Here is a 40,831-nt window from a genome sequence, read left to right as displayed (position 1 = left end):
TTTGGTACAGTGTCATAAAAAGTCTTAAAAAAGAATAAAATTTTCTTAAAATTTTAGAAGTCTAAACCAAAAAAGGCCATTCATTTATTGAGAACAGCCTTTTTGTTAATTATTAATTAAGAATTAAATCTTTGCGATGTGCTGAACTAAATCAACTACTTTGTTAGAGTAACCAATTTCGTTGTCATACCAAGCAACTAACTTAACGAAAGTAGGGTTTAGCATGATACCAGCTTCTGCATCGAAAATAGATGTTCTTGTATCACCTACGAAATCTTGAGAAACAACAGCATCTTCTGTGTATCCTACAATTCCTTTCAAATCTCCTTCAGCAGCTTCGCACATTACTTTTTTGATTTCGTCGTAGTTTGTTTCTTTTGCTAATTTAACTGTTAAATCAACTACAGAGACATCAACAGTTGGTACACGGAAAGACATTCCTGTTAATTTTCCGTTCAATTCTGGAATTACTTTTCCAACTGCTTTCGCAGCTCCAGTAGATGAAGGAATGATGTTTACCATTGCACTACGTCCACCTCTCCAATCTTTCATTGATGGTCCGTCAACTGTTTTCTGAGTTGCAGTAGTTGCGTGAACTGTTGTCATTAAAGCTTCCACAATTCCGAAATTTTCGTGAATTACTTTTGCTAATGGTGCTAAACAGTTTGTTGTACAAGAAGCATTAGAAACGATTGTGTCTTCTGCTGTTACAGATTCGTGGTTAACACCCATTACAAACATAGGGGTATCATCTTTAGAAGGACCTGTTAAAACAACTTTTTTTGCTCCAGCTTCAATGTGTTTTCCTGCAGTTTCTTTTGTTAAGAATAAACCTGTTGCTTCGATTACGATATCAGCTCCAACTTCGTCCCATTTCAAGTTCGCTGGGTCTCTTTCAGCTGTAACGCGAATTGTTTGTCCATTAACAATTAAGTTTCCGTTTTCTACTTTAACTTCTCCGTTAAATTTTCCGTGAACTGAATCATACTTTAGCATATAAGCTAAATAATCAACGTCTACTAAATCGTTAATACCTACGATTTCAATATCGTTTCTCTCAATAGCAACCCCGAAAACAAGGCTACCAATTCTTCCGAATCCGTTGATTCCAATTTTAATTTTTGACATAGTATATATAATTTCCCTTTATATTAAATGTTTAAATCGCTAAAATATTAGCTACTTTGATTAACTCTTCGTCAATCTCATTGTGTTTTTTGATGGCTTCATCTATCGCTGTAAATACAACTTTATTAGAGCGAATACCAGCCATAAGATTTGTTTTACCTTCTAGTAAACCTTCGACAGCAGCAATTCCTAAACGACTTGCTAAAACACGATCGTGACAAGATGGAGAACCACCACGCTGTATGTGTCCTAAAACTGTTACACGAATATCATATTCTGGATGACGATTTTGTACTTGTTTTGCTAATTCAAAAACTCCACCTAATTTTTCACCCTCTGCAACTACAACGATGCTTGATTTTTTTCCAGATTTTTCTGAACGTTCTAAAGAAGAACATAATTCTTCGACACTATCACGTTGTTCTGGAATCAAAATATCTTGTGCACCTGAAGCAATTCCACTATTTAAAGCAATAAAACCTGCATCGCGTCCCATTACTTCCACAAAAAATACACGATCATGTGATGTAGCAGTATCTCTTAATTTATCAATTGCATCAATTACAGTATTCAAAGCTGTATCGTACCCAATTGTAAAATCTGTTCCGAAAATATCATTGTCAATTGTTCCTGGAATTCCAATAAATGGAACACCAAACTCTTGATGAAAGATATTTGCTCCAGTAAAAGAACCATCTCCACCAATTACAACTAAAGCATCAATGTTATTTTGTTTTAGATGATTGTATGCTTTTTGACGACCTTCTGTAGTTTTGAATTCTAAAGAACGAGCAGTTTTAAGAATTGTACCACCTTGATTGATAATATTTTTCACTGAACGAGGTCCAAGTTCAATCATATCATTGTTAATCAAACCTTCGTAACCTTGACGAATCCCTACTGATTTGATATCGTAGTACTTACATGCTCTTACAACGGCACGTAAGGCCGCATTCATTCCAGGCGCATCACCTCCAGAGGTTAATACACCAATTCTTTTTATATTGTTTCCCACGTTTTTCCCTTTATTAAATCAAATATAATAAAAAATCAGAATATTATTATAATTGGTAGTATGAAAGATAAATTAATCTTCGTCGACAGGTTTTAACGTTCCGTCTGCAAAATCTCGTTGAAGAATAACCGCAATATACAAATCTTCTCGTGTTCGCTTTGGATCATAAGTTTGTTTTAGATCAATATTAAACGCGCCACTTGCTGCTTGATAAAGAAAAGCATTCAATCCGCCACGTAATTCTTTTATAATATCGTATGTTGTTTTATTTGTTTCTTTATAGATTAATTTAGTAAGAATTTGTCCACGAGAACTTGACATATTTTTTAATTGATTCTCAAATTGATCAGCCAAATCCTTTTGGCGAGATTTAATAAAACGTTTTTTGTCTCGTCTTTTATCCATTGTTTGAATGGTGTCTGATACATAATTATATTCTCTAACAGCAAATCTTACATACGGCCAAACATCGCGAACACGCTTTCTTAGCCATAAATAATATTTTTTTTCTAAATCAGTTTTTAAATGAACCGAATAACTATTCATTTCATTAAGATGTATTGTGTCTAAAGGATTAAACGCAAATTCATCTAAATTAATTGAATCATTTTTAATTTCTTGTGCAGGATTTTTTCCACCTAAATCTAACCCAAAAATTTGAGCATTAACATTAGATAATCCAACAAAAGTAAGTAGTAAAGTTATATGATAGATATAAAATTTCATATCAGAATTAGTTCAAAAATTGTTCCTAAAATTAGTACATTTGTTAGATAAATAAACTAAAATGAGTACAAATAATTTGTTTGATCAACAATCTTTGGATTTTTTGACAAAATATTTAAATACAGCTTCACCTACAGGTTTTGAAAGTGAAGGACAAAAAGTTTGGATGGATTATATCAAACCATATGTAGATGAAGTAAAAACAGATAATTACGGTTCTGCTTATGGTATAATAAATCCTGAAGCGAAGTATAAAGTTGTGATTGAAGCCCATGCTGATGAGATTTCTTGGTTTGTGAATTATATTTCTGATGATGGATTGATTTATGTGATTCGTAATGGAGGATCAGATCATATGATAGCACCTTCTAAAGTGGTTAATATTCATACCAAAAAAGGAATTGTAAAAGGAGTTTTTGGTTGGCCAGCAATTCATTTGCGTCAAGCAGGAAAAGATGAAGCGCCAACTCCAGATAAAATTTGGATTGATACAGGTTGTACATCGAAAGAAGAAGTTCTTGAACTTGGAATTCACGTTGGTTGTGTGATTACTTATCCTGATGAATTTTTTACATTGAACGATCGTTATTTTGTTTGTCGTGCAATAGACAATAGAATGGGAGGGTTTATGATTGCTGAGGTTGCGCGTAAATTGGCAGAAAATAAAGATCAATTAGATTTTGGTTTATACGTTGTAAATGCGGTTCAGGAAGAAGTAGGGTTGCGTGGCGCGGAAATGATTACGCAAACAATCAAACCAAATGTTGCGATTATTACTGATGTTACACATGATACAACGACACCAATGATTACAAAATCGAAAGAAGGTGAGCAAAAATGTGGTGATGGCCCAGTTGTTTATTATGCGCCTGCTGTGCAAAATAATGTACGCGAATTAATTATTGATGCAGCTGAGAAAAACAATATTCCTTTTCAGCGTGCTGCAAGTTCTCGTGTAACAGGAACGGATACAGACGCTTTTGCATATAGTAATGGTGGTGTACCTTCAGCTTTAATTTCGTTGCCTTTGCGTTATATGCACACAACTGTAGAAATGGTTCATCAAGCTGATGTAAAAAATGTCATCGAGTTGATTTACGAATCAGTGAAAACAATTAAAAACGAACAAAGTTTTAAATATCATACTGTTTAAATTATAAAGTGATTAAAAAATATAAAGGCTGTCGTGAGACAGCCTTTGTTGCTATTTTGTGCTTCGATCTACTTCAAAAATTTCTATAATTGAATTTAAATTTAGCTAAATTTATTCAGAAAATCATTATTCAATCAAATATTAGAATAAATCTTTAGAGAATGATTATTTTTATACTTTAAAAGAAATAAGATGAAAATTGAATTAAATAGAGTAAATCAGGCTTCTCACTATGAAGCGACTGCGTCAAGTTCTTCGGTAAAAGTAAATATTGATGGACCTGAATCGATTGGAGGAGAAGGAAAAGGAGTTCGCCCAATGGAGTTGGTTTTGATTGCTTTGGGAAGTTGTAGTGTTTTTGATTTGAATGAAATTTTGAAGAAACAACGCCAAGAAATTGAAGATATTAAAGTTGAGGTTGAAGGTCAGCGTCGAGATGAAATTCCAAATATTTTTACAAATATTCATATCAAATTTTTCTTAAAAGGAAATATTGATTTAGATAAAGCAAATAAGGCTGCTGAATTAGCGGTTAAGAAGTATTGTAGTGTACATGATATGCTTGCAAATGGAGGAATTGATATCACTTACGAGATAAATGTAAATTAAATTGATAACAAAAAAAAGGTCTTTCGAACGAAAGACCTTTTTTTAATACATACATTTTCAATTAAGCTTCAACAATAGTTAAAGCTTCTTGAAAGATACTAACTTGCGCTAATACTTTATTTTTTAATTCTTCATTTACAATTTCGTTATTTTGGAAATTATCGTTGAAAGATGGGAAAGTTGTGCTTGCTACAATTTCTCCGCTTGCAAACATTCCAAAATATTTTGTTGCAACTTCCATTACATTTCCTCCACCATAAGCACCTGGAGATGTACTTAATAACAACAATTTTTTATCTTTCAAATATGGCATTTCGATACGAGAAACCCAATCCAAAATATTTTTTAATGCAACAGAAAAGTTTCCATTATGTTCTGCCAAAGAAATTACAACACCTTCTGCATCTTTGATTTTATTGTAAAAATCCTGCGCTTCTTGTGGAAATCCATTTTCTAATTGACGGTCAATAGAATAGATAGGCATCTCGAAATCATTGATGTCAACTAAATCGATTTCTGCATTTTCGATTTGATTTAAAGTATAATTTAATAATTCTTTATTGATTGATTTTTTGCTGTTACTACCAGCGAAAGCTAAAATTTTCATATTCTTATTGAGTATTTTCATTTTTGATGAAGCAAAGTTATTGCAAGCAACCATAAATTTTATTGACCTATGTTAGGAAAAGATAAAAACTTATATTTTTTTTCTAAATTCATCAATTTTAAGAATCAATTCTCTGTTTAATTCTTCATTAGTGATTTTATCTTCTGCAAAATTTTCGTTGAATTTAGGCAAAGAGAAATCGACTAAAATGTCACCTCCCAATTTTGTAATTAATTTAGAACCTATTTCTAAAGAGTTTTTAGCTCCATAACCACCAGGAGATGTACTCATAACGAAGACCTTTTTTCCTTCAAGAAATTTATAATTAATTCTTGAGCACCAATCCATATAGCTTTTAAAAACTGCTGTAATGCAAGCATTATGTTCTGCTAATGAAATAAGTAAAATATCAGAATCAACAAGTTTTTGATAAAATCGTTTTACTTCATCAGAAAAACCTTGTTCTTTTTCTATATCAATATCAAAAGTAGGAATATCAAAGTCATCTAAATCTAAAATCTCAATTTGATCTTTGTTTAATAAAGAAGAAGCATAAGTTACGAGTTGTTTATTGATAGAAGTAGAGCTGTTACTTCCGGCAAAAGCTTTAATAATCATAGTTTTTATCTTAAGTTATTGTTTTTTTGTGTGTAATAATTGCGCATATTCTGTTGGTCGAATTCCTGAAACTTTCTGAAAAATATTACTGAAAGATGACAACGAATTATAACCAACTAACATTGCGATTTCGTACATATTGTATTTATTTTCAGCAATCAATTCCAATGATTTTGTGATACGTAATGCGCGTAAAAATCGAACATAATTAATTCCCATATTATCTTTGAATTTTCGAGATAATGTTCGCGTGCTCAAACCAAATTGTTGCGCAACTTCATCTATTGTATAGTTTTTCTCGATATTTTTCATCAGAAATCGAGCAATATCAATCAGTTTCTGATCTTTTGGAAATGGATGCTGAATAAAAGCAGGTAATTTGTTCGATTCCATTTCGGGTAGAATAGATCGTATGGCTTTTACAAAATCATATTTTGCAGGATCTTTTTCCGAAATTGATCCACTCCAATTTTTGGTGTACAAAATCATTTCCCTTAACAACTCATTCGTGTAATAAATATTTGTAATCGAATAAAAATCGTTTTCTTCTTTTTCGGTCTTGAAATAAAAGTTATACAAATCGCCTGTTTTACTATTCGTTAAGATAGAATGTGGCGTATTTGCAGGAATCCACATAAAACAACGCGCAGGCAAATACCAATGTTTGTCGTTTACAAAAACATGTACAATTCCGCCTTCTGCATATAATAATTGTGCTTTTTTGTGTTCATGTACGCGCGTTCCTATCGTATCTAAATGTGCATGTTGTATGTAAAAATGGACTTTAGATTTGTCAACTTCGTTAAAAAAAAACTGATCAAACAACATTGTTTTATACTTTTATAAAGTGAAATATTTTTGCTTTTGCAAATTACTTTATTTTGGCGTAAATGAGCAAATTATTTTCTTTTTTTATCAAGAGGGTAAAGGTGTTTTGAATGTAACTTTGCATCACTAAAAATCAATAACAGACTTATAAATAATACAAAATGATATTTAAATTCGTTAAATATCAGTTGCTTACATTGTTGTTAATGCTGAGTGGGTTGAGTTATGCTCAAAATGAAATAGACTATAACCAACTGAAATTAAGCAAAGCAATTGAAATTGGACTTCAAAATAATAAAAAATTACAAATTAGCGCTTTAAAAACTAATATTGCTGAATTAAAAGAGAAAGATCTTAAAAATGAGAAATTGCCAGATGTAGACTTTCATACTGGTTTTCATGTTTTGAGTAATTTACGCCAATATGAAGACGGTTTTCTAAAACCTTCTACAAAATATGCTGTTCCTCGAGTGAAATACGATTTTACACTTTCGGCAGAAATTCCAATTTATTTAGGTGGTAAATTAAAAAATGATGAGAAAAAATCTGAAATAGAAACTAATATTTCGAAACTGCAAGTTCGAAAAGATGAACGAGAATTGAGAATGCAAATCATCACAGCTTATTTACAAGCGTTGCATTTGCAAGAACAACAAAAGTTAATTTCAGATAAAATGAGAGAAGATTCGGTTGTGATTAAACAAACAGAATCCTTGAAAAAAAATGGTTTGGTAACCTACAACGAAGTCTTGAGAACAGAATTGCAATTGTCAAATCATAAAATGTCTTTTACAGAATTGGCGAATGAAATTTCGATTATTGAACATCAAATCAAAACAATTTTAGCCTTACCAGAAAATCAAGAAATGCATATTGACACCAATGATTTGTTTACAAATGAAGAGCATTTGGGTTTGGTTGATGAAATGATTTTGGAAGCAATAGATCAAAGTGAAAGCTTGAAAATTGCGAAAGATGATTTGAATTTGAAAGAAATTGATAAGAAAATTACCAAAGCTAATACATTACCAAAAATAACTGCTGGAGCGGAATATGGATATAATTATCCAAACTTTATGTTTTTTCCACCAGAAGAATATTTGTACAGATTTGGTTCTGTTGGTGTAAATGTTTCGATTCCGTTGAGTAATTTTTTCAAGAATAAACAAAAAATGCAAATCGCAGATCGTAACATTTCAATTGCAAAATTAGAAATAGAAGAGAAAGAAGAACAAATTCGACATGATGTTTTTGCAGCGAATAAACGATTAGAAGAATCGATCGATAAAATAAAAATTGCGGAAGATGCAATTGGTCAAGCCAAAGAAAATTATCGAATTGTTAGAACAAAATATGTCAACAAATTGAGTTTGATTACAGAACTTATCGATGCGGATAACGCTTATTTAGAAGCTCAATCGAATTTGATTTCATTGCAAATTAACAAACAATTAAAATACTATCAATTACAATACATTTTAGGAAACTTATAAAAATGGGAAAACAACAGACAAAAGGAGAAAAACGAATGAATAGAACGCTTTCTGCGATTGCTTGGATTTTTATTATCATAGGAATCACTGCAGTAGCTTGGTTTTATTTCTTTTCGAGTTCACATGTCAATACAAATGACGCGCAAGTGCGACAATATATTACGCCAGTTTCGAGTAAAGTTTCTGGTTTTATCAAAAAAGTAAATTTCGAAGAAAATCAATTTGTACACAAAGGTGATACGCTTGTTGTGATTGACAATAGAGAATTTCAGAACCAGATTGATATTGCAGAAGCAAATTTAGAATCGACTTCGCAATCTGTTTTAACATATGAAAAAGCGGTAGATACAAAATCAAGTGATGTTAATATTGTTAATGCAAATATAGAAGCTGCTAAAATAGAGGTTTGGAGAACTGAAAAAGATTATAATCGTTTCAAAAATTTAGTGCAAGAAGATGCTGCAACCGTACAACAGTTTGAAGAAGTTGAAGCGAAATATAAACAAGCAAAAGCAAGTTTGAGTGCTTTGGAACAACAACGTAATGCCGTGAATGTTAGTGCGTCTGCAGAACAAACAAAAGTTGCGCCTGCAAAAACTCAAATTTTACAACGAAAAGCCCAATTGAACGATGCTAAACTTATTCTCTCATATACCTATGTTGTAGCACCTTACGATGGTTGGGTTGGAACAAAAAATATACAAGAAGGTCAGTTAATAAAAGAAGGGCAGGCCTTGGTGCAAGTAGTTTCGAAAGAGAAATGGATTGTTGCAAATTTTAAAGAAACGCAAATTGGAGAAATCGATTTGGATCAACCAGTTATTATAAAAGCTGATGCCTACAAATACATTGAGTTTGAAGGAAAAATTGAATCACTTTCGCCAGCTTCTGGGTCTGAGTTTGCTTTGATTAAACCTGATAATGCTACAGGAAACTTCGTGAAAATTGAACAACGTTTTCCTGTAAAAATAATTCTGAAAGAGTCTAAAAACAACGAAAAATTACGTACCGGAATGAATGTAAATGTTTCCGCAGAAAAAGTAAATTAAATAAATGTCACAACAAAATTCAATATTTAATAAATGGGTTCCGCAAAAATTGGTTGTGCCAATTTTTATCCTTGCGCTATTTCCACACTTGATGATTTTGACTATATTCAACATGAATAGTACGTTTACAGCATCATTTTTGGATTTGGAGGTCGACGATTTGCAGTTCCTTTTTTCGATGGCGTATGCCACTATTGTTTGTGGCTTATTTATTCACGTTCGATTTTTTCACTTTTTCAATATCAGAAGTTATTTGCTAACAATGACCATGCTTAACATTTTGGTATTGTTTGGAATGACATTAACGACAAATACAGAATTGATTTTGATTCTGCGTTTTATTCAAGGACCTTTATCGCTTTTCGAAGGTTGTATTTTGTTGCCAATCATTATGTCGAATATTAAAAGTGAACATTCAAAATTGATTGCTTATTCGTTTTTGTATGGCGTAATGTTAACAGGTGATAAATTTACGACTTCTATCGTGAAGTTTGCGATTGAGAATTATAACCACAATATGATGGTGTATACGATTATGAGTTTTCATGTTGTAGCATTAATTATTTATGTATTTTTCTTTAATCACAACAGAATGTTTCCTAAAAAACCATTGTATCAATTAAATTTAGGAGGAATTTTCTTGATGATTATTTCCCTAATTTCTGGCGCGTTTTTCTTGATTTATGGGAAAAAATATTATTGGTTCGAATCGCCAATTATTATCACAGCATTTGCATCAACACTCGTTTTTAGTGGCTTATTTTTATTGCATCAAAAAACAGCCAAACGACCTTTGTTTCATTTTGAGATTTTCAGATCAGAACGTGTCATTTTAGGAATATTAATGTTTTTTGTTTTCTATACTTTGCGTGCTGGGATGAGCAATATTTACCAAGTCATGTCAACAGTTTGGAAATGGCAATGGGAATATGTGTTGCAGATTCAATATTTTAATGTAGCAGGTTCCATCATTGGTATTGTATTTTCATTTTTCATGGTTAAAAATAAAGTTGATTTTAGAAAAATATTTTTTCTTGGATTTGTACTTTTAGCCATGAGCATGTTGTGGTTTAGTTACTTGTTTTATCCAGATACAAAAGTCGAGGCAGTAGCGCCAACGCTGATATTAGAAGGAATTGCGCAAGGTGTTATTTTTACGCCATTAGTGTTGTATATTACAGGTTCTGTACATCCTTCTATTACTGGTAGTGCGGCGCAAGCAGGTACGGCGATTCGTTTTTGGACGACAACAATTGGTTTTTCGCTGATGCAAAATGCAATTTTATACTTGACGACTAAACATCAATTTTTGATGACCAAAAATTTAGACAAAACGAGTCCGATTTTCCAACAACAATGGAATAGTTTGTTCAATAAAAATATTGCGAGTCATCTTCCAAACGAAGCAGAAAGTATTACTGCCGCAGCTTTAAAAGCAAAATTGTATAACCAAGCTTTGTTGGTTAGTAATATAGAGATTTTCCGAACATTGTTTGTTGTGGGAATTATCGCTGCGATTTTTGTAATTCTTTATCAACCGATAAAAAATAGACTTTTACATCGTTAAAATAATTTTTATATATTACTTTTTTATTTAATTGGCGTATTTGATTTAATAGAATCAAGTACGTTTTTTTTTATGACAAATTTTTTAAAATGAATATTTTATCAAAATTATCCTGTAGAAAGGTCATATTTTAAAGTTTTTTAAATTTATAAATGGCTTAAATGAACAAATTTTATTCTCAAATAATCAACTTGTTTTTATGCGCTAGCACTTACTTTTGCCATCAAAATAAATCAAACGAAAAATGATTAATTGTTTTAATAAATGTTAGTTGTATTTTATTGATTTTAAATTTGTTATATTTTTATAAAATGAATCATCGTATTTTAACGATTTATTATTCAGAATCACATTTTAGCCTTTTGACTTTTCTCAGGCAGCTTCCTTTTTTTACTTTTTAGGTAAGATAATCACGAAATCAATAAAATATTTTTAATTAGACAAACTTTCGAATGAATGTTTTGAACTTGATTGTAAAATTGAATAAATAACTCAATGCACAATCAACATCCCATTTTCAAGAAATGGATACCAGAAAAATTGGTGCTTCCAATTCTCATTGCCGCGTTGATTCCGCATGTGATGATTCTCTCACTTTTCAATATGAATAGTACATTTACAGCTTCATTTCTAGATGTTGATGTAGACGATTTACAATTCATTTTTTCTTTGGCTTACGCCACAATTGTTTGTGGACTTTTTATTAACGAACGGCTTTTTCAGTTCTTTAATATTCGCTCTTATTTATTGTTTATGACTATTATCAATATTATATTAATGTTAATAATTTCGTTGACAACAAATACGCAATTGATTTATTTACTTCGTGTGATACAAGGAACAACATCTTATCTCGAAGGATGTATTATTGTTCCGCTAATTATGTCGCGTATAAAAGGCGAATATGGACGATTATTAGGAAATACGTTTTTGTATGGATTTATGATGACGGCTGATAAATATACAACCTCTATTGTAAAATTTGCCATCGAAAATTATAATTTCAATATGGTGATTTATACTGTCATCTTTTTTCATGTTTTATCGTTATTGATTTATGTTTTTCTCTTTAGTCATGGTAGATTGTATCCCAAAAAACCATTGTATCAGTTAAATTTGGCGGGTTATTTTTTGATGATGATGTCATTAATAGCAGGAGCTTTTTTATTGATTTATGGTAAAAGATATTATTGGTTCGAATCGCTTTATATCGTTATTGCGTTTGCTGCAATGTTTATTTTCTCAGGCTTATTTATTTTGCAACAATTAACGTCTAAAAAACCAATTTTCCATTTCGAGATTCTTCGTTCCGAAAGAGTTATTGTAGGTATGTTGTTGTTTTTTACATTTTATATTTTCAAATCGAGTATGAGTAACATTTATCAAGTGATGAATGTTGTTTGGAAATGGAATTGGGAGTTTGTTTTGCAAATACAATATTATAATTGTGCCGGAATTTATATTGGAGCATTGTTTGCTTATTACATCATAACACAATTTCAAACGCAATATAAGTATGTGTTTTTTGGAGGTTTTTTTTGTTTAACGTTTGCTATGTTGTGGTTTAGTTACATTTTGGTTCCAGATACTCGTCCGAATGCAGTTATTCCGCCATTGTTGATGGAAGGAATGGGACAAGGAATGTTGTTTGCGCCAATTTTGCAATATATGGTATGTTCTGTACATGCTAATTTTTCTATGAATACCATGCAAGCAGCAGTTGCAATGCGTTATTGGTCGTCAACAATTAGTTTTTCGATTATGCAAAATGCAATTCTTTTCTTGACGACTAAACATCAATTTTTGATGACGAAAAATTTAGATATTACCAATACAATTTTTCAAGAACAATGGAATAATCTATTCAATAAACACGATACAACTCATTTAGTAAATGAGTCTATCAGTTTGACAGCAAGCAATCTAAAATCTCAATTGTATAATCAAGCTTTGTTGATCGCAGATATTCAAATTTTTAGAACCTTATTTTATTTCGGAATTGTAATGATGGTTTTTATTATGATTTATAATCCAATCAAAGGAATTTTACATCTTAGGAAAAAGAGAAAAGAAACTCATTGATTCGCTTTTTTTCTGGTATTGATTTCTGCATTTATTTTCGCTAAACCTGTTATAAGAGGAATAAAAGTTACAGAACATGATAATAAAATAACGAATGTTACATTGATATCATATTTGTTTGTCATCTTCAGAATTAATAAAACGATTGCAATGAGTAATAAAGGAATTTGAATGCTAAGATTAAGTTTATTAACTTTTTTTCTTTTTTCATTTAATTCTTCTAATGTTAATTCGCTCAAAGGTTTTTCTTTGTTCATCTTAATTATTTTATTAAAGATAGTAAAATCAAATTAAAAAATAGATTCAACAAAAAAGCTAACCAATTCGGTTAGCTTTTTAATTTTTTTCTAAAAAATTTTTAATCCCTTTTATATTTTTCTTTGTAAGTGTCAAATGCTTGCATCAAATTTTCTTCAATAGCTTTTGGCATTCTGCGCGTCGCTTCAAATTCATTTGATGAAAGTGATTTGAATTCTGAAAGTGTTGGTATTAATTCAATCGAATTAACTAACATTTCAATTTCTGTTTCATATTGACGATTAGCCAAAGAATGAAACGTATCATTCCCGTAAACAGGAACATATTGTTGTTCAATCAAAAAGCCAGCATCGGCTTCTGTGTCTACAAAATGAGTTGTAACACCAATTTCGACTCCTTTTGTGATTGCCCATTTTAATGAATCTAAACCTCTTGTCAAAGGTAAAAAACCTGGGTGTGTATTGATAATTTTATGATTGTCAACCAACTCATCTGGTAATAATCCCGCACCTGCAATAATTACATATTCAGCTTTATAATCGTTTAATTGATTATTCAACGTTTCAGCAGTTGTCAAATCGAAATTATAACCAAAATTATTACAGTAATCATCTAAATTTACTTGAATCGCTTTACTTGGACGATGTTGATAAATTGGTTTGAACGGATTTTCTCTTTGTACAAAAGGCAAAGCAAATATTTTTACATTTTGATAACCTTTAGCTTTTAATCCGTGCAAAACATCTTGTGTTTTGCGATGAGGAGTATTGTAAGAAATTACCGCTATTTTTGGTTGAGCTGCCATGCTTATTTAATCAAATATTTTTTGTGATAATCAACAACATTATCAATTGGTTTTCTAATAATATGACCAACTGTTAAGTGATATTCTGCCGCAACTGAACGAATAACATCTTCGTAAATATGAGCAATTGAACCAATAAAATTTAATTCAGAATGACGAGCTTCTTCGTAAGGCATAATTTGATATTCGATAAAAGAAGACATCGCATCATAAATAATTTTCTGAATAAATGGATCATTTTTATGTTCAACAACAAATTTATTGAAAGAAGCTAAATATGTATTTGCAAATTTATTTTGGTACACATTTTTATTTAACTCATCTACAGATAATTTATAATAATCATCAAAAGCTTTTGCTAAATGTGGAGGCATTTTTTTTGTATAAAAAGCGCGTAATACACGTTTTCCTAAGTCATTTCCAGAACCTTCGTCTCCTAAGATATAAGCTAAAGATTTTGTTTCTTCACGCATTGTTGTTCCATCGAAATAACAAGAGTTAGAACCTGTTCCTAAGATACAGACCATTGCAGGTTTTCCCATGTAAGTGGCATAACAAGCGGCTAATAAATCATGGTCTATTACAAATTCAGCATTTGTAAAGAAGTTTTGTAAACCTTCTTTAACAACAGCATGCATTGTTTCGCTGGAAGTTCCAGCACCATAAAAAAAGATTTTTGCGAAATCATTTGCAACAGGTGCAAAATCTTCATTTTTTTGTAATTCAGTCGTAATATCTTCTGCTGTTACAAAATACGGATTAAATCCAATTGTACTTGTTCTAAAAACTTCATTAAGGTCGCTATCTAAAATTACCCAATCCGTTTTAGTAGAACCACTATCTGCTATTGCAATCATTTTTTTGTTTTGATATAATTGAAGAGTGCTAAAATAGTATTCTTTTAACAATGCACATAAAAAAACGCCCGAAATTTCGGACGTTTTCAAATTTTTTTTTAGTGATCATGGTCGTAATCTTCACCTACAACGATTTCGATAAAAGATTGCGTTTGATTTCCAGCGCGATCAATTAAGAATAATCCTAAGTGATAATGTCCTTCCGTAATTCCTTCTGTAGGAATATTTACTTTATGACTTAATGTGTGCTCAGTTTTTCCTGCTGGAATAGCTTCTTCTGCATCATACGTCCAATTAACATTTGCTGTTCTGTGTTGATGACCATCTTCTGCGGAATGAATTTCAATTTTTACCGTTCCCAATTCTACATTGTCTTTCAAAATAGCATCAATTGAGATGGTTTCGCCTAAATGAAATTCATCGTGGTCTTTAGGTGCAATCAAATTAATTTCAGGTTTTGTTGTATCTAATGAAAAATCATCTGATGAACAAGATGTAATGAATAATGCTGATAATGTTATAAATGAATAGTTTAAAATTGAATTTTTCATTGTTTTATTTTTTTTGAATTGAATATTATTTTTTTAAGATTTTGGTTGATTTATTAATAAACAAAATCCTGAGGCGGACCTCGTGTAAAATGATATTCAATTGTAGAATGTTTAATTTTTTCTACTTGTTCAAAACTTTCTTTACTGTAAAATTCTTCGTTCGGTTTTGATTCTATTTTTGGTTCATCATGCGTGTCAATAAAGACAGAGTAATAGGTGAAATGATTACATTGATGATGAATAATTTCTTTCTTTTGATTCGAAAAATCTTGTGAATGATCGATTAAAGAAAAATGTAATTGATTAAAAGTTGGAATCGAAAAAAGAATAATACTAAAGAAAAGTCCAAAAATAGGATGTTTCTTTTTCATGTATCAACTATTTTCCGAACGGAATTCCTAACATAATTTGTATGTTTCGAGCTTGTTCTGGTAATTGCAATGCACGATAAAAACTGGTGTGATTGTAATAGTTTTTATTGAATAAATTAGAAACCTGAACACTTAAATTTGCACTAAAATTATTGAATTTAAGTTTCGTTTTTCCTCCAATTCCAACCAAGAAATAACTTGGAGTGATATCTTCATTTTGTGCAATTTTATCTTGCTCAAATGTATATTTTCCATTTGCAAAAAAGCTCAAACCTTCTAAAAATGCAATATTTTGATTGATTTTATAATTAATTTGTCCAAATAAATTATTTGCAGGAGTGAAAGGAAGATAATTTCCGAATTTTTTATTTTCCGTAATTTGTCGATTGTATAAATATTCGTACACAAGATTTGCATCAAAATTTTCGTTGATTTTCTTACGAACTTCAAATTCAAAACCAGTCAACAAAGCTTTGCTTTGTGTATATTGATAAATTTGTCCACCATGAGGAAGAATCGAAAATTGTCCCGAAGGTTTTAAGAAAATATAATTGCTGAAATAATATAAATACGGACTTAGCGAAATATTCCAATCATTTTTGTGAAAAACAGATTTGAAATCTACAGCAATTCCTTTTTCTATATCAAGATTTTCGTCACCTCGTTCATGTCTAAAACTACCGTGATGAATTCCGTTAGAACCCAATTCTATAGCGGTTGGTAAACGGAAATTTGTTCCAACATTCAAGTTGAAATCCCATAAATCATTTGGTTGAAAAGTTGCACCAATCATTCCGTTTAAATTACTGAAACTACGATCGATTGATTTGCTACGATTTGCATAATAATCTGCAATGCCTTCAGAATTACCTTTTTCAATCAAATAATTGTAAAGAAATTCATCAAAATAACCTTCCGATTTGAACGTCGAATAATCGTAACGTAAACCAGCAGTTACTTTCCAACGATTTCCTTTTTTGAATTCTTCAATCAAAAATCCGCTAAAAATATTTCGGTCATATTTTGGTAATAAATAATTGTAACCGGCAATATTATTGGCTTGTAATTGCGCTTGTGCGCCAATTATTGTTTTGAAATTTTTGCTATGATTATGTTCAAATTTTAATTGAGAATCATACGTTGATAAATTAAAATCTAATTCTAAATCAGGATTTTTTGTTGGAACTGGTTGATTTGCATAATGTGTGTGAAATGAACTAACTTCTTGTCGACGATTGTTTTGATAACTTGCTAAAAATTTTAAAACGTCTTTTGAATTTAAACGAAATTCATTTTCGGAAATTACTTTAAAATGATTCACTTTTTGATAAGGAAATTCGATATTTCTATAATTTCCATCATCTTGAAGTCTATCTACAGAAGGAATTCCGTGTGAACCAGGAAAGAAACCGATTTTCTGATTAACGTTAGAAACCGTTAAAATTGAACGAAATTTCTCACCAATATAACCTGTTTGTATTTCAGCATTCAAATCTTGTCCAGCCGTATTTTTTACACGTTTATTGTAAATTGGTAAATAGCGATTCAGGTAATAAATGCGATCGGTAGTCGTTCTGTAGTCTGCATAATCAGAATAAGAACCTTTTATTTTATAGAAAAAATGATCGTTACGAGATTTCAAATTAAATCCAATTCCGTAATTATCATTTATTGATTGATATAAAGTTTTTGCTTCTCCAGAAAGTGAATGTTTCGCTGGTAAATTGTTATTGTTAATCTTGATAACTCCAGCAATAGCTTCATTTCCGTACTCCAAAGCCGCAGGCCCTTTTATCACTTCGACATCTTCAACATTTAGCGCATCAATCTCCAAACCATGATCGGCTCCCCATTGTTGTCCTTCTTGTTTTACACCATTTTCAGCAACAATTAATCGATTGAAACCAAGTCCACGAATAATTGGTTTTGAAGCTGATGATCCAATTCCAGAAGCATTAACACCTGCAATATTTTCAAGTGATTTGGCTAATGATCCTGCATAGTTTTCTTGAATATAAGATTGATCGACACGCTCTACATTAGCTGTTGAAAAATCGTGATGATGCCCTAAAACAGTAACTTCATCTAAATTATATGCTTTGTGAAAAGTAAGTGTAAAAACAAATTTTTGTTGAGAATCAAACGTAATATTTTGAGAAAAAGGTTCGTAACCTTGCTCATCAATTTGAACTTGATAATTTCCTTTGTTTAAATTCTCAATTCTAAATTTTCCTTCGGCATTTGTGTGATATTCTTCGTTGTTGAAGTATACAGTTGCGAAAGGAATTGGTTTTTGATTTTTATCTATAATTTGACCTTCGAAAATGTTTTGTGCAAACACAGTTCCGCACAATAATGTAGCCGCAATACTACATTTTATGTTGATTGACATAAATACAATAATTTAATAACGTTAAAAAAATAAGGTGGTTTTTTCTGAAATTAAATTGCGTAGGGCGGTGCTCGAAGACTTTTTTGAGTAAGTAATACAGCTTGTTTTACACGAGTTGTGTAAAGTGTTTTATCTTTTTGGATAAATGATTGTGACCATTCAAATAACTCAATTTCTGAATCATTTTCTATAAAATGTTGATTGAAATGGCAAATTGTACAGCTATGATCGTGTACGTTAGAGAATTTGTCTTTCAGCTCTTTGTGCTCTTTATTTAGAGCATGATCCAATATATGCGCAGACTGATACACTGTCATAAACAGTGAAATCGTTAGCATAAGATATTGGATAAATTTTTTCATTCAGTTTACAAAAATAAGATTTTATTTCATTTCTTTCAACTCTTTCATGTTTTGTTGAAGTTTTCTTAAAAATAAAAAATAAATAATCCCATAATAAACCGTTCCTATAATCACAATAAAAGCAACAGCAGTTATTATTGCAATCCAACCATAAACAGCAGCATTATTCACAATTGGCTGTATATCATGAGCGTGTTTTGCCAAATAAATAGATTGGCCTAATTCGTAATAGAATGGGGCAGAAGAAACAATTAAACTTAAAACGGTGAAAAGAATAAACAAGTTCACCAATCGACGAAATGAAATAATGTTTTTCATCAAATCGACCACAGATTGATTAAGATCTATTTTTTTGAAATAACGATAAGCCATCACCAAAAATCCAAACGTAATCACAATACTAAAAACCGAAGCGATCTCGTAATTGTTAATTGTTTTTTCTTCGACTAATGTTTTGACTTCGTTATTAAAAAAATTTTTTCCTGAAATTAAAACATATAAATTGTAGACAAGAAAAAGGATAAATTCGAAAAAAGTGAATATAAATAACCATTTTATTGTTGTTGATGATTTTTTCTTCAACATTTGAAAAATTTGATTTTGATCAAACTTTTCTTCTTCCTTTATGGAACCCCAAATTGATTTTAAGTCATCTAACTCCATTATTGTTCCATTTTAGACATTATTTCTTTTAATTTTATCTTCACTCTGTTCATCTTTACTCGTGCATTTACTTCCGAAATTCCTAAAGTTTCGGCAATGTCTTTGTAAGGTAAGTCTTCCAAAAATAGCAGTACCAATGCACGTTCTACGTCGTTTAATAATCTAATTGCCGCGTATAAAAGTGTGATACGCTCTTCTAAAAATTCGTCTTTGTCGTCTGATTTTAAGTTTAAAAATTGAGCTTCATTAAAATCAGTTTCACTGGATTTTGTTTTTTTTCTGATTAATGTAATTGCTGTGTTTAAGCTAACACGATACATCCACGTACTAAATTTTGAATCTCCCTTGAAGGAATCGTAAGAACGCCATAATTGCAATACAATTTCCTGAAATAAATCGTCATGAGAATCCTTGTCGTCTGTGTAAATACGACAAACCTTATGGATAATTCCCTGATTTTTCTCGACTAATTCGGTAAATATTTTTGCTTTATTATTCAAACTATTATTCTGTTGCTCTTTATTTGTAGTAAAAAAAAGAATAATGTTACAACTAAAAAAATAAAAAATCCTCTTATAGAAATATAAGAGGATTAACCTAACTAACTTAAACCTATGAAAAGTTGTTCTACTTTTCTACTGCAAGTATAGAAATTAATTATTTATTAAGCAATAAAAATTTAGAAAAATTGTTAAAAATGTCTTAATTAACTAAGAATGATTCTAAACTATTGAAATCTGTTAACGAAATGATATAATTCATTGTGATTAGAGCAATGGGATGATTAAATTTGTGGAAATATCTAAAAAATTAAACGAATTGCTTTATGGCAAATGAATCATTACTAAAATCGTCGATTGGTAAGAAGTTCGCGATGGCGCTTTCAGCGTTATTTTTGATCGTGTTCTTGTTACAACATTTCGTGATTAATGCATTATCTGTTATTAATCCGAATGGGTTCAATGAAGTTTCGGCTTTCATGAGTGATAACCCTTTTATCCAATATTTAATGCAGCCTATTTTATTAATTGGTGTTGTATACCACTTTGTAATGGGGTTTGTATTAGAAGCGCAAAACAAGAAAGCGCGTGGACCAGTTGCTTACCAAAAGTATAATGGTGCTGCAAATGCTTCTTGGATGTCAAGAAACATGTTAGTTTCTGGATCTGTAATTTTAATTTTCTTATTATTACACTTGTATGACTTTTGGGTTCCTACAATTACTGATCACTACATTGTTCCAAATCCTGAGTTTGCTCAAGGAAATTACTTTATGGATCACTTAAACCACGTTTTCACATTAGAAGGTGCTTTAAGTTTTGTAAGATTAGTAATTTACATTGTTGCATTTGTATTTTTATCATTACACTTACAACATGGATTTGCATCAGCATTCCAATCTATTGGTGCAAGACACAACAAATACACTCCAGTAATTGTTGCTTTCGGGAAATGGTATTCAATTTTAATTCCAGCAGGTTTCATTATCATCGCTGTTTACCATTTTTTTGTTAAATAATTAAATAATATCAAGAAATGAGTATATTAGATTCAAAATCTCCAGAAGGAGATATCGCACAACAATGGAGCGAACACAAAGCACACCTAAACTTAGTGGCTCCAAATAACCGTGATAAAATTGATGTTATTGTTGTAGGTACTGGTTTAGCTGGTGGTTCTGCAGCTGCTACTTTAGCAGAGTTAGGATATAAAGTAAAAGCTTTCTGTTACCAAGATTCACCTCGTCGTGCTCACTCTATTGCTGCACAAGGGGGTATTAATGCTGCTAAAAATTATAAAGGAGATAACGACTCTATCTATCGTTTATTTTACGATACAATCAAAGGTGGTGATTACCGCGCTCGTGAGTCTAACGTTTATCGTTTAGCGGAGGTTTCTGGTAATATTATCGACCAATGTGTAATGCAAGGGGTTCCTTTTGCACGTGATTACGGTGGGTTATTAGATAATCGTTCTTTTGGTGGGGTACAAGTATCTCGTACTTTCTATGCGAAAGGTCAAACAGGGCAACAATTATTATTAGGAGCTTATTCAGCAATGAATCAGCAAATCCACTTAGGGCACATCCAAATGTACAACCGTCACGAAATGTTAGATATTGTACTTGTAGATGGTAAAGCTCGTGGTATTATCGCTCGTAATTTAATTACAGGTGAAATCGAAAGACATTCTGCTCACGCAGTAGTTATTGCTACTGGTGGTTACGGAAACGTATATTTCTTATCTTCTAATGCAATGGGTTCTAACGTAACTTCAGCATGGAAAATTCACAAAAAAGGTGCTTATTTTGCTAACCCTTGTTATGTACAAATTCACCCAACTTGTATTCCAATCCACGGAACAAATCAATCTAAATTGACTTTAATGTCTGAATCTTTACGTAACTCTGGTCGTATCTGGGTTCCTAAAAAGAAAGAAGATGCTGAAGCAATCCGTGCTGGTAAGAAAAAAGCAGTTGATATCAAAGAAGAAGACAGAGATTACTACTTAGAAAGACGTTATCCTGCATTTGGTAACTTAGTTCCTCGTGACGTTGCATCTCGTGCTGCAAAAGAGCGTTGTGATGCTGGTTATGGTATTGAAGCAAATGAAACTGGAGAAGGAGTTTATTTAGATTTTACAGATGAGATCAAGAAAAAAGGTCGTGAGGTTGCTTTCGCAAACGGAGATCAAAATCCATCAGATGCTGAAATCGAGAAATTAGGTAAAAAATGGATTGAAGAGAAATATGGAAACTTATTCCAAATGTATTGGAAAATTACAGATGAGAATCCATACGAAAATCCAATGCGTATCTATCCAGCAATTCACTACACAATGGGTGGTGTTTGGGTTGACTACAACTTACAATCAACAATTCCTGGATGTTTCGTAGTAGGAGAAGCTAACTTCTCTGATCACGGAGCTAACCGTTTAGGAGCTTCTGCATTAATGCAAGGTTTAGCAGATGGTTATTTCGTATTACCTTATACAATTGCAGATTATTTATCAGCAGATATTCGTACAGGTAAAATTCCTACAAATACGCCAGAATTTGATGAAGCTGAAAAGGCTGTTAAAGACCAAATTCAACATTTCTTAAGCAATAAAGGAACTAAAACTGTAGATAGTTTCCACAAACGTTTAGGAAATATTATGTGGAACAAAGTAGGTATGGCTCGTAATGCTCAAGGTTTAAAAGAAGCGATTGCTGAAATTGCTGCTTTACGTGAAGAATTCTACCGTGATGTAAAAGTTCCTGGTGATGCTAACGAAATGAACACTGAGTTAGAGAAAGCTGGACGTGTAGCTGACTTCTTAGAATTAGGACAGTTAATGGCAATTGACGCTCTTAACCGTAATGAGTCTTGTGGTGGTCACTTCCGTGAGGAGTACCAAACAGAAGAAGGTGAAGCAATGCGTGATGATGAAAATTATACTTATGTTGCCGCTTGGGAATATAAAGGTGATGATATCAACACTGAGGTTTTACACAAAGAGGAATTAAATTACAAATATATCGAGCTTAAAACTCGTAGTTATAAATAATAAAATCATTTTGCTTGATAACAAACCTTCAAGCAAAATGTCAAAATATCATATAGAATTATGGCATCATCAAAAACAATCAGCATCACGCTGAAAATTTGGCGTCAAAAAAACGCTAATGCTCAAGGAAAAATGGAAACATATTCCTTAAAAGATGTTTCTACTGATTCTTCTTTCTTAGAAATGCTTGATTTATTAAACGAGCAATTAATAGAGGAAGGAAAAGAGCCAGTTGCATTCGACCACGACTGTCGTGAAGGTATTTGTGGTATGTGTTCTTTATTCATCAATGGAGAAGCGCACGGACCAGATAGAGGTGTTACAACTTGTCAATTACATATGCGTATGTTCAAAGATGGTGAAACGATTTACATCGAACCATGGAGATCTGCTGCATTCCCAGTAATCAAAGATTTAATTGTAGACCGTTCATCTTTCGACCGTATCCAACAAGCTGGTGGTTACATCTCTGTAAATACATCAGGACGTACAGTAGATGCAAACAATATTCCAGTAAACAAAATGCATGCAGATGAAGCGTTCGACGCTGCAACATGTATTGGTTGTGGAGCTTGTGTTGCAACTTGTAAAAATGGATCTGCAATGTTATTCGTAGGAGCTAAAGTTTCTCAATTCGCATTGTTACCACAAGGACAAGTAGAAGCTGCTCGTCGTGCTCAAAAAATGGTTGCACAAATGGATTTAGAAGGTTTTGGTAACTGTACAAATACAGGAGCTTGTGAAATCGAATGTCCAAAAGGAATTTCTTTAGATAACATTGCACGTATGAACCGTGAGTATTTATCTGCAAAAATTGTATCACAAGAATAATAACATTCTGATATATATTAAAAGAGCGACATGTTTGTCGCTCTTTTTTTGTTATAATAATTGCAAAAAAAAAGGATTTCAATCTCTTGAAATCCTTCCCAATGTCAAATTCTTTCTTCTGAATAAGTCCATTGTAACTTGTTCTTTTTAAATGATTATAAAAAAGAATTTTTATAAATAGAACAAATATCTATTGTAAATAATAAATGAAATGTACTCATATATGAGAGACTATTAATCCTATGCAATAACTATGAGCAAAATCGATTTAAAAAGAACGTCTAGGGAAAAAAGGATTTCAATTTCTTGAAATCCTTCCCGAAATTTTTGATAATGATTTGAATTAATTTTCACCTTATTATGAAAATTCTCTGTCGGCTTAAAAATTTCGTTATTTTGTGGAAAAACAACTATTAATTTTAATGTTCTGTTTCAAAACAACTAAAGTATTTTGAAGTCCTGAACGAATAATTATTAATTCCTTGATGTAAAATTAATGACAAAAATCATGTTTTGCAAATTATTTCAGATTAATTTTAAAAGTTTAACACATCAATAAATCTATTTAGAAATAAAAAATCCAGCACATTATGTGCTGGATTTTAAGTTTAAGATTACTAAAATATAGTGTTCTGAGATTATTTAATGTTCTTAAAACTTCTATTGATAAAATTTGTTAATTCTTTACCTTTTAACAAACCTTGCGATAATTTTGCTAGATCTAATGCTTGATTAATCAACGCTTCTTTTTCTTCTTTCGAATCTTTAGCTAAAATTTCTGTTGCTAAATCCGAGTTTGCATTCACAACAACATTATACATTTCAGGGAAATTACCCATTCCAAACATCCCAGCTCCGCCAGAAGCTTGCATATCTTTCATACGACGCATAAATTCTGATTGCGTAATGATGAAAGGTGCATCTGTTCCAGATAAATCTTCTAATTGAATTGTATATGATTTATTGTTGATTGATTCTGTGATTTCAGTTTTCAATTTTTCTTTATCATCATCAGATAATTTGGAAATTTTAACTTCATCTTTTTCAATCAAATTATTGATATGATCCGCATCAACACGAACAAATGTTACATTTTCTTTTGTAGATTCTAACTTCTGAATCAAGTGAGAAGAAATAGGAGAATCTAATAAAATTACTTCGTAACCTTTTTCTTTCGCAATTTGTATGTATTGATCTTGTCCATCAACATCAGACGCATAAAGAATTACTAATTTTCCGTCTTTGTTGGTTTGATTGTCTTTAATCGCAGTATTTAATTCATCCCAAGTAAAATATTTACCATCAACTGTTGGATACAATGCAAATTTGTCAGATTTTTCGAAGAATTTATCTTCCGAAATCATTCCATATTCAATTACAACTTTAATATCGTTCCATTTTTGCTCGTAATCTTCACGATTTTGATTCATTAATGAAGACATTTTATCCGCCACTTTTTTCGTAATATGTGCCGAAATTTTCTTCACAGCTCCATCAGCTTGTAAGTACGAACGCGAAACATTCAATGGAATATCTGGAGAATCTATCACACCACGTAATAACATCAAGAAATCAGGAACAATTCCTTTCACTTCGTCTGTTACAAATACTTGATTTTGGTATAATTGAATACGATCTTTATCAATATTGATGTTGTTTACTAATTTTGGGAAGAATAAAATTCCAGTCAAATTAAATGGATAATCAACATTTAAGTGAATATGGAATAAAGGTTCTTCGAATTGCATTGGATACAATTCTCTGTAGAAATTTTGATAATCTTCGTCAGACAATTCTGATGGCGCTTTTGTCCAAGCCGGATTTGTATTATTGATAATATCATCAACTTCGATTTCCTCTGGTTTAGCATCTTCAGCAGCACCTTCTGGTAAAGGAAGTGTTTCTTTTTTCGTTCCAAATTTGATCGGAATTGGCATGAATTTATTGTATTTATTCAATAATTCACGGATTTTCCATTCGTCTAAAAACTCTTTCGAATCTTCAGCAATGTGTAAAACGATTTCAGTTCCACGCTCGGTTTTATCCGAATTTTCTAAGGTAAATTCAGGAGAACCATCACATGTCCAATGAACTGCTGGCTCGTCTTTGTATGATTTTGTAATGATTTCTACTTTATCCGCAACCATAAATGCAGAATAAAAACCTAAACCAAAATGTCCGATAATTCCGTCTGCATCTTGGTGTTGATTAATAAATTCTTCTGCACCAGAAAAAGCAACTTGATTGATGTATTTTTCAACTTCATCAGCTGTCATTCCCAAACCTTGGTCAATAATATGTAAAGTATTATCGTCTTTATTGATTTTTACTTCAATTTTTGGATTTCCGTATTCTACTTTTGCATCACCAATACTTGTTAAATGCTTTAATTTCAGGGTTGCGTCAGAAGCATTCGAAATCAACTCACGCAAAAAGATTTCGTGATCGCTGTATAAAAACTTCTTAATTAATGGAAAGATATTCTCTACCGAAACATTAATATTTCCTTTATTCATCGTTATTGTATTTTTTATTTTTAATAATTAGTTTTTCTTGTAAATAGTCTAAATCATGAGATTTGTAGACGGAATGTAAATTTCAAAAGATATTCCAAATGAAATTTTTCTGACATTTTGTCGTAAAATAGATCATGAGAACTGCTTATAATTGCTTAATTTTCGTTCAAATTTAGAAAGATGAAATTCGGAAAAGTAGAAAACCCAGAATTGGTTGATTTTACATTGCCAAAAACGCCAAAAGAAACGATTGATTTGTTGAATAAAGTTGATAAATCAGATAATTTCGAAGTATATGTAGGCTGTGCAAAATGGAATAAGCAAGATTTGAAGAATTTTTATCCGCCTAAAACAAAAGATGAATTGAGTTATTATTCAACGCAATTTAATAGTATCGAGTTAAATGCGACATATTATCGTTCGCCAAGTAAAGAAAATGTCGAAACTTGGGTAAATAAAACTCCAAAAGATTTTAAATTTTTCCCGAAAATTCCACAAAGTATTAGTCATTATGGACGATTGCAAAATGTGACAGATAAATTGAATCAATATTTGGATGCAGTTGCGTTATTTGAAGAAAAATTAGGAATGATTTTCTTACAAATGCACGAAAATTTTGCTCCAAAAGATTTTGAAAAATTAGAAAATTTCATTCAAAATTTTCCGAAAGGTTATCCGTTAGCTGTAGAACTTCGTCATGAAGATTGGTTTTCGAACGAAGAAAATTTTAATCGATTGGTTTCGTTATTAGAAAAGCATAACATTTCAAATATTATTGTTGATACAGCGGGTAGGAGAGATATGGTGCATATGCGATTGACTTCGAATGAAGCTTTTGTGCGTTTTGTTGGAGCAAATATTCCATCTGATTACGAGCGTTTGGATGAATGGATTGAAACAATTAAACTTTGGAAAGCAGAAGGTTTGCAGAAATTGTATTTCTTTATTCATCAAAATTTAGAGTTAGAATCGCCAATGTTAGCCAAATATTTTATTAAGAAATTAAACAATGATTTAGATTTAGATATTCGTGGTCCACAAGATGAATTGACGTTGTTTTAAGTGAAAATTAGCAAAAATAATTCTTTAAACCTCGATTGTTTCCACTAATTTTGCAGAACAAATAAAACAAAAGATTCTTCTCAATTATGAAACAATTTACTTCGGTTTATGATGTAGAAAACATCGACGAATTACTAAAAACAGCCTTAGAAATTAAAGCAAATCCTTTTGCTCAACAAGAAGTTGGTAAAAATAAAACAGTTGGTTTAATTTTTTTTAATCCAAGTTTACGTACACGTCTAAGTTCTATTAAAGCGGCTTATAATCTTGGAGCAAATGCTTGGGTTTTGAATGCTGGAGCAGATTCTTGGACATTGGAAATGGCTGATGGTGCTGTGATGAACGGAGATTCGCAAGAACATATCAAAGAAGCAATTCAGGTAATGAGTGCGTATTGTGATGTTTTAGGCGTTCGTACTTTTCCGAAATTAGTAGATCGTGATGAAGATTATAACGAAATCATGTTCAATAAAGTAAAAGAATTATCTTCTGTTCCTGTTGTGTCTTTGGAAAGTGCAACATTACATCCATTACAATCTTTTGCTGATTTAATTACAATTGCAGAAAAAACGGGTTATACGCCTGGGACAAAACCTGAAAAGAAAGTGAAAGTTGTGATGACTTGGGCGCCGCATCCACGTCGTTTGCCACAAGCTGTTCCGAATTCTTTTGCGCAATGGTTTTCTAAAGTAGATTGGGTAGATTTTACAGTTGTACAACCAAAAGGTTTGGAGCTAGATCCAAAATTTACTGATGGAGCAACGATTGCTTATGATCAAGATGAAGCGTTGAAAGATGCTGATTTTGTCTATGCAAAAAACTGGTCTTCTTATGAAAATTATGGTCAACCGAATGATGGTGATAAGGATTGGGAAGTGACAATGGATAAAATGAATTTGACAAATAACGGAAAATTTATGCATTGTTTACCAGTTCGTCGCAATGTAGTAGTATCTGATGAAGTTTTAGATTCTGATCGTTCTATCGTAATTGATGAAGCAACGAACCGAATTTTCTCAGCTCAAACCGTTTTTCACGAGATTTTGAAAAATAAGTAGTAAACTACAATTAAAAAAGGCTTAAAAATTAATTTTTAAGCCTTTTTTAATGATATTATTTCTCACTAAAGTCCAACATGAATATCTTTCGTAGTGGCTTCTTTTTGAGAAGTTTTATATTTTGAATCATAGTTCCAAATAATCTTATCTGAAATGGTTTTTCCATTAAGATTAGTTTCTGCAATGATTATGTTTTCACCTTTTTGCAATTGAACATTTTCAGCAACGAAATGAATCTTATTATAGCCATTTTTTACATTTTCAATCTTTTTACCATTTACAGTTAACGTTGGCGTTCCTTGATTAGAGAAGATTGTAACAGTTGTAAATTCATTTCCTCTATTTACCATTCTACGTTGCGTTAAATAAACAACAGGTTCTTTGCTCCAATTTGCTTTATACCAATAAAAAGGATCTTTTTTAATTTTTCGATCAAACGAAACCAAACCTTTGAAATTTCTTGGATTAACATTTAATCGTGTAATAGGCGTTGCAAAATCGAAAGTATTCCAAACATAAGATCCCAAAAATATTGGATGTTTTTCTATTGTTGCCCAATGAACAATATGAAATTTAGTTGCAAATTCTTCTGGAAAAAATGCAGGATCACTCCATTGATTTCCATAGTTCCCAGCAACTTCAACTTGATCTTCAGGTTTTGCTTCTGCGCCATATTCAGAGAAAATGATTTTGTAATCTTTGAATTTTTTCGAAATTTCATTCGCCCAAGTTTCAACATCTTCTTTGTCTGTCAAATTTTCTACTTCGCCATTGTACCATCCAAAATAATGATTAATTCCTTGTATATCCGCATTATTATTAACTGGATGATCGACCACATTATAACCACTTACTTGTACTGTATAACGATCAGAATCTTCTGTTTTAGCTAAGTCATTTAGCTTTGTTGTCAATTCGATGGTGTAATTATTTGGCGAATAAACTTCATTGTGTAATCCCCAAGTGTAAATAGATGGATGATTGTAATTTTGACGAATCAACTCTTTTAATTGTTGCATTGCATTATTTTCTTCCAAGGTTGTAACCTGATTCACAAACGGAATTTCTGCCCAAACAATCAATCCTAGACTATCACATTTCGAGTAAAAATAATCAGATTGTTGGTAATGAGCTAATCGAATAGAGGTTGCACCAATTTCTTTTATAATTGCTAAATCTTCATCGTGATCTTCATTTGATAAAGCCGAACCTTTTCCCCAGCGATCTTGATGTCTTGTCACGCCATAAAGCGGATATTTTTTGTCGTTTAAGAAGAAACCTTCGTTCGCTTTTAGTTCAAATTTACGAATACCCAAAGGTTGTGTTACTTCATCTAAAACTTGATTATTTTGTTTGATTTGTGTCACTACTTTATTTAAATATGGATCTTCTAATCCATTCCATAAATGTGGATTATTAACCTTAATATCTTGAATAATTTCTTGTCTTCCTTGTGGTGATAGAGTGTAAGGAGTGCTGATAGACTTTACAGTTTTATTGTTATGATCGATGATCGAAGTGAAAATTTCGATGTTATTTGTTTGAGCTGATTTATTATCAACTTTGACTTTAAGATGAATATCAGCCGATTTTTTACTAACATTTTTCTGAGAAATAAAAATTCCAGCCGAAGCAAAATCATTTACAGCAATATTGATAGGATCAGTAACAATTAACGAAACAGGACGATAAATTCCGCCATAAACAGGAATAAAACATGATTAACAGGAATAATTGCTGGATTTTCTTCGTTATTAGCTTTAACCAAAATTTCATTTTCTTGATCAAATTTTAACATTCCTGTCAATTCCAAAACAAAAGCAGAATATCCACCTTGATGACGACCTACAAAATTATAATTTCCGTTGTTTACATCACTTTGATAGCTTACTTTGTTCTTATTTTGAGTTGATTTTAAAGGAGAATTATTCATGTAAACTTCTGCATTTGCTCCAACACCTTCAAATTTGATAAAGATTCGTTTACCTTTCCAGTTTGTTTTTGGCGTAAAAGATTTTCTGTAATACGAATCACCCACATAAAAACGCTCGTTTGTACTATAAAAACCAGGTGTAACTTGGTTCGTTTGCATATCAGTTGCATTCCATGTATGTGGAACTTGAACCAATTGCCAATCGCCTTTGAAGATAGAATTGTAATTAATTTCTGCAGTGGTAAATGGCCCTTTTTTAAAGCTCCAATTAGAGTTGAAGTTTACTATTTCTCGTGCATTTACTATTTGTAAACCGATAAAGAGTAAAATTAGAGATGTTAAATTTTTCATGTGAGTTTTGATAAGCAGTAAAAATAGTAATTTCAAAAATGTAGGCAAAAAAGAAAGCCACTCAATTTGAGTGGCTTTTCTACTTATTTTGAATAGATAAATTATTTATCTAAAACTTCCATATCAAAATATAAAGTTGCATTTGGTGGTACAACACCTCCAGCACCTCTTGATCCGTAACCTAATTCGGCAGGGATAATTAAGAAAACTTTAGAACCTCTGTTGAACATTGTTAATGCTTCCATCCAACCTTGGATTAATCCTGTAACACCAACTGTTGCGTCTAGTGGTTGATTGCGATCGTAAGATGAATCTAATTTTTCACCATCATTTAAACGTAAAGTATAATGTACTTGAATTGGATCTCCTTGTACAGGTTTTGCTCCGTTTCCTTCTTCTAAAATTACATATTTTAATCCAGAAGGAGTAGTTTGCGCTTTAGCCTCTAATTCTTTTTGACGAGCAATTTCAGCATCTTTTTCAGCTTTTGCTTTCGCTTCAGCTTCAGCTTGTTTTTTTGCATGATTTGCTTTTGCAGTTTCAAAAGCTTCTCCACCGTTATATTTGGCATATTTATCACCTTTACGAGCGATTTCTACTTTCTCAATCACAACTGGAACAACTGGTTTGTCATCTCTTGTTTTTTCTACATTAGCAATAGAATCTACAACTTCTAAACCTTCTACAACTTGTCCAAAAACAGTGTGTTTACCGTCTAACCATGGAGTTGGAACCTCTGTAATGAAGAATTGAGACCCGTTTGTTGCTGGTCCTGAATTTGCCATAGATAAAACACCTTTTTTATCGTGTTTTAATGTTGCATGAAACTCATCTTCGAAATCGTAACCAGGTCCACCTGTACCTCTTCCGTCTGGATCACCACCTTGAATCATGAAATCTTTGATTACACGGTGAAAAATGATTCCATCATAAAAAGGAATTCCTTTTGCTTTTGCTTTATTTTCTTTTGTACCTTCTGCTAATCCTACAAAGTTAGCAACAGTCATTGGAGCTTCTTCTTCGTATAATTTGATTGTCATTGCACCATGATTTGTTGTCATTTTTGCATACAATCCGTCTTCTAAACTTTTAAATTCTTCTTTACTCATCGATTTTGGAATTTTAACGCCACAACTAACAAGAGTAGTGATGACAGTTAAGATTAATAATATTTTTCTCATTTTAACTTTACAGTCTTTGTGTTTATTAGTGTTTTTTTATTTTTAAAACTTTTACATCCATAATAATAGGCGAGTCTGGAGCAATTTTTTGTGTATCACCATAACCTCCATAAGCTAAAAACGAAGGTAATAATAATTTAGCAGTTTCACCTTCAGGAATTAATTGCAAACCAGCTTGTAAACCTCTCACAATATCAGCTTTTCCTAAAATTATTTTCTGAACTTTATTATCGTTAAACGAATATAAAATATTGTTTTCGAGATCAGTTACTTGATATTCAAATTCGATGTAGTCTCCATTATTTGCTGTAGAAGCTGTTCGTTGACCACTATTTGAAATCCAAAAGCCCGAACTCGTTTTAACAAATTTTAGGTCAGATGTTTTCATATAATCATCAAACCATTGTAATTCTTCTTGATGCAATAATTTTCCACGTTCTTGCGAACGTTTCATAAAATCGTCATTGGAATATGAAACGGGATATTGTATGACTTTTTGATCACAACTCATTAACGCAAAAACAGCGAAAGTGAATAAAATAACTTTTTTCATTAGATAACGATACTAGCTAATTTTTCTTGATATTCTGGTAAAAGGGATTGGAAATAAGCAATTGTTTCTTCCATATTCATATCCGAACGACCTCCAGAAGCATTCATATGACCGCCGCCATTGAAATGTTTGCGAGAGAATTCATTCACATCAAAATCACCTTTCGAACGTAACGAAATTTTAATGAAATTATGATGTGTGTCTTCAATAAAAATTACAGAAAAGATAAAATTTTCTACACTCAAACCATAATTTACAAAACCTTCTGTATCTCCTTTTTGAAAACCATTTGCTAGTAAATCTTCACGTTTTAAAAACATGAAAGCTGTTCGATATTCTGGTAAAAAAGTTAGATTATTTAGAGTTAATGATAATAACTTTAATCGTCCTTGTGTTTGTGAATCGTTTACATAAGAAGTAACTTTATCTACTTCTACACCTTTATCAATTAACTCTGCTACAATTCTATGCGTATCTGCCGATGTATTACGAAAACGGAATCCGCCTGTATCCGTCATTATTCCAGTATAAATACATTCAGCAATGCCTTTATCAATTTTATCTAAATCATTCATCGCTTCGATAAAATTATAAACCATTTGACAAGTCGCAGGCATTTCGATATCCGAATACATAAAATCAAATGTATCTGGTTCGCGGTGATGATCGATTAATATTTTTGGAGCTTTCGAACGTTCAACCCAGTTTCCTAAGTCATCAATTCGTTTTACAGTATTGAAATCTAAGATAAAAATCAACTCAGCTTGATGTATAATTGCTTCAGAAACTTTTGGTCGGTAATCTGCAATTACAATATCTTTTGCTGAAGGCATCCATTTTAGGAACTTCGGAAAATCGTTTGGTGAAACAATGTTACACGTATGTCCCAATTTATTCAAATAATGAAACATCGCCAATGTAGAACCTATCGCATCTCCATCAGGATTTTTGTGCGGTATAATTGCAATTTTCTTTGGGGTTGATTTTAACAGAGCTTTTAGCTCTTCGAAATTTGTCATTTGCATAGTTGCAAAGATAAACAAACAAGTGATATTGTAAATTGCTTTGAACAAGAAAACCTCCAAATTTGGAGGTTTTCTTGTTTTTATGAAATATTTATAATTTATAAATCTCTTTTTTTGATAATTAATAAGGATAAACCAAGAAATAAAATGATGTAGAAAACATTTGCAGCAAAATATTCCCATTGTACATGATCCGCAACAAATAATTTTCCTTCCATAATTGCTTTTTGTATATCTACAGAAGGATAATCAATTATTTTTCCGTTCGAGTTAAGTGGTAAATAATTAGTTAAGATTTTAATTTCATTAGGATTTTTTGGAGGATTTTTACCAAAACGAACTAAAAATTCAACAACTTTAGCAACAGATTCTATAATATTCAAAACAATTAAAGATAAAATCGCAAAAGCACTTTTCTTTAATAGGAATGATAAAAACATGGCGAATACAATATAAGCGAAGATTTCGACGAAATATCCTCCTAAGAATTCGATTCCGTTTACAAAATCAAACTTTTCGCTAAAAATAGAACCTAATGCAAAAACTAAAACGCCAACTAAAAGTGTAGAAATCAAAGTTATCACAACGTTCATCAAAACTTTTGTGTTTAAAAATTCAGTTTTAGATAAACCATCAATTGTATTTTGCTTGAAAGTTCCGAAAGAGTATTCGTTTGTAATATTATTAATAACAATAATAGCTAAAAAGAATTTTCCAAAACCAATTAACCACGTAATATTATGCCAAATTATAGGAAACTCTAATGCTCCCAATTTGATTAAATCAACTTCAATTTCATTCATATTTGGTTTGAAATTCGGTAACGTAATTCCCATTAACAGAATCATCACAAAATATAAAATGATGAAAATTCGCGTTCCTTTATTGTAGAATAATTTATTCCATTCTATGCTAAATAATCTTTTCATGTTAGTTCTGTTTTTGGATTAGTTGGAAAAATTGTTGTTCTAAAGATTCTTTACGTTTTACTAAATGATTCACGATAATTCCTTGTTCATAAAGCATTTTGTTAATTTCTGCTGGATCTTTCTCTTCTGATAAAACAGCAAAAAGTTTGTTGTTTTCTTTGGTAACTTTTGAAACGAATGAGAACGTTTTTAGTGTATATTCCAAACTTTCCATATTTTGCGCAGCAACTTCTATACTTCCAAAACTTGAATTCATTTGATCTACAGAACCCGCATAAAGCATTTTTCCTTGATTCAGAACCACTACATGCGAACATACTTTTTCGACTTCGTCTAATAAATGACTTGCTAGAATAATTGTAGTTCCTTGTTGAGCAATTTTAATAATCAATTCACGAATCTGAATAATTCCTTGTGGATCTAAACCATTAGTAGGTTCGTCTAAAATCAGCACTTCAGGATCATTTAATAACGCAGCCGCAATTGCCAAACGTTGTTTCATTCCCAACGAATATTGTTGAAATTTATCTTTTTTACGAGAAAGTAATCCAACTAATTCAAGTTTTTCGTCAATTTTTCCATAATTAACTTCTTTAATATCAGCAACAATTTCAAGATTTTTTTCTGCTGATAAATAAGGATAGAATTTTGGGCTTTCGATAATTGCACCAATTTTTTTTAATGAATCGTTATCTGGTTCTTGATCAAACCATTTCCACGAACCCGCTGTAGGATTGATTACATTAAGAATCATTCCTAATGTTGTCGATTTTCCACTTCCGTTTGGACCAAGTAATCCATAAACGTTTCCTTTTTCTACCGAAAAAGTGACATTGTTGACCGCTGTAAAACTGCCAAATTTTTTAGTAAGTTGATTAATTTCAAGAACTTTATTCATAGTAGTTGAATTTGTTTTCTTTATATGTAGAGTTTTTTGTTAATTTGTTACAATTTAGAATTAATTTAAATAACATGAGAACGATACTTTATACCTTATTAATTGTACTAACAATTCAGGCTAAAGCGCAAAACGGAAAAACTTATCAAATTTATAATCAACAAGAAAAGAAAGTTGATTTTGATAAAATGATTAAAGAATTAGCAAAATATGATGTTGTTTTATTTGGTGAACATCATAATAATGCGGTAAATCATTGGTTGCAATTGCAAACGACAAAAGAATTGTATAAGATAAAAGGAAAACAACTGATTCTTGGAGCAGAAATGTTCGAGCGTCATCAACAAAATGATTTAACGAATTATTTGAAAAGCAAAACGACGGATGATGAGTTTCAAAAGAGTACAAAGCTTTGGAATAATTACAAAACAGATTACAAACCGCTTGTTGATTTTGCGAAAGAAAAGAATTTAGATTTTGTAGCAACTAATGTAACGCGCAAATATGCTTCGTATGTCGCTAAGAATGGACTTGAAGCTTTGGATACAGTTCCAAATAATGAGAAAGCCTTTATTGCGAAACTTCCTATTACCATAGATTATGATGCACCTGGTTATCCTGAGATGATTAAAATGATGGGAGATCATGCTGGAGTGAAGGCAAAACAGTTTGTTGCAGCACAAGCTACAAAGGATGCAACAATGGCAGAATCAATTTTGAATAATTTGAAGAAAAATAATCTATTCATTCATTACAATGGTGATTATCATTCTAAAAATTATGGCGGAATTTATTGGTATTTGAAATATTTTCGACCTGAGCTCAAAATCGCCGTAATTGAAATTCTAGAAAGTGAAGATTTAAATGAAAAATTATCTGTAATTAAATCTAAAAACGAAAATGTTACTACGACAGAATTTATTATAGTATTTCCTAAGGATTCGCCTAAAACCTACTAATTTTACTTATAAGCAGAAAGTTTTATTGATTATTTTTCATATTTTGCATTTTAAAAAATAAAGCAAACAATTAAATACAACTATGGACAGAAGAAATTTTATTAAATCGACTGCTGCAGCATCTACGGTAGCATTAGTATCACCAGATTCATTATTTGATTTTTCATCAAAAATTGATAAGGTGAAAGTAGGAATTGTTGGCTGTGGAATGAGAGGGCAGGTACATTTAGATGAGTTATTAAAAAGAAATGATGTAGAAGTTGTTGGGATCGCTGAACCAGATCAACGAATGATTGATCGTTCAAACAAAATTTTTGCAAAACATAATAAAAAACCTGTAGAGTATTTTAAAGGTTTAGATGGATATAAAAAATTATATAAGAATAAAGAAATGCATGCTGTAATTATAGCTACGCCATGGGAATTTCACGCTGAGCAAACAATTGCAGCAATGAATGCGGGTAAAATTGTAGGTTTAGAAGTGTGTGGAGCGATGAATTTACAAGAATGTTGGGATTACGTAGATACATACGAAAAAACGAAAGTTCCTGTATTCATGATGGAGAATGTTTGTTACCGTCGCGATGTTATGGCTGTAATGAATATGGTTCGTAAAGGAATGTTTGGTCAAATTGTTCATGGACAAGGTGGTTACCAACACGATTTAAGAAATGTATTATTTAATGATGGTAAACAACCTTATGGTGGTGGAGTTGAATTTGGAGACAAAGGTTTCTCTGAAGCTGCTTGGCGTACAAATCATTATGTAAAACGTAATGCAGAATTATATCCAACGCATGGTTTAGGACCAATCGGTACAATGATGGATGTTAACCGTGGAAATAGAATTACACATTTAACTTCTATGGCTTCTCAACAAGCTGGTTTAACTGATTATATCGTGAAGAATGGAGGTGTAGATCATCCAAATGCAAAAGTTAAATTCAAACAAGGAGATATCCTTCAAACAATGTTAAAATGTGAAAACGGAGAAACAATCTTATTAACGCACGATACATCTTTACAGCGTCCATATAACTTAGGTTTCCGTATTCAAGGAACTGATGGTATTTGGCAAGATATCGGTTCAGGAGGATTTAGTCAAGGTTTCATTTATTTCGAAGATGAAATGAAACATTCTCACAAATGGGCAAGTTCAGAAGATCATTTAAAAACTTACGATCATCCATATTGGAAAAAATACGAAACTCAGGCAGAAGGTGCTGGGCACGGAGGAATGGATTTCTTCTTAATGAATGATTTTATCGAATGTATTAAAGCAAACAAAGAATTCCCATTCGATGTATATGATTTAGCAACTTGGTATGCAGTAACACCATTAAGTGAAAAATCTATCGAAGGAAATGGTACTTCTCAAGAAATGCCAGACTTTACAAGAGGAAAATATAAAACAAGAAAACCAGTTTTTGGTACAGAAGATTATGGATTCTAAAACCTTATCATTAGTCATTTTAGCAGGTGGAATGGGAAGCCGCTACAAAGGACAAAAACAAATTGATCCAATTGGACCAAGTAAAGAAACGTTGATGGAATATTCAATTTTCGATGCTTTTTCTTGCGGAATAAAACATTTTGTATTCATTATTAATGAACAATTTAATGCAGAAACTAAAAAATATTTTCAAAATTTAATTGAAAAAAATGGAGGTAAAGTAGAATTTGTTCTTCAAACGACGTATACATCTGTTCCGAGAGGAATTTATGATACAATAGAAAAACGTGAAAAACCTTGGGGAACTGGACATGCGTTAATGATTACAAAAAATCATTTAAACAATCCATTTATTGTAATTAATGCAGATGATTTTTATGGTCGTAAAGCATTTGAAAAAGCAAGTGAATTGGTTCAAAACGAAAAAATCACTGCAAATACTTATGGTATGGTTGCGTACAAATTGGCCAATACGATTAGCGAAAATGGTTCTGTTTCTCGCGGAGTATGTACTGTAACTAACGGTCATTTGGAGAATGTTGTAGAACGTACAAATATCTATTCTAACGAAAATGGAGAAATTGTTTTCGAAGAAGATGATAACGTTTTACCATTAGATGGAGATACGGCTGTATCGATGAATTTCTTTGTTTTACATCCTTCTATTTTCAGAAAATTAGAAGATAAATTTGAGGAATTTCTTCACGAAAATGCTTCTCAATTGAAAGCAGAATTTTTCTTGCCGAAAGTTGTAAATGATATGATCAAAGAAGATCAATTGGAAGTGATTGTAGAAAAATCGGATGACAATTGGTTCGGAATGACTTATCCAGAAGATAGAGAAGTTGTAGTAAATTCTATTCACAATTTAATCAATGATCAAAAATATCCAAATTCTCTTTGGACATAAAATATAATGGAGAAAATATTAAAACATTATTTCGAAAATATAGATCAAGTTAGTATTAATCCAATCAGTTCTGGTTGGATTAATTCTACTTATGAAGTTGAGTATGAAGGAAAAAAATATATTTTACAAAAAATAAACACGCACGTTTTTCCTCAACCAGAAGTAATTTCGAACAATATTGACATCATTTCTCGCCATCTAAAAGCAAAGAATTATCAAAATTCGGTAATCGAAATTGTAAAAGATTTGCAAGGAAATTTATTAGCAAAAGAAGATAGAGAAACTTGGAGAATGACTTCTTTTATTCCAAATTCTATTTGTTTTGAGAAAGTGGAATCTGCGGAACAAGCGTATGAAGCGGCGAAAACAATTAGTGAATTTCATTCGTATTTGTTAGATGTTAATGTTGATGAAATTTATCCTTCGATTGTCGGGTTTTTAGATTATCATAAACGTGTAAATGATTTCAAAAATGCATTGAAAAATGCTTCAACAGAGCGTTTAGAAGAAACGAAAGAAGAAGTTGCTTATATTTTGGATAATCTGTATCAAGTTGAAAAGTATTTAGAAATAGATTTCCCAAAGCGTGTCGTTCATGCTGATGCTAAAATCAGTAATTTCTTATTTAATAATGATAATCATTCGCAAGCAATCGCTGTGATAGACTGGGATACAATAATGCCAGGGAATATTTTGTGCGATTTTGGAGATATGATTCGTACATACGCAAACCTGAAAGCTGAAGACGATCCTAATCCTGAAAAATTGTTTGAACCTGATTATTATAAAGCGGTTAAAAATGGGTTTTTAGAACATTTAAAATATGATTTACAACCAATAGAGATCGAAAATATGGATTTTGTTGCGTATATTGTGATTTATATTCAGGCGGTTAGATTTTTGGCAGATTATTTAGAAAACGATATTTATTATTCGATTTCTTATCCAAAACAAAATCTAAATCGTACGATTAATCAAATCAATTTATTAAAAGCATTAACAAAATTTCATGAAGAAAATTCGGTTCGAAAAATATAAACCTACAGATTTTAATAACTTTTTTAAACTTGTTCAGGACGACGAAGTGATGAAATATATCTCTGGAAAAGGTTTGAATGAAGAGCAAGCAAATCACAAATTTACATCAATCTTAGAAAAAGGTAGCGTTAACGAAAACCTTGGTTTTTTTAAGGTTTATGACGAAAACGACACACTTTTAGGTGATTGTAAATTGGTGTATAACAAACATATCGAAAATTCACTTGAAATAGGTTATTTATTGAAAAAAGAATTTTGGAGAAAAGGTTTTGGATCAATGATTTGCGAACATTTATTAGCAGAATCAAAAGAAAAATTTCCTGATTTGCAAGTAATGGCTGTCATCGATCCTGATAATGTTGCTTCAAGAAAGTTGTTAGAAAAGTTTAATTTTGAATCGTATTGGAAAGGCATCGAAAATGATTTGCCTACAGAAAAATTGCTTTTAAAAGAGAAATGATACGAGTAAAAGATGTCGCTTTGGCGATGGAAGAAATAGCGCCTTTGGCGTATGCAGAGGATTTTGACAATGTTGGATTGCTAGTTGGTGATTACAATAATGAGGTAACAGAGATCTTGGTAACGTTGGACACAACACCAGAAGTTGTGGAAGAAGCGATTGAGAAAAATTGTAATTTGATTGTGAGTTTTCATCCAATTATTTTTTCTGGTTTAAAGAAATTGAACGGAAAAAATTATGTTGAAAAAGCTGTGATGACAGCAATCAAAAATGGAATTAATATTTATGCAACGCATACAGCTTTAGATAATTCGAAAGTTGGAGTTAATTTCAAAATTTCTGAACAATTAACTTTATTGAATACGAAAATTCTTATTCCAAAATTGCAAACTATCAAACAATTAATTACCTATGTACCAACAGAACATGCTGAGCAATTGAAATTTGCGTTGTATGAAGCGGGTGCAGGAAAAATTGGGAATTATGATTCGTGTGGTTTTGCGATAGAAGGCGAAGGAAATTATCGACCAACTGCTGGTGCAAATCCGTTTATTGGCGAAATAGGGAAATTGGAAGCAGTAAACGAAACGCGAATAGAGGTTATTGTTCCGCAACATTTGGAAGGTGATGTGATGAATGCTTTGTTCAAAAATCATCCGTACGAAGAAGTTGCTTATTCTGTTATTTCGTTGAATAATCAAAATAATTATATTGGAATTGGAATGATTGGAGAGTTGGAAAATGAAATGGAAGAACTCGATTTTTTCAATTATCTAAAAACTCAAATGAATACACCCGTTATTCGTCACTCGAAATTATTAAACAAAAAAATAAAGAAGGTTGCTGTACTTGGAGGTTCTGGCGCATTTGGAATAAAAAATGCAATTTCGGCTGGAGCGGACATTTATATCACGGCTGATTTGAAATATCACGATTTTTTTACAGCTGAAAATAAGCTTGTTTTGGCAGATATTGGACATTTTGAATCGGA

The 40,831-nt window shown here is 31.5% G+C and carries 40 protein-coding genes (1 of these 40 running past the window's edge); 17 read left to right on the top strand and 23 right to left on the bottom strand.

Annotated features, from left to right (window positions below; genetic code table 11):
• Nucleotides 1-123 precede the first annotated feature (123 nt).
• The 3 genes from gap to B3M86_RS01150 form a co-directional block, all read right to left on the bottom strand.
• Nucleotides 124-1,128, bottom strand: a complete 1,005-nt coding sequence (gene gap, locus B3M86_RS01160; RefSeq protein WP_286495233.1) for a type I glyceraldehyde-3-phosphate dehydrogenase — start codon at nucleotides 1,126-1,128, stop codon at nucleotides 124-126.
• Nucleotides 1,129-1,159: 31 nt separating this feature from the next.
• Entirely contained in the window at nucleotides 1,160-2,143 is a 984-nt protein-coding gene (pfkA, locus tag B3M86_RS01155) for a 6-phosphofructokinase (protein ID WP_260391944.1), read from the bottom strand.
• 72 nt (nucleotides 2,144-2,215) lie between these two features.
• Complete coding sequence (locus tag B3M86_RS01150; RefSeq protein WP_291076233.1) at nucleotides 2,216-2,869, bottom strand: DUF4294 domain-containing protein; 654 nt, start codon at nucleotides 2,867-2,869, stop codon at nucleotides 2,216-2,218.
• A gap of 61 nt (nucleotides 2,870-2,930) precedes the next feature.
• Between B3M86_RS01150 and B3M86_RS01145 the strand changes: the two genes are divergently transcribed.
• Both B3M86_RS01145 and B3M86_RS01140 read left to right on the top strand, forming a co-directional pair.
• Nucleotides 2,931-4,022, top strand: a complete 1,092-nt coding sequence (locus B3M86_RS01145) for a M42 family metallopeptidase (protein WP_286495231.1) — start codon at nucleotides 2,931-2,933, stop codon at nucleotides 4,020-4,022.
• A 192-nt stretch (nucleotides 4,023-4,214) separates the two neighbouring features.
• Nucleotides 4,215-4,631 carry an OsmC family protein gene (locus B3M86_RS01140; protein ID WP_286495230.1) on the top strand — a complete coding sequence of 139 codons (417 nt, stop codon included), beginning with the start codon at nucleotides 4,215-4,217 and terminating at the stop codon, nucleotides 4,629-4,631.
• Between the two features lie 61 nt (nucleotides 4,632-4,692).
• Here the strand turns inward: B3M86_RS01140 and B3M86_RS01135 are convergent, their stop codons facing one another.
• The 3 genes from B3M86_RS01135 to B3M86_RS01125 all read right to left on the bottom strand — a co-directional run bounded on the left by B3M86_RS01135 (nucleotide 4,693) and on the right by B3M86_RS01125 (nucleotide 6,684).
• Nucleotides 4,693-5,238 (bottom strand): NADPH-dependent FMN reductase, encoded by a 546-nt coding sequence (locus tag B3M86_RS01135; protein ID WP_125349252.1) that lies wholly within the window; start codon nucleotides 5,236-5,238, stop codon nucleotides 4,693-4,695.
• A gap of 90 nt (nucleotides 5,239-5,328) precedes the next feature.
• On the bottom strand, nucleotides 5,329-5,856 hold the full coding sequence (locus tag B3M86_RS01130) for an NADPH-dependent FMN reductase (protein WP_221855853.1): 528 nt from the start codon (nucleotides 5,854-5,856) through the stop codon (nucleotides 5,329-5,331).
• A gap of 15 nt (nucleotides 5,857-5,871) precedes the next feature.
• Nucleotides 5,872-6,684, bottom strand: coding sequence for an AraC family transcriptional regulator (locus B3M86_RS01125; RefSeq protein ID WP_038336064.1), 813 nt, complete (start codon nucleotides 6,682-6,684; stop codon nucleotides 5,872-5,874).
• Between the two features lie 161 nt (nucleotides 6,685-6,845).
• Here B3M86_RS01125 and B3M86_RS01120 point away from each other — a divergent pair, with 161 nt between their 5' ends.
• The 4 genes from B3M86_RS01120 (at nucleotide 6,846) to B3M86_RS01105 (ending at nucleotide 12,875) form a co-directional block, all read left to right on the top strand.
• Nucleotides 6,846-8,177 (top strand): TolC family protein, encoded by a 1,332-nt coding sequence (locus tag B3M86_RS01120; protein ID WP_291049100.1) that lies wholly within the window; start codon nucleotides 6,846-6,848, stop codon nucleotides 8,175-8,177.
• Nucleotides 8,178-8,179: 2 nt separating this feature from the next.
• Entirely contained in the window at nucleotides 8,180-9,226 is a 1,047-nt protein-coding gene (locus B3M86_RS01115) for an HlyD family secretion protein (protein ID WP_280037837.1), read from the top strand.
• 4 nt (nucleotides 9,227-9,230) lie between these two features.
• Complete coding sequence (locus B3M86_RS01110; protein ID WP_115001100.1) at nucleotides 9,231-10,793, top strand: hypothetical protein; 1,563 nt, start codon at nucleotides 9,231-9,233, stop codon at nucleotides 10,791-10,793.
• 495 nt (nucleotides 10,794-11,288) lie between these two features.
• On the top strand, nucleotides 11,289-12,875 hold the full coding sequence (locus B3M86_RS01105) for a hypothetical protein (protein WP_286495226.1): 1,587 nt from the start codon (nucleotides 11,289-11,291) through the stop codon (nucleotides 12,873-12,875).
• Here the strand turns inward: B3M86_RS01105 and B3M86_RS01100 are convergent.
• The 9 genes from B3M86_RS01100 to B3M86_RS01060 form a co-directional block, all read right to left on the bottom strand.
• Nucleotides 12,869-13,132: a hypothetical protein gene (locus B3M86_RS01100; RefSeq protein ID WP_286495225.1), complete on the bottom strand. Its 264-nt coding sequence runs from the start codon at nucleotides 13,130-13,132 to the stop codon at nucleotides 12,869-12,871. The genes B3M86_RS01105 and B3M86_RS01100 overlap by 7 nt on opposite strands.
• Before the next feature lie 101 nt (nucleotides 13,133-13,233).
• Nucleotides 13,234-13,938 (bottom strand): formyltransferase family protein, encoded by a 705-nt coding sequence (locus B3M86_RS01095; RefSeq protein WP_286495224.1) that lies wholly within the window; start codon nucleotides 13,936-13,938, stop codon nucleotides 13,234-13,236.
• Between the two features lie 2 nt (nucleotides 13,939-13,940).
• Complete coding sequence (locus B3M86_RS01090) at nucleotides 13,941-14,795, bottom strand: BadF/BadG/BcrA/BcrD ATPase family protein (protein ID WP_221855585.1); 855 nt, start codon at nucleotides 14,793-14,795, stop codon at nucleotides 13,941-13,943.
• Between the two features lie 98 nt (nucleotides 14,796-14,893).
• Nucleotides 14,894-15,346 carry a DUF4625 domain-containing protein gene (locus B3M86_RS01085; RefSeq protein ID WP_291049109.1) on the bottom strand — a complete coding sequence of 151 codons (453 nt, stop codon included), beginning with the start codon at nucleotides 15,344-15,346 and terminating at the stop codon, nucleotides 14,894-14,896.
• Between the two features lie 53 nt (nucleotides 15,347-15,399).
• Entirely contained in the window at nucleotides 15,400-15,717 is a 318-nt protein-coding gene (locus B3M86_RS01080; RefSeq protein ID WP_038337229.1) for a hypothetical protein, read from the bottom strand.
• Nucleotides 15,718-15,724: 7 nt separating this feature from the next.
• The gene (locus B3M86_RS01075) at nucleotides 15,725-18,109 is read right to left on the bottom strand and encodes a TonB-dependent receptor (protein ID WP_221855587.1); all 2,385 of its coding nucleotides are present in this window, start codon (nucleotides 18,107-18,109) and stop codon (nucleotides 15,725-15,727) included.
• Between the two features lie 50 nt (nucleotides 18,110-18,159).
• On the bottom strand, nucleotides 18,160-18,426 hold the full coding sequence (locus B3M86_RS01070) for a hypothetical protein (protein ID WP_148098210.1): 267 nt from the start codon (nucleotides 18,424-18,426) through the stop codon (nucleotides 18,160-18,162).
• A 66-nt stretch (nucleotides 18,427-18,492) separates the two neighbouring features.
• Nucleotides 18,493-19,134: a hypothetical protein gene (locus tag B3M86_RS01065; RefSeq protein WP_219034492.1), complete on the bottom strand. Its 642-nt coding sequence runs from the start codon at nucleotides 19,132-19,134 to the stop codon at nucleotides 18,493-18,495.
• On the bottom strand, nucleotides 19,134-19,634 hold the full coding sequence (locus B3M86_RS01060; protein WP_038337221.1) for an RNA polymerase sigma factor: 501 nt from the start codon (nucleotides 19,632-19,634) through the stop codon (nucleotides 19,134-19,136). Before B3M86_RS01060 ends, B3M86_RS01065 begins: the two co-directional genes overlap by 1 nt.
• Nucleotides 19,635-19,960: 326 nt before the next feature.
• Here B3M86_RS01060 and B3M86_RS01055 point away from each other — a divergent pair, with 326 nt between their 5' ends.
• Genes B3M86_RS01055 through B3M86_RS01045 form a run of 3 tightly spaced genes read left to right on the top strand, consistent with a single transcriptional unit; the run spans nucleotide 19,961 to nucleotide 23,514 of the window.
• Entirely contained in the window at nucleotides 19,961-20,653 is a 693-nt protein-coding gene (locus B3M86_RS01055) for a succinate dehydrogenase cytochrome b subunit (protein ID WP_286495220.1), read from the top strand.
• Between the two features lie 17 nt (nucleotides 20,654-20,670).
• Nucleotides 20,671-22,683, top strand: coding sequence for a fumarate reductase/succinate dehydrogenase flavoprotein subunit (locus B3M86_RS01050; RefSeq protein ID WP_286495219.1), 2,013 nt, complete (start codon nucleotides 20,671-20,673; stop codon nucleotides 22,681-22,683).
• A gap of 60 nt (nucleotides 22,684-22,743) precedes the next feature.
• On the top strand, nucleotides 22,744-23,514 hold the full coding sequence (locus tag B3M86_RS01045; protein WP_038337216.1) for a succinate dehydrogenase/fumarate reductase iron-sulfur subunit: 771 nt from the start codon (nucleotides 22,744-22,746) through the stop codon (nucleotides 23,512-23,514).
• A gap of 638 nt (nucleotides 23,515-24,152) precedes the next feature.
• On the opposite strand, the gene htpG is transcribed toward B3M86_RS01045, so the two are convergent.
• Nucleotides 24,153-26,030: a molecular chaperone HtpG gene (gene htpG, locus B3M86_RS01040; RefSeq protein WP_291076236.1), complete on the bottom strand. Its 1,878-nt coding sequence runs from the start codon at nucleotides 26,028-26,030 to the stop codon at nucleotides 24,153-24,155.
• A gap of 180 nt (nucleotides 26,031-26,210) precedes the next feature.
• Between htpG and B3M86_RS01035 the strand changes: the two genes are divergently transcribed.
• Both B3M86_RS01035 and B3M86_RS01030 read left to right on the top strand, forming a co-directional pair.
• Nucleotides 26,211-27,092, top strand: coding sequence for a DUF72 domain-containing protein (locus tag B3M86_RS01035; protein ID WP_291049127.1), 882 nt, complete (start codon nucleotides 26,211-26,213; stop codon nucleotides 27,090-27,092).
• Nucleotides 27,093-27,178: 86 nt separating this feature from the next.
• Nucleotides 27,179-28,150, top strand: coding sequence for an N-acetylornithine carbamoyltransferase (locus tag B3M86_RS01030; RefSeq protein WP_280051133.1), 972 nt, complete (start codon nucleotides 27,179-27,181; stop codon nucleotides 28,148-28,150).
• 65 nt (nucleotides 28,151-28,215) lie between these two features.
• Here the strand turns inward: B3M86_RS01030 and B3M86_RS01025 are convergent, their stop codons facing one another.
• From B3M86_RS01025 to B3M86_RS00995, 7 genes are all read right to left on the bottom strand, one after another.
• A complete protein-coding gene (locus B3M86_RS01025) occupies nucleotides 28,216-29,766 on the bottom strand; it encodes a glycoside hydrolase family 2 protein (RefSeq protein ID WP_291076259.1) in 1,551 nt (516 codons plus the stop codon).
• A gap of 56 nt (nucleotides 29,767-29,822) precedes the next feature.
• The gene (locus tag B3M86_RS01020; protein WP_286495215.1) at nucleotides 29,823-30,434 is read right to left on the bottom strand and encodes a sugar-binding domain-containing protein; all 612 of its coding nucleotides are present in this window, start codon (nucleotides 30,432-30,434) and stop codon (nucleotides 29,823-29,825) included.
• A 101-nt stretch (nucleotides 30,435-30,535) separates the two neighbouring features.
• The gene (locus B3M86_RS01015) at nucleotides 30,536-31,615 is read right to left on the bottom strand and encodes a peptidylprolyl isomerase (RefSeq protein ID WP_291049136.1); all 1,080 of its coding nucleotides are present in this window, start codon (nucleotides 31,613-31,615) and stop codon (nucleotides 30,536-30,538) included.
• Between the two features lie 25 nt (nucleotides 31,616-31,640).
• Nucleotides 31,641-32,168: an FKBP-type peptidyl-prolyl cis-trans isomerase gene (locus tag B3M86_RS01010; protein ID WP_115000909.1), complete on the bottom strand. Its 528-nt coding sequence runs from the start codon at nucleotides 32,166-32,168 to the stop codon at nucleotides 31,641-31,643.
• Nucleotides 32,168-33,193, bottom strand: a complete 1,026-nt coding sequence (locus B3M86_RS01005) for a DHH family phosphoesterase (protein ID WP_125349263.1) — start codon at nucleotides 33,191-33,193, stop codon at nucleotides 32,168-32,170. The genes B3M86_RS01010 and B3M86_RS01005 overlap by 1 nt, the downstream gene beginning before the upstream one ends.
• 98 nt (nucleotides 33,194-33,291) lie before the next feature.
• The gene (locus B3M86_RS01000; RefSeq protein ID WP_221856259.1) at nucleotides 33,292-34,122 is read right to left on the bottom strand and encodes an ABC transporter permease; all 831 of its coding nucleotides are present in this window, start codon (nucleotides 34,120-34,122) and stop codon (nucleotides 33,292-33,294) included.
• A gap of 1 nt (nucleotide 34,123) precedes the next feature.
• On the bottom strand, nucleotides 34,124-35,020 hold the full coding sequence (locus tag B3M86_RS00995; protein WP_221856261.1) for an ABC transporter ATP-binding protein: 897 nt from the start codon (nucleotides 35,018-35,020) through the stop codon (nucleotides 34,124-34,126).
• Between the two features lie 74 nt (nucleotides 35,021-35,094).
• Here B3M86_RS00995 and B3M86_RS00990 point away from each other — a divergent pair, with 74 nt between their 5' ends.
• The 6 genes from B3M86_RS00990 to B3M86_RS00965 all read left to right on the top strand — a co-directional run.
• The gene (locus tag B3M86_RS00990) at nucleotides 35,095-35,979 is read left to right on the top strand and encodes a ChaN family lipoprotein (protein ID WP_221856264.1); all 885 of its coding nucleotides are present in this window, start codon (nucleotides 35,095-35,097) and stop codon (nucleotides 35,977-35,979) included.
• A gap of 82 nt (nucleotides 35,980-36,061) precedes the next feature.
• Nucleotides 36,062-37,432, top strand: a complete 1,371-nt coding sequence (locus B3M86_RS00985; RefSeq protein WP_291076238.1) for a Gfo/Idh/MocA family protein — start codon at nucleotides 36,062-36,064, stop codon at nucleotides 37,430-37,432.
• Complete coding sequence (locus B3M86_RS00980; RefSeq protein WP_038331209.1) at nucleotides 37,422-38,342, top strand: nucleotidyltransferase family protein; 921 nt, start codon at nucleotides 37,422-37,424, stop codon at nucleotides 38,340-38,342. The genes B3M86_RS00985 and B3M86_RS00980 overlap by 11 nt, the downstream gene beginning before the upstream one ends.
• A gap of 6 nt (nucleotides 38,343-38,348) precedes the next feature.
• On the top strand, nucleotides 38,349-39,380 hold the full coding sequence (locus B3M86_RS00975) for a phosphotransferase enzyme family protein (protein WP_115000898.1): 1,032 nt from the start codon (nucleotides 38,349-38,351) through the stop codon (nucleotides 39,378-39,380).
• Nucleotides 39,352-39,840: a GNAT family N-acetyltransferase gene (locus B3M86_RS00970; RefSeq protein WP_115000896.1), complete on the top strand. Its 489-nt coding sequence runs from the start codon at nucleotides 39,352-39,354 to the stop codon at nucleotides 39,838-39,840. The genes B3M86_RS00975 and B3M86_RS00970 overlap by 29 nt, the downstream gene beginning before the upstream one ends.
• Nucleotides 39,837-40,831 carry the 5' portion of a Nif3-like dinuclear metal center hexameric protein gene (locus tag B3M86_RS00965; RefSeq protein WP_414646998.1) on the top strand. The gene runs 103 nt beyond the window's last position, so the window shows 995 of its 1,098 coding nt (coding positions 1-995); it begins with the start codon at nucleotides 39,837-39,839; the stop codon falls past the right edge of the window. Before B3M86_RS00970 ends, B3M86_RS00965 begins: the two co-directional genes overlap by 4 nt.

It is taken from the genome of Empedobacter sp. UBA6305 (assembly GCF_002440405.1).
Classification (GTDB): domain Bacteria; phylum Bacteroidota; class Bacteroidia; order Flavobacteriales; family Weeksellaceae; genus Empedobacter; species Empedobacter falsenii_B.
Note: the sequence above shows the minus strand (reverse complement) of the source record. Positions and strands in the feature narration are given on the sequence as shown.

Excerpts from the sequence above, each read along its gene's own strand:
- gap (WP_286495233.1), bottom strand. The coding sequence starts at position 1,128 with ATGTCAAAAATTAAAATTGGAATCAACGGATTCGGAAGAATTGGTAGC.
- B3M86_RS01150 (WP_291076233.1), bottom strand. The coding sequence starts at position 2,869 with ATGAAATTTTATATCTATCATATAACTTTACTACTTACTTTTGTTGGA.
- B3M86_RS01145 (WP_286495231.1), top strand. The coding sequence starts at position 2,931 with ATGAGTACAAATAATTTGTTTGATCAACAATCTTTGGATTTTTTGACA.
- B3M86_RS01140 (WP_286495230.1), top strand. The coding sequence starts at position 4,215 with ATGAAAATTGAATTAAATAGAGTAAATCAGGCTTCTCACTATGAAGCG.
- B3M86_RS01135 (WP_125349252.1), bottom strand. The coding sequence starts at position 5,238 with ATGAAAATTTTAGCTTTCGCTGGTAGTAACAGCAAAAAATCAATCAAT.
- B3M86_RS01130 (WP_221855853.1), bottom strand. The coding sequence starts at position 5,856 with ATGATTATTAAAGCTTTTGCCGGAAGTAACAGCTCTACTTCTATCAAT.
- B3M86_RS01125 (WP_038336064.1), bottom strand. The coding sequence starts at position 6,684 with ATGTTGTTTGATCAGTTTTTTTTTAACGAAGTTGACAAATCTAAAGTC.
- B3M86_RS01120 (WP_291049100.1), top strand. The coding sequence starts at position 6,846 with ATGATATTTAAATTCGTTAAATATCAGTTGCTTACATTGTTGTTAATG.
- B3M86_RS01115 (WP_280037837.1), top strand. The coding sequence starts at position 8,180 with ATGGGAAAACAACAGACAAAAGGAGAAAAACGAATGAATAGAACGCTT.
- B3M86_RS01110 (WP_115001100.1), top strand. The coding sequence starts at position 9,231 with ATGTCACAACAAAATTCAATATTTAATAAATGGGTTCCGCAAAAATTG.
- B3M86_RS01105 (WP_286495226.1), top strand. The coding sequence starts at position 11,289 with ATGCACAATCAACATCCCATTTTCAAGAAATGGATACCAGAAAAATTG.
- B3M86_RS01100 (WP_286495225.1), bottom strand. The coding sequence starts at position 13,132 with ATGAACAAAGAAAAACCTTTGAGCGAATTAACATTAGAAGAATTAAAT.
- B3M86_RS01095 (WP_286495224.1), bottom strand. The coding sequence starts at position 13,938 with ATGGCAGCTCAACCAAAAATAGCGGTAATTTCTTACAATACTCCTCAT.
- B3M86_RS01090 (WP_221855585.1), bottom strand. The coding sequence starts at position 14,795 with ATGATTGCAATAGCAGATAGTGGTTCTACTAAAACGGATTGGGTAATT.
- B3M86_RS01085 (WP_291049109.1), bottom strand. The coding sequence starts at position 15,346 with ATGAAAAATTCAATTTTAAACTATTCATTTATAACATTATCAGCATTA.
- B3M86_RS01080 (WP_038337229.1), bottom strand. The coding sequence starts at position 15,717 with ATGAAAAAGAAACATCCTATTTTTGGACTTTTCTTTAGTATTATTCTT.
- B3M86_RS01075 (WP_221855587.1), bottom strand. The coding sequence starts at position 18,109 with ATGTCAATCAACATAAAATGTAGTATTGCGGCTACATTATTGTGCGGA.
- B3M86_RS01070 (WP_148098210.1), bottom strand. The coding sequence starts at position 18,426 with ATGACAGTGTATCAGTCTGCGCATATATTGGATCATGCTCTAAATAAA.
- B3M86_RS01065 (WP_219034492.1), bottom strand. The coding sequence starts at position 19,134 with ATGGAGTTAGATGACTTAAAATCAATTTGGGGTTCCATAAAGGAAGAA.
- B3M86_RS01055 (WP_286495220.1), top strand. The coding sequence starts at position 19,961 with ATGGCAAATGAATCATTACTAAAATCGTCGATTGGTAAGAAGTTCGCG.
- B3M86_RS01050 (WP_286495219.1), top strand. The coding sequence starts at position 20,671 with ATGAGTATATTAGATTCAAAATCTCCAGAAGGAGATATCGCACAACAA.
- B3M86_RS01045 (WP_038337216.1), top strand. The coding sequence starts at position 22,744 with ATGGCATCATCAAAAACAATCAGCATCACGCTGAAAATTTGGCGTCAA.
- htpG (WP_291076236.1), bottom strand. The coding sequence starts at position 26,030 with ATGAATAAAGGAAATATTAATGTTTCGGTAGAGAATATCTTTCCATTA.
- B3M86_RS01035 (WP_291049127.1), top strand. The coding sequence starts at position 26,211 with ATGAAATTCGGAAAAGTAGAAAACCCAGAATTGGTTGATTTTACATTG.
- B3M86_RS01030 (WP_280051133.1), top strand. The coding sequence starts at position 27,179 with ATGAAACAATTTACTTCGGTTTATGATGTAGAAAACATCGACGAATTA.
- B3M86_RS01020 (WP_286495215.1), bottom strand. The coding sequence starts at position 30,434 with ATGAAAAATTTAACATCTCTAATTTTACTCTTTATCGGTTTACAAATA.
- B3M86_RS01015 (WP_291049136.1), bottom strand. The coding sequence starts at position 31,615 with ATGAGAAAAATATTATTAATCTTAACTGTCATCACTACTCTTGTTAGT.
- B3M86_RS01010 (WP_115000909.1), bottom strand. The coding sequence starts at position 32,168 with ATGAAAAAAGTTATTTTATTCACTTTCGCTGTTTTTGCGTTAATGAGT.
- B3M86_RS01005 (WP_125349263.1), bottom strand. The coding sequence starts at position 33,193 with ATGCAAATGACAAATTTCGAAGAGCTAAAAGCTCTGTTAAAATCAACC.
- B3M86_RS01000 (WP_221856259.1), bottom strand. The coding sequence starts at position 34,122 with ATGAAAAGATTATTTAGCATAGAATGGAATAAATTATTCTACAATAAA.
- B3M86_RS00995 (WP_221856261.1), bottom strand. The coding sequence starts at position 35,020 with ATGAATAAAGTTCTTGAAATTAATCAACTTACTAAAAAATTTGGCAGT.
- B3M86_RS00990 (WP_221856264.1), top strand. The coding sequence starts at position 35,095 with ATGAGAACGATACTTTATACCTTATTAATTGTACTAACAATTCAGGCT.
- B3M86_RS00985 (WP_291076238.1), top strand. The coding sequence starts at position 36,062 with ATGGACAGAAGAAATTTTATTAAATCGACTGCTGCAGCATCTACGGTA.
- B3M86_RS00980 (WP_038331209.1), top strand. The coding sequence starts at position 37,422 with ATGGATTCTAAAACCTTATCATTAGTCATTTTAGCAGGTGGAATGGGA.
- B3M86_RS00975 (WP_115000898.1), top strand. The coding sequence starts at position 38,349 with ATGGAGAAAATATTAAAACATTATTTCGAAAATATAGATCAAGTTAGT.
- B3M86_RS00970 (WP_115000896.1), top strand. The coding sequence starts at position 39,352 with ATGAAGAAAATTCGGTTCGAAAAATATAAACCTACAGATTTTAATAAC.